At 62.5% G+C, this 54,572-nt stretch carries 44 protein-coding genes (1 of these 44 only partly in view); 21 read left to right on the forward strand and 23 right to left on the reverse strand.

Annotated elements, in window-relative coordinates; translation table 11 throughout:
- Positions 1–127, forward strand: partial view of a winged helix-turn-helix domain-containing protein gene (locus BLO80_RS08990; RefSeq protein WP_092333398.1) — the 3' end only. 170 nt of this gene lie to the left of the window's left edge; only the last 127 of its 297 coding nucleotides appear in the window; its start codon lies beyond the left edge, outside the window; the stop codon is at positions 125–127.
- Positions 128–252: 125 nt separating this feature from the next.
- Here BLO80_RS08990 and BLO80_RS08995 read toward each other — a convergent pair whose 3' ends face one another.
- Positions 253–705, reverse strand: a complete 453-nt coding sequence (locus tag BLO80_RS08995; protein ID WP_092333396.1) for a GNAT family N-acetyltransferase — start codon at positions 703–705, stop codon at positions 253–255.
- 259 nt (positions 706–964) lie between these two features.
- Here BLO80_RS08995 and BLO80_RS09000 point away from each other — a divergent pair, with 259 nt between their 5' ends.
- Positions 965–1,702 carry a substrate-binding periplasmic protein gene (locus tag BLO80_RS09000; RefSeq protein ID WP_092333394.1) on the forward strand — a complete coding sequence of 246 codons (738 nt, stop codon included), beginning with the start codon at positions 965–967 and terminating at the stop codon, positions 1,700–1,702.
- Positions 1,703–1,821: 119 nt separating this feature from the next.
- On the opposite strand, the gene yccS is transcribed toward BLO80_RS09000, so the two are convergent.
- The 12 genes from yccS to BLO80_RS09070 all read right to left on the reverse strand — a co-directional run bounded on the left by yccS (position 1,822) and on the right by BLO80_RS09070 (position 19,452).
- Positions 1,822–4,005 (reverse strand): YccS family putative transporter, encoded by a 2,184-nt coding sequence (yccS, locus tag BLO80_RS09005; protein ID WP_092333392.1) that lies wholly within the window; start codon positions 4,003–4,005, stop codon positions 1,822–1,824.
- Positions 4,006–4,259: 254 nt separating this feature from the next.
- Positions 4,260–5,438, reverse strand: a complete 1,179-nt coding sequence (locus tag BLO80_RS09010) for a BaiN/RdsA family NAD(P)/FAD-dependent oxidoreductase (RefSeq protein WP_092202832.1) — start codon at positions 5,436–5,438, stop codon at positions 4,260–4,262.
- A 160-nt stretch (positions 5,439–5,598) separates the two neighbouring features.
- Positions 5,599–6,936 carry an ATP-dependent RNA helicase DbpA gene (gene dbpA / locus BLO80_RS09015; RefSeq protein WP_256217155.1) on the reverse strand — a complete coding sequence of 446 codons (1,338 nt, stop codon included), beginning with the start codon at positions 6,934–6,936 and terminating at the stop codon, positions 5,599–5,601.
- A gap of 306 nt (positions 6,937–7,242) precedes the next feature.
- Complete coding sequence (gene mdtD / locus BLO80_RS09025; RefSeq protein WP_092333390.1) at positions 7,243–8,670, reverse strand: multidrug transporter subunit MdtD; 1,428 nt, start codon at positions 8,668–8,670, stop codon at positions 7,243–7,245.
- A 109-nt stretch (positions 8,671–8,779) separates the two neighbouring features.
- Positions 8,780–10,117 (reverse strand): TldD/PmbA family protein, encoded by a 1,338-nt coding sequence (locus tag BLO80_RS09030; protein WP_092333388.1) that lies wholly within the window; start codon positions 10,115–10,117, stop codon positions 8,780–8,782.
- Positions 10,117–11,559: a TldD/PmbA family protein gene (locus BLO80_RS09035; protein ID WP_092333386.1), complete on the reverse strand. Its 1,443-nt coding sequence runs from the start codon at positions 11,557–11,559 to the stop codon at positions 10,117–10,119. The genes BLO80_RS09030 and BLO80_RS09035 overlap by 1 nt, the downstream gene beginning before the upstream one ends.
- 370 nt (positions 11,560–11,929) lie before the next feature.
- Positions 11,930–13,633: a choline dehydrogenase gene (gene betA, locus BLO80_RS09040; protein WP_092333383.1), complete on the reverse strand. Its 1,704-nt coding sequence runs from the start codon at positions 13,631–13,633 to the stop codon at positions 11,930–11,932.
- Positions 13,634–13,851: 218 nt separating this feature from the next.
- Entirely contained in the window at positions 13,852–15,324 is a 1,473-nt protein-coding gene (betB, locus tag BLO80_RS09050) for a betaine-aldehyde dehydrogenase (protein WP_092333379.1), read from the reverse strand.
- A gap of 79 nt (positions 15,325–15,403) precedes the next feature.
- Positions 15,404–16,024 (reverse strand): transcriptional regulator BetI, encoded by a 621-nt coding sequence (gene betI, locus BLO80_RS09055; RefSeq protein ID WP_092333377.1) that lies wholly within the window; start codon positions 16,022–16,024, stop codon positions 15,404–15,406.
- A 388-nt stretch (positions 16,025–16,412) separates the two neighbouring features.
- Entirely contained in the window at positions 16,413–17,591 is a 1,179-nt protein-coding gene (gene choV / locus BLO80_RS09060; protein ID WP_060740268.1) for a choline ABC transporter ATP-binding protein, read from the reverse strand.
- Entirely contained in the window at positions 17,588–18,433 is an 846-nt protein-coding gene (gene choW, locus BLO80_RS09065) for a choline ABC transporter permease subunit (RefSeq protein WP_092333375.1), read from the reverse strand. The genes choV and choW overlap by 4 nt, the downstream gene beginning before the upstream one ends.
- Before the next feature lie 71 nt (positions 18,434–18,504).
- Positions 18,505–19,452 (reverse strand): choline ABC transporter substrate-binding protein, encoded by a 948-nt coding sequence (locus tag BLO80_RS09070; protein ID WP_092333373.1) that lies wholly within the window; start codon positions 19,450–19,452, stop codon positions 18,505–18,507.
- 425 nt (positions 19,453–19,877) lie between these two features.
- Here BLO80_RS09070 and BLO80_RS09075 point away from each other — a divergent pair, with 425 nt between their 5' ends.
- Positions 19,878–21,254 carry an L-serine ammonia-lyase gene (locus BLO80_RS09075; protein ID WP_092333371.1) on the forward strand — a complete coding sequence of 459 codons (1,377 nt, stop codon included), beginning with the start codon at positions 19,878–19,880 and terminating at the stop codon, positions 21,252–21,254.
- 581 nt (positions 21,255–21,835) lie between these two features.
- Positions 21,836–22,939, forward strand: a complete 1,104-nt coding sequence (locus tag BLO80_RS09080) for a choline metabolism transcriptional regulator GbdR (protein WP_060740272.1) — start codon at positions 21,836–21,838, stop codon at positions 22,937–22,939.
- Between the two features lie 116 nt (positions 22,940–23,055).
- Here BLO80_RS09080 and BLO80_RS09085 read toward each other — a convergent pair whose 3' ends face one another.
- The 6 genes from BLO80_RS09085 to choX form a co-directional block, all read right to left on the reverse strand.
- Entirely contained in the window at positions 23,056–23,319 is a 264-nt protein-coding gene (locus tag BLO80_RS09085; protein WP_092333369.1) for a hypothetical protein, read from the reverse strand.
- 371 nt (positions 23,320–23,690) lie between these two features.
- Entirely contained in the window at positions 23,691–24,854 is a 1,164-nt protein-coding gene (locus BLO80_RS09090; protein WP_092333365.1) for a gamma-butyrobetaine dioxygenase, read from the reverse strand.
- A gap of 19 nt (positions 24,855–24,873) precedes the next feature.
- Entirely contained in the window at positions 24,874–25,350 is a 477-nt protein-coding gene (locus tag BLO80_RS09095; RefSeq protein WP_092333363.1) for a thioesterase family protein, read from the reverse strand.
- A 180-nt stretch (positions 25,351–25,530) separates the two neighbouring features.
- Entirely contained in the window at positions 25,531–26,496 is a 966-nt protein-coding gene (locus tag BLO80_RS09100) for an L-carnitine dehydrogenase (protein ID WP_092333361.1), read from the reverse strand.
- Positions 26,497–26,674: 178 nt separating this feature from the next.
- On the reverse strand, positions 26,675–27,562 hold the full coding sequence (locus tag BLO80_RS09105) for a 3-dehydrocarnitine:acetyl-CoA trimethylamine transferase CdhC (protein WP_072405840.1): 888 nt from the start codon (positions 27,560–27,562) through the stop codon (positions 26,675–26,677).
- 71 nt (positions 27,563–27,633) lie between these two features.
- On the reverse strand, positions 27,634–28,578 hold the full coding sequence (choX, locus tag BLO80_RS09110; protein WP_092202808.1) for a choline ABC transporter substrate-binding protein: 945 nt from the start codon (positions 28,576–28,578) through the stop codon (positions 27,634–27,636).
- 193 nt (positions 28,579–28,771) lie between these two features.
- Here choX and BLO80_RS09115 point away from each other — a divergent pair, with 193 nt between their 5' ends.
- Positions 28,772–29,731 carry a GlxA family transcriptional regulator gene (locus BLO80_RS09115; RefSeq protein ID WP_092333359.1) on the forward strand — a complete coding sequence of 320 codons (960 nt, stop codon included), beginning with the start codon at positions 28,772–28,774 and terminating at the stop codon, positions 29,729–29,731.
- Positions 29,732–29,930: 199 nt separating this feature from the next.
- Here the strand turns inward: BLO80_RS09115 and BLO80_RS09120 are convergent, their stop codons facing one another.
- Together BLO80_RS09120 and BLO80_RS09125 are read right to left on the reverse strand one after the other, a co-directional pair.
- Positions 29,931–30,347 carry a DUF3010 family protein gene (locus BLO80_RS09120; RefSeq protein WP_092333357.1) on the reverse strand — a complete coding sequence of 139 codons (417 nt, stop codon included), beginning with the start codon at positions 30,345–30,347 and terminating at the stop codon, positions 29,931–29,933.
- A 32-nt stretch (positions 30,348–30,379) separates the two neighbouring features.
- A complete protein-coding gene (locus BLO80_RS09125) occupies positions 30,380–30,781 on the reverse strand; it encodes a lysozyme inhibitor LprI family protein (protein WP_092333355.1) in 402 nt (133 codons plus the stop codon).
- Between the two features lie 235 nt (positions 30,782–31,016).
- On the opposite strand from BLO80_RS09125, the gene BLO80_RS09135 reads away from it, so the two are divergent.
- The 7 genes from BLO80_RS09135 (at position 31,017) to BLO80_RS09165 (ending at position 39,691) form a co-directional block, all read left to right on the forward strand.
- Positions 31,017–31,994 (forward strand): dipeptidase, encoded by a 978-nt coding sequence (locus tag BLO80_RS09135; RefSeq protein ID WP_030139307.1) that lies wholly within the window; start codon positions 31,017–31,019, stop codon positions 31,992–31,994.
- A gap of 79 nt (positions 31,995–32,073) precedes the next feature.
- Positions 32,074–32,604, forward strand: coding sequence for a DUF5943 domain-containing protein (locus BLO80_RS09140; RefSeq protein WP_030139308.1), 531 nt, complete (start codon positions 32,074–32,076; stop codon positions 32,602–32,604).
- Positions 32,605–32,619: 15 nt separating this feature from the next.
- Entirely contained in the window at positions 32,620–34,680 is a 2,061-nt protein-coding gene (gene dgcA / locus BLO80_RS09145; RefSeq protein WP_045157161.1) for a dimethylglycine demethylation protein DgcA, read from the forward strand.
- A gap of 169 nt (positions 34,681–34,849) precedes the next feature.
- Positions 34,850–36,799 carry a dimethylglycine demethylation protein DgcB gene (dgcB, locus tag BLO80_RS09150; protein WP_092333351.1) on the forward strand — a complete coding sequence of 650 codons (1,950 nt, stop codon included), beginning with the start codon at positions 34,850–34,852 and terminating at the stop codon, positions 36,797–36,799.
- Positions 36,799–38,019, forward strand: coding sequence for an electron transfer flavoprotein subunit alpha (locus BLO80_RS09155; RefSeq protein WP_092333349.1), 1,221 nt, complete (start codon positions 36,799–36,801; stop codon positions 38,017–38,019). The genes dgcB and BLO80_RS09155 overlap by 1 nt, the downstream gene beginning before the upstream one ends.
- Before the next feature lie 13 nt (positions 38,020–38,032).
- On the forward strand, positions 38,033–38,803 hold the full coding sequence (locus BLO80_RS09160; protein WP_092333346.1) for an electron transfer flavoprotein subunit beta: 771 nt from the start codon (positions 38,033–38,035) through the stop codon (positions 38,801–38,803).
- 321 nt (positions 38,804–39,124) lie between these two features.
- Positions 39,125–39,691 carry a GNAT family N-acetyltransferase gene (locus BLO80_RS09165; protein WP_092333344.1) on the forward strand — a complete coding sequence of 189 codons (567 nt, stop codon included), beginning with the start codon at positions 39,125–39,127 and terminating at the stop codon, positions 39,689–39,691.
- 995 nt (positions 39,692–40,686) lie between these two features.
- On the opposite strand, the gene gbcA is transcribed toward BLO80_RS09165, so the two are convergent.
- The gene (gbcA, locus tag BLO80_RS09170; protein WP_092333342.1) at positions 40,687–41,979 is read right to left on the reverse strand and encodes a glycine-betaine demethylase subunit GbcA; all 1,293 of its coding nucleotides are present in this window, start codon (positions 41,977–41,979) and stop codon (positions 40,687–40,689) included.
- Between the two features lie 284 nt (positions 41,980–42,263).
- Between gbcA and gbcB the strand changes: the two genes are divergently transcribed.
- Positions 42,264–43,364, forward strand: coding sequence for a glycine-betaine demethylase subunit GbcB (gene gbcB / locus BLO80_RS09180; protein ID WP_092333406.1), 1,101 nt, complete (start codon positions 42,264–42,266; stop codon positions 43,362–43,364).
- Between the two features lie 164 nt (positions 43,365–43,528).
- Here gbcB and BLO80_RS09185 read toward each other — a convergent pair whose 3' ends face one another.
- A complete protein-coding gene (locus BLO80_RS09185) occupies positions 43,529–44,569 on the reverse strand; it encodes a threonine aldolase family protein (RefSeq protein ID WP_092333340.1) in 1,041 nt (346 codons plus the stop codon).
- A gap of 195 nt (positions 44,570–44,764) precedes the next feature.
- Here BLO80_RS09185 and BLO80_RS09190 point away from each other — a divergent pair, with 195 nt between their 5' ends.
- The 8 genes from BLO80_RS09190 to BLO80_RS09225 all read left to right on the forward strand — a co-directional run.
- A complete protein-coding gene (locus BLO80_RS09190) occupies positions 44,765–45,469 on the forward strand; it encodes a TraX family protein (protein WP_092333338.1) in 705 nt (234 codons plus the stop codon).
- Positions 45,470–45,779: 310 nt separating this feature from the next.
- Positions 45,780–47,033, forward strand: coding sequence for a serine hydroxymethyltransferase (glyA, locus tag BLO80_RS09195; protein WP_003206308.1), 1,254 nt, complete (start codon positions 45,780–45,782; stop codon positions 47,031–47,033).
- A 21-nt stretch (positions 47,034–47,054) separates the two neighbouring features.
- Positions 47,055–48,305, forward strand: a complete 1,251-nt coding sequence (locus BLO80_RS09200; protein WP_003206307.1) for a sarcosine oxidase subunit beta — start codon at positions 47,055–47,057, stop codon at positions 48,303–48,305.
- 14 nt (positions 48,306–48,319) lie between these two features.
- Positions 48,320–48,649, forward strand: a complete 330-nt coding sequence (locus BLO80_RS09205; RefSeq protein ID WP_014340581.1) for a sarcosine oxidase subunit delta — start codon at positions 48,320–48,322, stop codon at positions 48,647–48,649.
- Positions 48,646–51,663: a sarcosine oxidase subunit alpha gene (locus tag BLO80_RS09210; protein ID WP_092333336.1), complete on the forward strand. Its 3,018-nt coding sequence runs from the start codon at positions 48,646–48,648 to the stop codon at positions 51,661–51,663. The genes BLO80_RS09205 and BLO80_RS09210 overlap by 4 nt, the downstream gene beginning before the upstream one ends.
- A gap of 167 nt (positions 51,664–51,830) precedes the next feature.
- The gene (locus BLO80_RS09215; RefSeq protein WP_092333334.1) at positions 51,831–52,463 is read left to right on the forward strand and encodes a sarcosine oxidase subunit gamma; all 633 of its coding nucleotides are present in this window, start codon (positions 51,831–51,833) and stop codon (positions 52,461–52,463) included.
- A gap of 159 nt (positions 52,464–52,622) precedes the next feature.
- On the forward strand, positions 52,623–53,480 hold the full coding sequence (gene purU / locus BLO80_RS09220; RefSeq protein WP_092333332.1) for a formyltetrahydrofolate deformylase: 858 nt from the start codon (positions 52,623–52,625) through the stop codon (positions 53,478–53,480).
- 226 nt (positions 53,481–53,706) lie between these two features.
- Positions 53,707–54,572 (forward strand): alcohol dehydrogenase catalytic domain-containing protein (locus BLO80_RS09225; RefSeq protein WP_092340892.1); only part of this gene is annotated, 866 nt, incomplete at its 3' end.

Genomic DNA, 54,572 nt, shown 5'->3' on the forward strand with positions numbered 1-54,572 from the left:
GTTCGAACAAGAGGAAGGCGCTCGCAACCACGCCGGGCGTTATCGGATTCGCGACTGGGGGGCGATTGACCGGGGGTGGATCGAGGCGAATCTGCCGCGGATCAAGGCGGTGTTGGAATACCCCTGATTGTAGGGTGGTGTTTGGGCTGGCCCTATCGCGAGCAAGCTCGCTCCCACGTCGATCTTCGGTGACAGGCAATTGATGTACGACCTGGATCCACTGTGGGAGCGAGCTTGCTCGCGATGCTGTCATCAAGGCCGATGCATACCGATGTGTGGAATCCCATCCTCCAGGTATTCCACCCCCACCGCTTCAAACCCGTACCGCCCGTAGTATCCCTGCAAATGTGCCTGGGCCGACAACGAGATCGATGTGCCGGGCCAATGCTTCTTGGCCTGCTTGAGCGCTTGTTCCATCAGCGTGTGGCCCAACCCCTGGCCGCGTGCCTGGGGGGCGATGATCACGCGCCCGATCACCACGTCACTGTTCTGCGAGTGCGGGTCGAGCAAGCGCAGATAGGCCACCAAGTGGTTGTCGTGCCAGGCCATCAGGTGGCAGGTGTCGCCCTCCAGGTCCAGTCCGTCGACGTCCGGGTAGGCGCAGTTCTGCTCGACGACGAACACGTCGGAGCGCAATTTGAGGATGGCATACAGCTGTTCCTTGCTCAGGTCACTGTGATGTTTGCAGACCCACTCGATATCCATTTTTTGAATTTCCTGAAGAACCTGCTGCCGATATTAAGCGTGGTTGGCTCGGAAGTCTCTTGCTCGCGCGACAGGAAAATCTGTGACAAAGACCAAAATGCCATCATTCCTTTGTCGCGGTGCTATCGTCTTTGTGTAATCTTCGTGACAGCCCTGCGCTGCGGTTCCAATGAGCTAATGTTAGGACCGGGTGTCCGAGGATGCCTGTTGAGTTTCGGCTAAAAAAAACCGGGCTTTGAACCCGTCAAGGACGTTTGGCATGCCGCGATTGCATCGAACTCTTGCATTGATCGGGTTGCTGTTGCTGAGCTACGAGGCTTGCGCGCAAAAGTTGCGCCTGGTCGCCGATGCCTGGCCGCCCTTTACCGATTCCACCTTGATAAATGGCGGCCTGGCGACCGATATCGTCAGCACCGCCCTGGCGCGGGCCGGCTATGCCACGGACTTCGAACAGGTGCCCTGGGCCCGGGCGATGCTGGGCATCGGCGAAGGCCGCTATGACGTGCTGATCAACGCCTGGTACAGCGAGGAGCGCACCCATATAGGCCGGTTTTCGGCCGAATACCTGATCAACCGCGTGCGCTTCATCAAGCGCAAGGACGAGGCGATCCAGTTCGACAGCCTGCAACAGCTACGTGCCTATCCCATCGCTGTCGTGCGTGGTTATGCCTATTCCAAGGACTTCGATGCAGACCCGCAAATGCAGAAAGTCCCGGTGCATAACTTCGCCATGGCGGTGCGCATGGTGGCTGCCGACCGCGTGAAGTTGACCCTGGAAGACGAGTTCGTCGCCCGCTATTACCTGGCACGCGAATCGCCCAAGGTGCGCAGCGCCGTGGAGTTCCTGCCCAAACCCTTGAGCGAAAACAGCCTGCACATCCTGGTCAGCCTGAAGAACCCGGAGCATGAGCAGATCGTGGCCGGGTTCGATCGGGAGATTGCGGCGATGAAGGCGGACGGGAGTTATGAGCGATTGCTCAAGCAACATGGGATGTGAGCTCAAGGGTTGAGTTGCCTGGACTGGCCTCTTCGCGAGCAAGCCCGCTCCCACAGGAGTACGCATTCCAAATGTGGGAGCGGGCTTGCTCGCGAAGAGGCCGGCCCATTCACCAACTCTCAAGTCGCGCTGGTGTCCTTGATCAGATGCGCGGCCAAGGTCCGCAACGGCCCCAACTGTCGACAGATCAACCCCAACTGCGTCTGCACCAGGCGCTGTCCTTCGTCGATTTCATCGGGCATCTGCTCAAGCTCGCTGGCCAAGGCTTCCTCTTCGTCGCTCTGGATCGCGATCGGCTGTTTACTCGCCAGGCCCTGGGCGATTTCGTCGATGCTCGCTGCCAGTTTCACCCCGGCACCGTCGATCAACTGTTCGCGCACTTCCGTCGGCAGTTCGGTGCCCCGGTGGGCGCCCAGGCCGGACAAGTAACTGAGCAGGGTGTGGGACAGCACCAGGAAGCGGAACCCCACATCGGCTTCCTTGCGGAAGTGCCCCGGCTCCATCAGCATGTTGGCCAGCGTGGTGGACAGCGCGGCATCGGCGTTGTGGGCGTTGCGTCGCGCCAGGCGATAGGCCAGGTCGTCACTTTTGCCAACGGCGTACTGCTGCATGATCTGGCGCAGGTAAATGCTGTTGCAGGTCAGCGTGTTGGCCAGCACTTTGTTCAGCCGCCGACCTTGCCAGTCGGGCAGGAACAGGAACACCGCCAGCCCGGCGATCAGGCTGCCGAGCAAGGTATCGAACAGCCGCGGCAGCAGCAGACCATAGCCATCGCCCACTTGGTTGAAGCAGAACAGCACCATGATGGTGATCCCCGCCGTCGCCAGGGTGTAGCGGGTGGTACGGTTGGTAAAGAACACCACCCCGGCGGCAATGGCGAAGCACGACTGCACCAGCGGATTGGGAAACAGGTCGAACAACGCCCAGGCTACCGTCAGGCCGATGGCGGTGCCGATGATCCGCTGGCCGAGCTTGCGCCGGGTGGCGCCGTAGTTGGGTTGGCACACGAACAGCGTGGTGAGGATGATCCAATAGCCCTGGGACGGGTGGATCATGTGCACCACGGCGTAACCCACGCTCAAAGCCAGGGGCAAGCGCAAGGCATGGCGGAACAGCAGCGAGGTGGGCGTGAGCTGGGTGCGCAGGCGCAGCCAGACGTCCTTGAGGGTGCGCGGCGAGCGGTCCAGCAGGCTGCTGTCGGTGGCGTCGGCCAGGGCGTCAGGGTTGCTCGCGTCGCTGAGCAGGCGATCCAGGGTGCCCAGGTTCGCCGCCAGCGCCCGTAACGAACGCAGCAAGCCACGCCAGGCCGGGTTGCTCTGGATGCGCAAGTGCTCGAGGGACGCGTGCAGGTCGTTGAGGGCCTCGGCGAAGGTGTCGTCGTAGATGAACGGCTGACGCAGTTGGATCGACTCGGCCAGCGCCTGGCAGGCCTTGCCTTGCTGGCGCAGCAGGCGCTGGCAGCGGAACAGCACGTCGCTGTGGAAGAAGGCTTCGGCCAGGGCGTTGTAGGGATAGTGGGAGGAACTGGCGCGTTCGTGGATGTCCTGGGCCAGGAAGTACAGCTTCAGGTAGCGACTGACCTTCGAGCCCGGCCGGCCGTTGCCCACGCGGTGCAGGATGATTTCCTTCGCGCTGTTGAGCGCGGCGACCACCCGGCCATTCTGCTGGGCCAGTTCCAGGCGACGGGCCTCGACGTCGAGTTGGCGGATCGGCTCGAGGAGCGACGATTTGAGTTTGAGGTAGCGTCCCAATTCGCGGAACAGCCGCGCCAGGCTTTGCTGCACCGGTTGGTTGGAAAACAGCGCGTGCCACAGCACCGAGAGCAGGCCGTACCACGCGGCGCCGGCCACCAACAGCAAGGGTTCGTGCCAGAAATCGGTGACCGCGCCGCCGCGCTGGTCCACGCCGATCATGGTGTAGACCGAAAGAATCAAGGTGGCCGAGGCAATCGCGCCATAACGTTCGCCCAGGGCCCCGAGCATGGTCAGGCCGAAGCTCGCCAGGGCCAGGGCGATGATGAACAGGACGGGATACGGGAACAGCAACTCCACCGACAACGCCGCGATGGTAAAGCACACCAGCGTTACGGCCAGCGCGTTGAGGCGGCCCTGCCAACTGTCGTCGGTCTCGGCCAGGGCGCTGGCGATGATGCCCAGGAAGAGGGGAATCAGCAGCGCCATCTCGTCGAGATACCAGCAAAGCCCCATGCTGCCGGTCAGGGCGATGAAGACTCGCACGCTATAACTGAACTTATCCAACGCCCAAAGGCGACGCAAAGACTGGCTAAACGAGTTCGATGACATGAAGTGCACGGGCCTGACGGGCAATGACGCTAAATTGAGGCAGTAATGACGCCGACGCAATGGCGGCGATCACATCTGGCAGCAAAAAGTGTTCCGGCGCGTGTGAGTGCGATCCAGAAAATACCACTGGCCCCCTGTGGGAGCGAGCTTGCTCGCGATAGCGGCAGTCCTGTCACATTGATGTTGACTGAACCACCACAATCGCGAGCAAGCTCGCTCCCACAGGGTTACTGCCACATTCAAATCGTGCCGGATCAGACGTACTGCGCCGCCGCATACCCCGAAGCCCACGCCCATTGAAAGTTGAAGCCGCCCAGGTGCCCGGTGACGTCCAGCACTTCGCCGATGAAATACAGGCCGGGGCTTTTCAACGATTCCATGGTCTTGGACGAGACTTCCCGGGTGTCGACGCCGCCCAGGGTGACTTCGGCGGTGCGGTAGCCTTCGGTGCCCGCCGGGACGACGTTCCAGCTCGCCAGTTTCTCGGCGATGTCCGCCAGTTCTCCGTGGGTGTACTGCTTCATGGGTTTGGAGACGAACCAGGTGTCGGCCAGCAGGTTGGCCATCTTCTTGGTGAACAACTCGCCCAACAGGGTCTTGAGTTCGCTGTTGGGGCGTTCGGCCTGCTGCTGTTGCAGCCATTGCGGCACGTCGTGGTCGGGCAGCAGGTTGATCTGCACCGTGTCCCCCGGCTCCCAGAATGAGGAAATCTGCAGGATCGCCGGCCCGCTCAGGCCGCGATGGGTGAACAGGATGTTCTCGCGAAAGCTCTGGTCGTTGCAGCTCACCAGGCAATCCACCGAGGTGCCCGACAGTTCGGTACACAGCGCCTTGAGCTGATCGGTGATGGTGAACGGCACCAGCCCGGCGCGGGTCGGCAGCAGCGCATGGCCAAACTGTTTCGCCACCTGATAACCGAAGCCGGTCGCCCCCAGGGTCGGGATCGACAGCCCGCCCGTGGCGATCACCAGGGATTGGCAGGCGAGGGCGCCGAGGGTGGTTTGCAGCAGGTAGCCGCCGTCGGTTTTTTCGATCTGGGTGATTGACGTGTCGAGGTGCAGGCTGACGCCGGCCTGGTCGCATTCATCCAGCAGCAGGCCGAGGATGTCGCTGGACTTGTTATCGCAGAACAACTGGCCGAGCTTTTTCTCGTGATAGGGCACGCCGTGCTTGGCCACCAGCGCGATGAAGTCCCACTGGGTGTAGCGGGCCAGGGCCGACTTGCAGAAGTGCGGGTTCTGCGACAGGAAGTTGCCCGGCTCGGTGTACATGTTGGTGAAATTGCAGCGTCCACCGCCGGACATGAGGATCTTCTTGCCGGCCTTGTTGGCGTGGTCCAGCAGCATCACCTGCCGCCCGCGCGCGGCCGCGGTCAGCGCACACATCAACCCCGCGGCGCCAGCGCCAATGATCACGACTTCGGTAGAGCGCAAAACGGTGTCCTCACACAAATTTTAATTTCACCGATAAAACCATGTGGGAGCGGGCTTGCTCGCGAATGCGGTGTATCAGCCAACATTGAATGGACTGACACACCGCATTCGCGAGCAAGCCCGCTCCCACATAGGGATCTTCATCGGGTTGCAGATCGCTTTACAGGATCCGCACCCGCAACGAGCGGCCCTTGATCTTGCCATCGTTCAGGCGTTGCAGGGCCTGCTTGGCGATGCCGCGTTCCACGGCCACATAGGCCTGGAAATCGAAGATCGCGATCTTGCCGACCTGGGCGCCGGGAATGCCGGCCTCGCCGGTCAGGGCGCCGAGGATGTCGCCGGGGCGGACCTTGTCCTTGCGCCCGGCGCCGATGCACAGGGTGCTCATGGCCGGCAGTAGCGGGCCGCCGCCTTGGGGCTTGAGGTTGTCCAGTTGGTCCCAGCTCAGGGGCGACTTCTGCAGTTGCTCGATGGCCTGGGCGCGGTGGGCTTCGGACGGCGCCACCAGGCTGATGGCGATGCCTTTCTCACCGGCGCGCCCGGTGCGGCCGACGCGGTGGATGTGAATTTCCGAGTCCCGGGCCAGTTCGACGTTGATCACCATGTCCAGGGCATCGATGTCCAGGCCGCGGGCCGCCACGTCGGTTGCCACCAGCACCGAGGTGCTGCGGTTGGCGAACATCGCCAGCACCTGGTCGCGGTCGCGCTGTTCCAGGTCGCCGTGCAGGCCAACGGCGGAAATGCCCTTGGCGGTCAGGTGGTCGACGGTTTCCTGGACCTGCTGCTTGGTGAAGCAGAACGCCACGCACGAGGCCGGGCGGAAATGCGCCAGCACCTTGACCACCGCGTCCATGCGCTCCTCGGGGGAGATTTCATAGAAGCGCTGCTCGATCTGCGCGTCGGAGTGAAACGCCTCGGCCTTCACTTGCTGCGGGTTGCGCATGAACTTGGACGACAGTTGCTTGATACCCACCGGGTAGGTGGCGGAGAACAGCAGCGTCTGGCGGCGTTCCGGGGTCTGCTGGATGATGTCTTCGATGGCGTCGTAGAAGCCCATGTCGAGCATGCGGTCGGCTTCGTCGAGGATCAGCGTGTTGAGGCCGTCGAGCACCAGCGAACCCTTGCGCAGGTGCTGTTGGATGCGTCCCGGCGTGCCGACGATGATGTGGGCGCCGTGTTCGAGGGAAGCGATCTGTGGGCCGAAGGACACGCCACCGCACAGGGTCAGGACCTTGATGTTGTCTTCGGCGCGGGCCAGGCGACGGATTTCCTTGGCGACCTGGTCAGCCAGCTCGCGGGTCGGGCACATCACCAGTGCCTGGCAGCCGAAGAAACGCGGGTTGATCGGGTTCAGCAGGCCGATGCCGAAGGCGGCGGTCTTGCCGCTGCCGGTCTTGGCCTGGGCGATCAGGTCCATGCCCTTGAGGATCACCGGCAAGCTTTGCGCCTGGATCGGCGTCATCTGGGCATAACCGAGTGATTCGAGGTTAGCCAGCATGGCGGCGGACAGCGGCAAAGTATTAAAAGCGGTGGCAATGGTGGTCACGGGACTGGCCTGCAAAACAAAATGTCGCGCAGTGTAGCAGCCTCGTGCCACTTTCTTCGAAAGTTCTGGACGAGCGTGGTGTGGCCCCTGTGGCGAGGGAGCTTGCTCCCGCTCGGCTGCGCAGCAGTCGTAACCCAGGCGACGCGATATTTCAGGTACGCCGTGTTGACCGATTTTGGGGGCGCTTCGCACCCCAGCGGGAGCAAGCTCCCTCGCCACAAGAGCCAACATGCCCAGACAGCGTTCCAAGCGCCTGGGTTAATGCTCGATATGCTCATCGGGACGTTTCTGCCGCCGTCCATCCTGCTTGGACAACTGGGAAAAGATCGTCGCCGCCAGCATCGCCATGATCCCCACCGTCACGAATGTCAGCTGGAACGCGCCCAGCACCGTCTCCACCCCGTCGTTGCCCACCTGGGCGGTAAAGCCGCCGAGCAGGGCACCGGCGCAGGCCACGCCGAGGCTCAGGGACAGTTGCGCCACCACCGACAACAGGCTGTTGCCGCTGCTGGCGCTGGCATCGTCCAGGTCGATCAGGGTCACGGTGTTCATCGCAGTGAATTGCAGCGAGTTGATCGCCCCCAGCACCGCCAGTTGCGCCAGCAACAGCCAGTACGGCGTCTGTTCGCTGACCAGGCCCATGCTTGCCAGCATCACGCCCAGGGCCACGGTATTGCCGGTCAGGACGATGCGATAGCCCAGGCGTTCGATCAGCGGTCGGGCCACGGATTTTGCGACCATGGCTGCCGCCGCCAGGGGCAGCATGCTCATGCCGGCCTGGGACGGTGAATAGCCGAGGGCGACTTGCAGCAGCAACGGCACCAGGAACGGCAAGGCGCCGCTGCCCAGGCGCGCGAACAGGTTGCCGAGGATGCCCACCGCGAAGGTGCGAGTCTTGAACAACGACGGCGGGAACAGCGCGTTCTCGACATGCCCGGCCCGCAGCCAGTAGGCCGCCAGGCAGGCCATGCCGCCGAACAGCAGCAACATCACCCGCAGGTGCGGCAAGTGCAGTTCGCCCAGGCCCTCCATGGCGATGGTGATCAGCACCATCGCCGCGCCGAACAGCAGGAACCCCAGCCCATCGAACCGGGTGCGCTCGCTGCCACGCAGGTCGGGGATGAACTTCCACACGGCATAACAACCGATCACGCCCACCGGCAGGTTGATGATGAAGATCCAGTGCCACGTCAGGTACTCGACCATCCAGCCACCCATGGTCGGCCCGATCAGTGGGCCGAGCAGGCCGGGGATGGTGATGAAGCCCATGATCCGCACCAGTTCCGAGCGCGGATACGCCCGCAGCACCACCAGCCTGCCCACCGGCAGCATCAGCGCACCGCCCAGGCCCTGGATGACCCGGGCACCGATCAGCATGCTCAATGAACTGGACAAGGCGCACAGCAACGAGCCGAAGCTGAACAGCAGGATCGCCCCGAAGAAGATCTTCTTGGTGCCAAAACGGTCGGCGATCCAGCCCGAGCCCGGGATCAGCAACGCCACGGTGAGCATGTAGGCGATGATCACGCCCTGCATGCGCAGCGGGTTTTCCGCCAGGTCACGGGCCATGGCGGGCAGGGCGGTGTTGAGGATGGTCCCGTCGAGGGACTGCATGAAGAAGGCAATCGCCACGACCCATGGAAGCCAGCGGGCGGTGACGGCGTCGAGCGGGGCGCGGTTGGGCATGGGACCTCTTGTTTGTGGTCGGGTGTCTGTTGGCTTCATCGCGGGCAAGCCTTGCTTCCACATGTGCGGCGTACATCCTGTGGGAGCATGGCTTGCCCGCGATGCTTCTTTACAGCGTCAAGGTCAACCGCTTCACCAGCGCCCCCGGCAACAGCATCGAGGCCGTGGCCCGCTGGCTGTAGGTGCTGGCCGAGAGCAGAAGTTCCCGCTCTCGGGTCAGGCTCTCGAGTTGCGAGCCGAGCAGGCTGTAGACGCTGTCGTCGAAACGCATGGTGCTGACCGGCGCCACGATCTGGCCATTCTCGACCCAGAACGTGGCGAAGCGGGTCATGCCGGTCAGGCGCGCCGCCGGTTGGTCCGAGTAGTTCAGGTACCAGAGGTTGCTGATGTACAGCCCGGTGCCGAGTGCTTCGAGAATGTGTTTTTGCTCCAGTTGTCCGCCCCGCATGTCCAGCGCCGTAGGGTATTCGTAGCTGCTGGCGCCGTTGGCCGCGAGGCCATATTCGGCGGCGCTGCGGGAGTTGACCAGTCGCGCATTGGCCGTGCCCTTGGCGATCAGCCCCAGGTCATCGCGGGGATAACCTTCGTCGGAAAACGCCGGGCTCAAGGAGCCGCTGACCTGCTCCGCCAGCCACACGTTGGGGCTGAAGTGGGCTTCGCCTGCGTAGAACTTCTGCAGCGGGCTTTGCTTGCTGGCGATTGCACGGGCCGAGAACCCGCCCCAACTGAGCATGCCCATGATCTCTTCCAGCGCGGCCGGCGCCAGGTAGGCGCGATATTCGCCGGGCGGTAACGTGCGCAGCGGGCGGCCAAGGAATGCCAGTTGCTCGCGGGCCTGTGCGAAGCGCCGGGCAAATCCGTCGCTGCTCCATTCATGCCCGGCATAGCTGGCTTTCACCGCCTGGCCATTGTCATGGAACAGGCTGAAATCGAAGTTGAAGCTGTTGGCCTGATGCCAGCCGAACGCCCCCGAAGAACTGGCGAAACCACGGCTGATGGGCCCGGCGGCATAGAACCCCACCAGGTCCAGGCCTTCGGCGGCGCGGGTGATTTCGGCAACGGCCTGTTCCGTCTCGGGCAATGGATGGTCCTGCACATTGTTGCTTTGCCAGTGGTCGGGGTTGAGCAGCAGGTAGGGATCGCGGGGCAGCAGCGGCAAGGTTTCGCGCAGTTGTTGCAGGCCTTCGGCCAGGCGTTGCAAGTCCGTCTCGGGGTCGCCGGACAAGGTGATCTGCAGGTCGGCGTGGCGCCCGTCGTCGATCAGTTTGAAACTGACATTGGCTTGCTGCACCTGCCCGGCCTGGCGGACCTTGCCATGGTTGAAACGGACGAAGGCCGAAGACTCGGCGGCGTAGCCGAGGGTGAACTGTTCGGATTCATGCAACGCATCGCGCAGCCAGTCGACCAAGGCCTTGAATGCCCCGGCCTGATTGTTGAAAGTGCTCATCAGGCATCTCCCCCAAACACATCGACGTTACTGAACACGCAGGCTGGCGACGCATGGCCGACGCGGATGACCTGGTTCGGTTCGCCCTTGCCACAGTTCGGCGTGCCCAGGACCTGCAAGGTGCTGGCATCGCCCACCGCGCGCAGGCTCTTCCAGAATTGCGCGGAAATGCCCCGGTAGTTGGGGTTCTTCACCACGCCCTTGAGCTCGCCGTTCTCGATCAACTGGCCCCACTCGCAGCCGAACTGGAATTTGTTGCGGGCGTCGTCGATGGACCAGGAGCGGTTGGTGCGCATCAGCACGCCCCGTTCAATGCCCTGGATCAGTTGCGCCAGGGACTGGTCGCCGGGTTCGATGTTCAGGTTCGCCATGCGGTCGATGGGTGGCCGATTCCAGCCGCAGGCGCGGCTGTTGGCGACACCGTCGAGGCCGGCGCGGAATTGCGACAGCGCGCCGCCCAGAGGACGCAGCAACAGGCCTTCGCGAATCAGGAACTGTTTGCTGGCGGCGCTGCCGTCATCGTCGTGGCTGTAGCTGGCCAGTTCTTCGGGAATGTTCGGGTCGAAGGTCACGTTCAACAGGCGGGAGCCGTATTGCAGGTGGCCGAAATCGCTGGCTTTGACGAAGCTGGTGCCGGCGTAATTGCGTTCGTCCCCCAGGATGCGGTCCAGTTCCAGCGGATGGCCGATGGACTCGTGGATCTGCAGCATCATCTGGTCGGGCATCAGCAGCAGGTCGCGGGGGCCTTGCGGCGTGTTCGGCGCCATCAGCAACTGCAGGGCCTGGTCGGCGATTTTCGGCCCGGCACCGATCAGGCCGCAGCGGCTGATCACATCGAAGCCGCCCTGCTGGCCGAAATTTTCCCGGCCCAGGGTGCGTGTCTGGCTGTCGTGGCCGTCGAAGGCGGTGACATCCAGGGCCGGGTAGATGAAGCGTTGGGCCTGGCGCAGTTCAGCGCCGGCACTGTTGAGGTAGATCTGCTCGACCTGGGTCAGGCCGATGCTGGCCTGCCAGTTCACCAGGCGCTCGTCCTGGGGCACCGCAGCCGATTCGTCGCCGAGCAACTGGTAACAATCGCTCAGGGAGGGGAAAGCCTGGTCGAAATACGGCGAGAAGTAATCGGCGCGGTCACTGGACACGGCTTGCTCGCGCAGGTCGAGCAAGGCATGGGGCTTGAGCTGGCGAGCATGCTGTTCGGCGCGTTCCAGTGCCGCTTGCAGACCGGCCTGGGACAGGTCGTTGGTGGCGGCATACGCCTCGACACCGTTGACCCGCGCGGTGAGCATCGCACCTTCATCACGGTTCAGGCTGGGCGGTTCGGCGACATTCTTGCGCACCGACAAATGCTGGCCGGATTCGCGCACGTAACGCAGGGAAAAGAATTCAGCGCCCGTGCGCAAGGCAGCAAAACGCTGCTTGAGCTGGGGGTGGAAGTCGAACATGGAACCTCCTTGTCTGGAGCGAGGGGGCGGCGCATTGCGGTGATTTGACGCGGCGGCTCTAGATTAGGCCTGGGGTGGGGGTGGGATCAAGGTAGAAGGAATACTGAGGTTGTCAGGGCGGACGCTTTCGCGAGCAAGCCCGCTCCCACACTGGATCTTCGGCGACCACGGAATCCGTGGCCGGCCGTCGTGCCTTTGTGGGAGCGGGCTTGCCCGCGAAGACGGCGGTACATCCGACATTGATGCAAGCCGATCCACCGCCATCGCGAGCAAGCTCGCTCCCACATGGGCCTTTCGGCGAGCACAAGATCTGTGCCAGCCACCGTGCCCTTTGTGGGAGCGAGCTTGCTCGCGATGGCGCTCCTGAGTCTTACTGAGCCATTGGTCCCACTTCCCGCAGTGGCTTGCCGCGCACCGGCGCGTCGCCGGCCACGTAGTACGGGGCGGTGCTGCGTGGCAATGGCTGGCGACCGCGGATCTTGTCGGCGATTTTCTCGGCGATCATGATCGTCGGCGCGTTCAGGTTGCCGGTGGTGATGATCGGCATGATCGAGGCATCCACCACGCGCAGGCCTTGCATGCCATGCACGCGACCTTCGCCATCCACCACCGCCATGTCGTCGGTGCCCATCTTGCACGAGCAGGACGGGTGGAACGCGGTTTCGGCGTGTTCGCGGATGAACTGGTCCAGTTGCGCGTCCGTCTGCACCTCGATGCCCGGGCTGATCTCACGCCCGCGGAACGGGTCGAGGGCCGGTTGCTGCATGATCTCGCGGGTCAGGCGGATGCCGTCGCGAAACTCCTGCCAGTCCTGCTCGGTCGCCATGTAGTTGAACAGGATGCTCGGGTGCTGGCGCGGGTCCTTGGACTTGGCCTGGATCCGGCCGCGGCTCGGCGAGCGCATGGAGCCCATGTGCGCCTGGAAACCGTGTTCCTTCACGCCGTTGCTGCCGTTGTAGTTAATCGCCACCGGCAGGAAGTGGTATTGGATGTTCGGCCAATCGAATTCCGGGCGGGTGCGGATGAAGCCGCCGGCCTCGAACTGGTTGCTGGCGCCGATACCGGTGCCGTTGAACAGCCATTCGGCACCGATGGCGGGCTGGTTGTACCAGAGCAGCGACGGGTACAGCGAAACCGGTTGGGTGCAGGCGTATTGCAGGTACAGCTCCAGATGATCCTGCAGGTTCTCACCGACCCCCGGCAGGTCATGGACCACCGGAATGTCGAGGCTTTCCAGCAATCGCGCCGGGCCGACGCCGGAGCGTTGCAGGATCTGTGGCGAGGCGATGGCGCCGGAGCACAGCAGCACTTCCTTGCGTGCCCGGGCTTCGACACGCTCTTCAGCGGCGCCCACCAGGTAACGCACGCCGACCGCACGCTTGCCTTCGAACAGGATCTTGTCGGTCAGGGCGTGGGTGACGATGGTCAGGGTCGAGCGCTTCTTGGCGATGTCCAGGTAACCGCGTGCGGTGCTGGCCCGACGGCCGTTGGGCGTGACGGTACGGTCCATCGGCCCGAAACCTTCCTGCTGGTAGCCGTTGAGGTCTTCGGTACGCGGGTAACCGGCCTGTACGCCAGCTTCGACCATGGCGTGGAACAACGGGTTGTTGCCGGCCTTGGGCGTGGTCACGCTGACCGGGCCGTCGCCGCCGTGGTAGTCGTTCGGGCCGATGTCCCGGGTCTCCGCTTTTCTGAAGTAGGGCAGGCAGTCCAGGTACGTCCAGTCCTCGAGGCCAGGCAGTTTTGCCCAGTTGTCATAGTCCAGGGCGTTGCCGCGGATGTAGCACATGCCGTTGATCAGCGAAGAACCGCCCAGGCCCTTGCCGCGACCGCATTCCATGCGGCGACCGTTCATGTGCGGCTCCGGGTCGGTCTCGTAGGCCCAGTTGTAGCGCCGGCCTTGCAGCGGGAACGCCAGGGCGGCAGGCATTTGCGTGCGAAAGTCCAGGCGATAGTCCGGGCCGCCGGCTTCGAGCAGCAGGACGGTGACGCCCTCGTCTTCGGTCAGGCGGGTGGCCAGGGTGTTACCGGCCGAGCCGGCACCGATGATGATGTAATCGAATTCTTGGGACATGAAATGCACCCTCTTTTGAATTGGGTTCAGGTCGCGGTTGCCGAGTGCCCTTGTGGCGAGGGAGCTTGCTCCCGCTCGGCTGCGCAGCAGTCGCATGCAAAGCGACCGTGTTCTGTCTGGATGACCTGTGGGGCTGGTTTGGGGCTGCTTCGCAGCCCAGCGGGAGCAAGCTCCCTCGCCACAAAAAGCCTCAGCCCGGCCCCAGGTCTGGGGTCAGATCAGAACACCGACGCGTAATCGCCCAGTTCGACCTGCACCGACTTGATGCGGGTGAAGTTGTTCAGCGAACTGATACCGTTCTCACGGCCCACGCCCGATTGCTTGTAGCCGCCCACCGGCATCTTGGCGTCGGACTCGCCCCAGGCGTTGATCCAACAGATACCGGCTTCAAGCTGGTGGATCACACGGTGGGCGCGGTTCAGGTCGCGGGTCACGACGCCGGCGGCCAGGCCGAAGTCAGTGTCGTTGGCGCGGCGGATCACTTCTTCTTCGGTGTCATAGGTGAGGATGCTCATCACTGGGCCGAAGATTTCCTCGCGCACGATGGTCATCTCGTCGGTGCAATCGGTGAACACGGTCGGGGCGACGAACGCGCCCTTGGCGAATTCGCCGTCGGTCAGGCGACCGCCGCCGCACAGCAGGCGCGCGCCTTCGGCCTTGCCTTTCTCGATGTAGCCCAACACGCTTTCCATGTGGGCGAAGCTCACCAGCGGGCCGAAATTGGTGTTTTCGTCTTCTGGATTGCCGATGCGGATGCGCGCCACACGCTCGGCGATCTTGGCTTCGAAGGCCGCCTTGAGGTGGCTCGGCACGAACACGCGGGTGCCGTTGGTGCAGACCTGGCCGGAGCTGTAGAAGTTGGCCATCATCGCAGTGTCGGCGGCGCGGTCCAGGTCGGCATCGTCGCAGATGATCAACGGCGACTTGCCGCCCAGCTCCATGGTCACGTCCTTGAGCGAAGAGCTCGAGGCGCTGGCCATGACTTTCTTGCCGGTGTCGGTGCCGCCGGTGAAGGAGATTTTCTCGATGCGCGGGTGCTCGGTCAGCCAGGTGCCGACTTCACGGCCGCTGCCGGTCAATACGTTGAACACACCCGCTGGAACGCCGGCTTCGGTATAGATCTCGGCCAGTTTCAAGGTGGTCAGCGAGGTGACTTCACTCGGTTTGAAGATCATCGCGTTACCGGCTGCCAGGGCCGGTGCGGATTTCCACAGGGCGATCTGGATCGGGTAGTTCCACGCGCCGATACCGGCCACTACGCCCAGGGGCTCGCGACGGGTGTAGACGAAAGACGTGTCGCGCAACGGGATCTGCTCGCCTTCGATGGCGGGCACCAGGCCGGCGTAGTATTCCAGCACATCAGCACCGGTGACGATGTCGACGTAGCGGGTTTCGGAGTAGGCCTTGCCGGTGTCCAGGGTTTCCAGGGCGGCCAGCTCATCGTTGCGCTCGCGCAGGATGTCCACGGCGCGGCGCAGGATGCGCGAGCGCTGCATGGCGGTCATGGCGGCCCAGACTTTCTGGCCCTTTTCGGCGCTGACCACGGCGCGCTCCACGTCCTCGAACGTTGCGCGCTGCACCAGGGCGAGTACTTCACCGTTGGCCGGGTTGATGGCTTCGAAAGTGGCGTCGCCGCTGGCATCGCTGTACGCGCCATCGATGTAGAGTTTTTGCAGTTCGAAACGGGCCATAAAGTCCTCGCAAGTGCATGAGTGGTTGGCTGGCCACCGAGCGTGTCGTTCATAGCTGACTACGCGCTGCGGTGGCGGTTCAGGAGTCGAGCGGTTCTGTGTGCTCTGGCACCCCTGCCTTGGCCAGTTGGAAATCCATGTATTCGTATGCGATCTGGTGCGCCTGGGCGGTATCGAACGCGTCTCCCGACAGCGCTCCGCGCAGCCACAAGCCGTCAATCAACGCGGCCAGGCCCCGTGCCGCGCTGCGTGCCTGATCGACGGGCAACAGGCGGCGGAACTGGCAGCACAGGTTGGAATACAGACGGTGATCGTTGATCCGCTGCAACCTGTGCAAAGACGGGTGGTGCATGCTGGTGGCCCAAAAGGCCAGCCAGGTTTTCATTGCCGGGCCATTGACCTGGCTGGCGTCGAAGTTGCCTTCGATGATCACCTTGAGGTGAGCCCGCGGGCTGGTGTCCTCCAGTGCCTGGCGGCGTGCGGTGACGTTTTCGCTCAGGACGCTCATCAGGTATTGGGCCGTGGCCGCGATCAGGCCGTTCTTGTCCTGAAAGTAGTGACTGATGATGCCGTTGGAGACACCAGCCAAACGAGCGATCAGCGCAATGCTGGCGTCCCCCATGCCGACCTGATCGACCGCTTGCAACGTGGCTTCGATCAATTGTTGGCGGCGGATGGGTTGCATACCGACCTTGGGCATCTAGCACATCTCCTTAGGCCTGCAGGCGGACGAGTGCAGTCCGTCATGGCGAGGGCCAGTCTATTTTGTTTTGATTGAACGTTCAATCAACAAAAACAAAGTTCTATGACACGTCGTCGCTGCTTGTCGGATTTCCACGTGTAAAGGGCGCTTGAAGGCACATGGAAACCCGCCGCAGGGGCGAGGTCTTTTTCGGGATGTCTTTATAACACTCGTCGGTTGGTGTGAAGGCCTGACGCCGATTGATAGTTGGAATACTGTTGTGGCGAGGGGATAAATCCCCTCGCCACAGTTGTTTGCATTCCAGGCCAAGCTTGTCAGCAGTCAGCAGTCAGCACTGCACAAACAAAAACGCCGCGATCATCTCGCGGCGTTTGTGTGCGTGGGCTCAGCCCAGGTTCTTGCCGAGCAGTGCGTGGTACAGCTCGCTGTCGCCCAGGATCCCGACGACTTTCTGGTTATCGTGGAGCACCAGTTTGTTGCCGGTCTGGTAGCGGATCTGCAACGCGTCGCGCATGCCGATGTTGGAGTCCACCAGGGTCGGACGCCGGCCCAGCTCTTCCACCGACTGGCCCGGTGCCCAGTTTTGCAGGTCCAGGACCGCGCCGTTCTGCCGGGCGCCTTTGATGGTGTTGCCTTCGGCCAGGTCGAGCCAGGAGTCGCCGCCCGGATCCAGGCAGACCGAACCGTTGATGCGCTTGCAGTTGTCCAGGGTGCGCATCAGGCTGCGACCGCACAGGACGTTGAGTGGGTTGGTGTGGGCGACGAAGGTGCGCACATAGTCGTCCGCCGGGTTCAGCACGATTTCTTCCGGCTTGCTGTACTGGATGATCTTGCCGTCCTTCATGATCGCGATCCGCGTGCCCAGCTTCAGGGCTTCGTCCAGGTCATGGCTGACGAACACGATGGTCTTTTGCAGTTTGCGCTGCAGTTCCAGCAGTTCGTCCTGCAGGCCTTGGCGGATCAGCGGGTCGAGTGCCGAAAACGGTTCGTCCATCAGCAGGATGTCGGCGTCCATCGCCAGGGCGCGGGCCAGGCCGACCCGTTGCTGCATACCGCCGGACAGCTCGTCGGGTTTCTTGTTGCGCCACTGGGTCAGGCCCACCAGCTCAAGCTTCTCATCCACCAGCTTGCGCCGTTCCTTCTCGGGACGGCCCTGCATTTCCAGGCCGAAGCTGATGTTCTCGCGCACGGTCAGCCAGGGCATCAGGGCGAACTTCTGGAACACCATGGCGATGCGCTTGGTGCGCATCATCTTCAGTTCGGCGGGGGAGCAGGAAGCGATGTCGATCTGCCGCCCTTCATGCTCGACGAACAACTTGCCACGACTGACCGTGTTCAAGCCGTTGATGCAGCGCAGCAGGCTGGATTTGCCTGAGCCGGAAAGGCCCATCAGGACGCAGATCTCGCCCTTCTCGATAGACAGGCTGGCTTTTTCCACGCCGACGATCAGGCCGGTCTGCTGCAGGATCTCTGGGCGCGAAAAACCCTTGTCCAGCAGGTCCAGCGCGGCCTTGGGGCGGTTGGAGAAAATAACATCGACGTCTTCGAAACGAATGATGCTCATGCGTCACCCCCTACTTTAGCGTCGGGTTGTTTGCAGATGCGGTCGAGCATGATCGCCAGCAATACGATCGCCAGGCCGGCTTCGAAGCCCAGGGCGATATCGGCGGTGTTCAGTGCGTTGACCACGGGTTTGCCCAGGCCATCGGCACCCACCAGCGCGGCGATCACCACCATCGACAACGACAGCATGATGCACTGGGTGATACCGGCCGCGATGCTGGGCATCGCATGGGGCAGTTCGATACGCGACAGGAGTTGGCGGCGGGAGCAGCCGAAGGCTTTGCCGGCGTCCATCAGCTCGTCCGGAACGTCGCGGATGCCCAGGTAGGTCAGGCGGATGGGCGCGGCAATCGCGAACACCACCGTGGAGATCAGGCCCGGGACCACACCCAGACCGAAAAGGGTCAGGGTAGGAATGAGGTAGACGAAGGTCGGTACGGTCTGCATCAGATCGAGCACCGGACGCATCAGGGTATAGAACATCGGCTTGTGCGCGGCGACAATGCCCAGCGGCACGCCGATCAGCACACAGACCAGGGTCGCGAACAACACCTGGGCGAGGGTTTCCATGGTTTCTTGCCAGTACCCCAGGTTGAGGATCAGCAGGAAGGACGCGATGACGAATACGGTCAGGCCCCATTTGCGCTGGATGAAGTGCGCCAATAGCGCAATGAGGCCGATCAAGGCCAGGGGGTTGAACCAGGTCAGCGCAAACGTCACGCCGTGAATCATCGTTTCCAGGAACAGCGCGATTGCGTCGAATGTGTTGGCGCCGTGTTGCGTCAACCATTCGACAAAGCCCGCGATGTACTGGCCCAAAGGTATTTTCTGATCAATAAGCATGGTAGTGAACGTCCGCATGCAAGGGAATAAACAGCCCGGGCGAGCGAACTCGCCCGGCATAACATCAGCAGTTATTGCGCAAGTTTGGCTTTCACGGCTTCCAGGCCAGGTTTACCGTCAATGGTGGTCACGCCAGCGAGCCAGGTATCGAGTACCTGTGGGTTTTTCTTCAGCCAGGCCTTGGCGGCGGCCTCGGGTTTCATCTTGTCGTCGAGCACGTTGCCCATCAGCTGGCTTTCCATGTCGACGGTGAACTCCAGGTTTTTCAACAGCTGGCCAACGTTGCTGCATTCCTGGCTGTAGCCCTTGCGGGTGTTGGTCGCCACGGTAGCGGCACCGAAATTGGGGCCGAAGAAGTCGTCGCCGCCGGTCAGGTACTGGATCTTGAAACGCGTGTTCATCGGGTGTGGCGCCCAGCCGAGGAACACCACGTCGGTGCCACGCTTGGAGGCGCGGTCGACCTGCGAGAGCATGCCCGCTTCACTCGACTCGACGACTTTGAAGCCGGCGTCCTTCAGGCCGAAGGCGTTCTTTTCGATCATGCTCTGGATCAGGCGGTTGCCGTCGTTGCCCGGTTCGATGCCGTAGATCTTGCCGTCCAGCTCTTTCTTGAATTTGGGGATGTCGGCGAAGTCATGCAGACCTTTGTCATACAGGGCCTGGGGCACGGCGAGGGTGTACTTGGCGCCCTTGAGGTTGGTGCGCACGGTTTCCACGGTGCCGGCTTCGCGGTAGGCCTTGATGTCGTTTTCCATGGTCGGCATCCAGTTGCCGAGGAATACATCCATGTTCTTGCCATCGGCCAGGGACTTGTAGGTCACCGGCACGGAAATCATGGTGGTCTTGGTCTTGTAGCCCAGGGCGTCCAGCACCACGCTGGTGGTCGCCGTGGTCACGGTAATGTCGGTCCAGCCGACATCGGAGAAGTTGACGGTGCTGCACTTTTCGGGTTCTGCAGCGTTGGCCAGCATCGGAAGACTCAGCATGGCGGCCAACAACAACGGCTTGGAACCTTTCATGGGTGGACTCCTGGTGTTTTATCGGCGGTGTCCGGTCAGGACAACCACGCTTAATTGGATGTTGCGGTTGGTGGCGCGTGGGCACTCTCTGACACGCGGCCTTGCAAACGAGCCGTAACCGATCATGTACCAGTGCAAATCTGACGCCTACAGGGTGAGTCGTATCCAGTACAGGGATGGTCGCATCCAGTGTCGGTGACGTCGTTTACAGATTTTTTCCGCCCCTGATGGGCCTCTGACACGCAGAAAAACGCCGCAGAACCGGGGTCAGGGACGGGCGGCGCTGGTGGGCATGATTGCGTCGGTGTCAGACGTCGGGCGCCAAGGCAAAAACCGGATGATGCGGCCATCCCGGCGTTGAGCGTAGCAGCTCCGTCACCGGACGCTCCTGCGCCCGGATGTGCCTGTTCTGGAGGTTATCGGCAATGGCAATCAGCGTTTTCGACTTGTTCAAAATCGGTATCGGCCCGTCCAGTTCCCACACCGTGGGCCCCATGCGTGCCGCGGCGCTGTTCGTTGAAGCGCTGAAGGCAAAGGCCCTGCTCAATGATGTGCGTCGGGTCGAGGTGCAATTGTTCGGTTCGCTGTCGGCCACCGGCATCGGCCACGGCAGCGACAACGCCGTGATCATGGGCCTGATGGGGGAGTGGCCGGACGCAATCGACCCGTCGCAGATCGGCCCGCGCATCGAGCTGCTGCGTGAAACCCAGACCCTGCTGCTCGACGGTCGCCTGCCGGTGCCGTTCGTATGGTCCCGGGACATGCGCCTGATCGACGAGAACCTGCCGTTCCATCCCAATGCGATGACGCTGGTGGCCGAGGGCAACGGCGGCGAGCTGCACCGTGACACTTATTACTCGGTGGGCGGCGGCTTTGTCGTCGATCAGGCCCAGGCCTCCAGCGGCGTGGTGGATCTGGACAGCACTGAGCTGCCTTACGATTTCTCCAGTGCCGAAGAATTGCTTGAGCTGTGCCGTACCCACAACTTGCGGGTAGCCGAGTTGATGCTGGCCAACGAAAAGGTCTGGCGGTCCGAAGAAGAGATCCGCAGTGGCCTGATGAAACTGTGGCGGGCCATGCAGGATTGCGTCGAGCAGGGCCTCAAGCACGAAGGCATCCTGCCGGGCGGTTTGAATGTGCGTCGGCGGGCGGCCAAGTTGCACCGCAGCCTGCAAGAGCTGAACAAGCCCAATGTCATCGGCTCGACCCTCAGCGCCATGGAGTGGGTCAACCTGTTCGCCCTGGCGGTCAACGAGGAGAACGCGGCTGGCGGACGCATGGTCACGGCGCCGACCAACGGTGCGGCGGGGATCATTCCGGCGGTGCTGCACTATTTCATGAAATTCAGCGAAGCGGTCACCGACGCCAATGTCGTGGATTATTTCCTCGCTGCGGCGGCCGTCGGGATCCTCTGCAAAAAGAACGCATCGATCTCCGGCGCCGAGGTCGGTTGCCAAGGCGAGGTGGGATCGGCCTGCGCCATGGCGGCGGCGGGCCTGGCGGAAATCCTCGGGGCCACGCCGGAGCAACTGTGCAACGCGGCGGAAATCGGCCTGGAACACAACTTGGGTCTGACCTGCGACCCGGTGGGCGGCCTGGTGCAGGTGCCGTGCATCGAGCGCAACGCGATCGCCGCGGTCAAGGCCATCAACGCCGCACAAATGGCCCTACGCGGGGATGGCCAGCATTTCATCTCCCTGGACCGGGTGATCCGCACCATGCGTGATACCGGTGCCGACATGCATGACAAATATAAAGAAACCTCGCGCGGCGGCCTGGCGGTCAGTGCGGTGGAGTGCTGAAGCACGCATTGCCGGGGCTCTCTGTGGCGAGGGAGCTTGCTCCCGCTGGGTTGCGAAGCAACCCCAAGGCCTGATCGTGGTGTTTCACCGTTATCGCGTAATAGGATTTGCGACCGCTGCGCGGTCGAGCGGGAGCAAGCTCCCTCGCCACGGGTTGTTCTTAGAATCGCTCACAAAATGCACACCCATCCTGAAACACGCCACCTTTTAGCGCGTCGCAAACAGACAAGGCACCCATTGCCGGGCCAACCGCTGAATCGCGCTCGACCGTCCGTCACCCGCACCTGTGGTGCTACCCCTTGCGCAAGCCGCGCAGCCCAGTTCCCACAAGTGCTACCGAACTGCTCACAGCCTTCTATGATCGGTACCTGCAGCCATTGACGGCACCTAAAACCTGGACCTGATGCACGCCTTATATAGACAGGCCGCGATGTCGTTTTCAGGATTTATTGAACACACATTCAATTTTAGGCATGGCAATTGCTCTATCCCGATAAAGCCCTGTCTCGCGCAAGAGAACGTGGCAATAACAAGAGCCTCCGCCTGAGGCCATCACCCGCTTTGTGTGAGGAGATACCGCGATGACGACGTCCAACTCCGGGGCCCAACCCCAGAACCGTGCGCCTCAATCCATCGGCTTTTTGCTGCTGGACAATTTCACGCTGATTTCCCTGGCGTCCGCGGTGGAACCGCTACGCATGGCCAACCAGCTATCCGGTCGCGAGCTGTATCGCTGGACCACCCTCACGGTCGATGGCGGCCAGGTCTGGGCCAGCGACGGTTTGCAGATCACCCCCGACGCCTCCATGCACAAGGCACCGCCCCTGGACACCGTCATCGTCTGTGGTGGCATTGGCATCCAGCGCACCGTGACCCGTGAACACGTGTCGTGGTTGCAGAGCCAGGCTCGCCAGTCCCGTCGCCTCGGCGCGGTCTGCACCGGCAGTTGGGCCCTGGCCTGCGCCGGCCTGTTGGACGGTTTCGATTGCAGCGTGCACTGGGAATGCCTGGCGGCGATGCAGGAAGCGTTCCCGCGGGTATCGATGAGCACCCGCCTGTTCACCCTCGACCGCAACCGCTTCACCAGCTCCGGTGGCACCGCGCCGCTGGACATGATGTTGCACCTGATCAGTCGCGATCACGGTCGCGAGCTGTCGGCGGCGATCTCTGAAATGTTTGTCTACGAGCGTATCCGCAACGAGCAGGATCACCAGCGTGTGCCGCTCAAGCACATGCTTGGCACCAACCAGCCGAAGTTGCAGGAAATCGTGGCGTTGATGGAAGCCAACCTCGAAGAGCCGATCGACCTGGACGAGCTGGCGGTGTACGTCGCCGTGTCCCGGCGTCAGCTGGAGCGGTTGTTCCAGAAGTACCTGCACTGCTCACCGTCGCGCTACTACCTCAAGCTGCGGCTCATTCGTGCGCGGCAGTTGCTCAAGCAGACGCCGATGTCGATCATCGAGGTGGCCTCGGTGTGCGGCTTCGTTTCCACCCCGCACTTCTCCAAGTGCTACCGCGAATACTTCGGCATTCCGCCGCGGGACGAGCGCGTCGGTTCAAACACCACGCAACAGGTGGCGATGATGCCGCTGCCGCAGGCGTTGGTGCTGTCGCCATTGTCCGGGCCGCTGTCGGCGCTGAGCCAGGCGCGTAATGAATCGACCTTTGCCAGTGTGAGGCTCTAGACCGAGGGGCCTTCATCGCGAGCAAGCTCGCTCCCACAGGGAGATCGCCTGGGTGCAATAGAGCGTGTGCACACCAGGGATCACTGTGGGAGCGAGCTTGCTCGCGATTGGTTTTATCAGGTGTTGTGGTTTTGCTGGTAATCCATCAGCGCCGGCAACAATTGCTTATCGATCGCCTGGCGCACGGCCGGCAGGATGGTCGCACTGCTGGTGTACATCCTCTTGACCATCAGGCGCAGTTCATTGGCACGGGCCTGGTCCAAACCCCGCACGGCGCACTCGCATGCCTGCTCGGCAGTGGAGCCGCTGGGTATTTGCAGTCCCAGGGCCTTGAGATGGCCCAGCAGGTCTTCCTGGTCGATCAAATCGGCGTGCATCATGACGCTTTTCCTTGTTCAGGGATTGGGGTCGTGTCTCGATTCTGGTAGCCACCCGAAGCGGCGGCAAGGGCAAATGGTCGCAATGTCACGAATGACTATGGAGGCGTCGTTTTCGGTTAACTTGCCCAGGTCTGGACTGGGCACACTGGCCCCAAGCTGAATCACGATGGTTTGGTCACCCTCGCGCGACAGCTCCTCCAGTAACGCAACCTGCCCCGATCCTGTCACGGCTTGATCGGGGATTTTTTTGTCTGTGACAATCAGGGAGTGATGGGTTGTGTGACAGGGAGCTATCGCGAGCAAGCTCGCTCCCACATGGGAATGCGGGCTCCTGTGGGAGCGGGCTTGCTCGCGAATAGCCGTTATGCGATCTAGCGTTGTAGAACCAGAATCCGCGACAACAACTCATCCCGATCCACATAGCACCCCTGGAAATGCCGTGCCCCGGAGGCCGGGTCAAAGGCATGGCGGGCATGGAGGGTGCGGCGGTTGTCGAAGCACCAGAGCTGGCCCGGTTCGAGACGCTGCACCACGCGAAAGCGTGGCTCGCGGGTCAGGGCGATGAAGCGGCGGTAGGCACGGTAGAGTTTGGGCATCTGCTCGACCGAGGTGTCGAACGGCCCACGCAGGAAGTTCGCCATGCGGATTTCCGAGACTTCTCCAAGGGCGTCCAGGGCGATGATCGGCGCCAGGCAGCGGTAGTCGCTGCGGCGGTCCTTGTTGCGAAATTCCACCGGAATCCGGCACAGGGCGTCGAAGGCCTCGGGGTCTTCCTGGCGCAGGGTTTCGGCAATGGCGAAACCGTCGACAAAAATGCTCTCGCCACCGTCGGCGTCATTCACCAGGCAGTGCAGGAACTGCAGCCCCGGCTGCAGCTCCCGGGTCGGCAGGTCGGTGTGCAGCGGCAGGTTGAAAGCGGTGTAGGCGTTGCTGTCGGCATCGGCCTTGGACTGCACGTTGAACAGCACGCCGAAGTTGCTCTCGCGGATGAAGGAAATGCGCTGGGCAATCTGTTTCAACGAACCGGGTTCGGTGGGCACGCCGCGCACTTGGGTCAGGCCGATGTCGCGTAGCGCCAGCAACCATTGCAGCAACGCGTCGGTATCGTCCATCAGCGCCGGGTAATCGAACACCGGCAGTGGCAGGTCGTGCCGCCACAGTTGGCGCCGGGGCCTGTTCGCCAGGCGCTCGGCCCGGGATTGATCATCGTAGGCATGGGCGCGCAACCAGCCCGGGTCAAAACGGCTCTGGTGGCCGTCCTGCCAGTCCACGCATAGGCAGCCTTCGTCGTCGAGGTGGACCGCCCTGGTCGTCATGTCTTCAGGAACGTCGATGATTTCCAGCACCTGCTCGCGGGTGACGCTGTAGACGCATTGAGGGCAAGGGCAGTTGTCCCGTAACCAGGGGTGATGAAAGGGGCTGGTCCGGCCATCGGCCCATGTCACTTGCACCCGGTCGGCCAAGGGGGTTGCGGCGGTCAACGCGAAGATCAGGGGATAACGGCGGAAGTCGGCAAAAGCGGCGGCGGTGTTCATGCGATCTCCTGTGCGAAGCTTACCGGGCGGGGGGCAGGGCGATGACCCGACCGATGTAGGTCGGGGGCGGCAGGTCGGATTGCTCCTCAAGCAGGGCGTCGAGCCGGGTCAGGGTCGGCTCCGTGAAGGGCGCCGAGCGCGGGCCCGCCAGATCGACGTGCAGCAGCATCTGTTCATTGCCGGCCAGTTCTTTATCACCACCCACCAGGTGCAGGCTGTGGTAGAGGTGCAGGCGTTTGGCGTCGTGGCCGATGATCTGCGTGTGCACTTGCACCTCGGCCCCGAGCTTCACTTCGTGCAGGTAGTTGAGGTGTAGCTCGAGGGTGAACAGTGAGTGCCCGCTGGCTTCGCGGTTCTGGCTGTCCAGGCCGAGCCGGTCCATCAGCGCGTCGGTGGCGTAGCTGAAGATCAGCAAGTAGAAGGCATCGCGCAGATGGCCGTTGTAATCGACCCATTCGGGGAGGATGCGGGTCTGGTAGGTGGTGAGGGTGGGCATGCTGGAACTCCACAAATAGTCGCTGGTGTACACCCTTGTGGCGAGGGAGCTTGCTCCCGCTCGGCCGCGAAGCGGTCGTAAAACCAGCGAATACGATTTGACTGATACACCGCATTTGCCGGTTTTGGGACTGCTTCGCAGTCCAGCGGGAGCAAGCTCCCTCGCCACAAGGGGGAATGTTTATTCGCTAAAGGCCATGCCATGCTTGGCCTTGGTGGTCTTCACCGCCTCCAGCACCGCCAGCAAACAATCATCACGATAGCGCTCCAGGGCCGAGATGCTATGGCTGCCCAATTGCTCGCTCGTGCCGTCCACCACATCGTCGATCAGCTTCTCGGTCAGCTCCGGCGCTGGCAGGTAGGTCCAGGGCAGTTGCAGTGCCGGGCCGAACTGGGCCATGAAGTGCCGCATGCCGGCATCGCCACCGGCCAGGGTGTAGGTCAGGAACGTGCCCATGAATGACCAGCGCAGGCCGGCGCCAAAACGAATGGCATCGTCGATTTCCCCCGTGGTGGCGACGCCGTCGTTGACCAGGTGCAGGGCTTCGCGCCACAGCGCTTCGAGCAGGCGGTCGGCGATGAAGCCAGGTACTTCCTTGCGTACGTGCAGCGGCCGCATGCCGAGGGATTCGTAGACTTGCATGGCTGCTTGCACGGCTTCGGGGGCGGTGTGCTTGCCACCGACCACTTCCACCAGCGGCAACAGGTAAACCGGGTTGAACGGGTGTCCGACCACGCAGCGTTCCGGGTGGGTCGCACCTTCGTAGAATTCGCTTGGCAACAGCCCCGAAGTGCTGGAGCCGATCAATGCATTCGGCTTGGCGGCTGCGCTGATCTGGCCGTGCAGTTCGAGCTTCAGCTCCAGGCGCTCGGGGGCGCTTTCCTGGATGAAGTCGGCGTCGCGCACGCATTCTTCGATGGTCGCGACAAAGCGCAGCCGATCCTGCGAGGCACCAGGGGCCAGGCCCTGTTTCTCCAGCGCGCCCCAAGCGTTGGCGACGCGTTTGCGCAATGCCGCCTCGGCACCCGGTGCCGGGTCCCAGGCGACAACGTCGAGGCCATGGGCCAAGGCCCGGCTGACCCAGCCGCTGCCAATTACACCACTGCCCAGGGCGGCGAAGGTCTTGATGTCGGTGATAAAGCTCATGGTGATTTTCCTGAGTAATTCGCTGATTCCCTGTGGGAGCGAGCTTGCGATGACGGTATTCCAGGTGCGGTAAATGCACTGGATGCGCCGACGCTATCGCGAGCAAGCTCGCTCCCACATTTGATCTGGGGTGGTCTTAAGATCTGCTGTCACTGCAGATCCAATGTGCACGTTCGGTTTAGCCGCGTGGGGTCAGGCCCATTTTCTTGCGGCCCTCGGCCGGCGTAAGTACCCGCGCCCCGAGGCGGCTGAGGATTTCGCCAGCGCGTTCCACCAGTTGGCCGTTGGTGGCGAGCACGCCTTTATCCAGCCAGAGGTTGTCTTCCAGCCCGACCCGCACGTTGCCCCCCAGCAGCACCGCCTGGGCAGCCATCGGCATTTGCATGCGGCCGATGCCGAAGCCGGCCCATACCGCGTCGGCTGGCAGGTTGTCGACCATGGCCTTCATGGTGGTGGTGTCGGCCGGCGCGCCCCATGGGATGCCCAGGCAGAGCTGGAACAGCGGGTTGTCCAGCAGGCCTTCCTTGATCAGTTGCTTGGCGAACCACAGGTGCCCGGTGTCGAAGATTTCCAGCTCGGCCTTGACCCCCAGCTCGGTGATGCGCTTGGCCCCGGCCCGCAGTTGCGCCGGGGTGGAGACGTAAATGGTGTCGCCGTCGCCGAAGTTCAGGGTGCCGCAATCCAGCGTGCAGATTTCCGGCAACAGCTCTTCGACGTGGGCCAGGCGGGTCAGCGGACCCACCAGGTCGGTGTTGGGGCCGAACTCCATCGGCCGTTCGCCCGCACCGATTTCCAGGTCACCGCCCATGCCGGCGGTGAGGTTGACGATGATGTCCACGTCCGCCTCACGGATGCGCTCCATCACTTCGCGGTACAGCGCCACGTCGCGGCTGAACTTGCCGGTCTGCGGGTCGCGGACGTGGCAGTGGACCACGGTGGCACCGGCCTTGGCGGCTTCGACGGCAGCGGCGGCGATCTGTTTCGGGGTGACCGGCACGTGGGGGCTCTTGGCGGTCGTGTCGCCAGCACCGGTGAGTGCGCAGGTGATGATGACGTCGTGGTTCATGGTGCGGATTCCTTCAGGCGTGGTGAGTCACCGCGCAGCCGTTGGGTGCTGCGCAGAGGGAGAACGTTTGGTCAGTTACTGGTGAGTTTCAGGTTGTCGGCGGCCGGCTTGCCGTCGAAGGTGGTCACGCCGTCGAGCCAGCGCTGCTTGTCTTGCGGATGATCCTTGAGCCATTGCCGGGCCGATTCGAGCGGATCCTTGTGATCGAGCAGCGGCTGCATCATCCGGCTCTCGTCTTCGGCGGTGAAGGTCAGGTTGCTCAGCAAGCGACCGACGTTCGGGCATTGCTCGGCGTAATTCGGCGCGGTGACGGTCCAGACGGTGGCCATGCCTTCGTTCGGGCCGAGGGCGTCTTCGCTGCCGGTGAGGTAGGTCATTTGCACATTGACGTTCATCGGATGCGGCGCCCAGCCAAAGAACACCACGGCTTCCTTGCGCCGTACGGCGCGGTCCACGGCGGCGAGCATGCCGGCTTCGCTGGATTCCACCAGTTGGAATTTGCCCAGGCCGAACTGGTTCTTGGCGATCATCGCCTTGATCTGGGTGTTGGCGCCGGAGCCGGGTTCGATGCCGTAGATCTTGCCACCCAACTCTTTTTCGAATTTGGCGATGTCGGCGAAGCTCTTCAGGCCCTTGTCGGCCAGGTAGGTCGGCACGGCCAGGGTGGCGCGAGCGTCCTTGAGGCTGGGTTGTTCCAGAACCTTGACCTGCTTGGCTTCGACGAATGGGGTGATGGTCTGGGTCATCAGCGGGTTCCAGTAGCCCAGGAACAGGTCCAGGCGTTGGTCACGAATGCCGGCGAAGATGATTTGCTGGGAGGCGCTGGTCTGCTTGGTCTTGTAGCCGAGGCCGTCGAGCATCACTTGGGTCAGGGCGCTGGTGGCGATGACGTCGGTCCAGTTGACCACGCCCAGGCGCACGTTCTGGCACGCGGCGGGTTCGGCTGCCATGGCGGCGCCGTTCATCAAGGTGGTAGCGCTGAGTGCAAGAACGCAGGAGCTGATCAGTCGTTTCATGTCGGGTTCCTCGGCAGCTTATTGTTATGGGGCTCCGGTGTCTGTGCGCCGGTGATGCCAAGTTACGCAGCCCGAAGCATGGCAAAACGCACAGCGGCGACGTGCTCTTGCACTGCAGCGACCTGCGCTCTTGAACGACGCTTGCAACTGGCGTATCAAGGTCCGCACGCTACCCGTCGACCGAGTGCGCTTCATGTCCCAGGATTTCTACTTCTTGTTGATGCCGGGCTTTTCAGCCATCGGTTTCATTTCGGCCATCGAGCCGTTGCGGGTCGCCAATCGTTTTCGTGGCGAGCTGTATCGTTGGCATGTGTTGAGCGTCGATGGCGGGGCGGTGCTGGCGAGCAATGGCATGTCGGTCAACGCCGATGCCGCGCTGGAGCCATTGAAGAAGGGCGCGACCCTTTGGGTGGTGGCGGGGTTCGAACCACTGAAGTTCGCCACCCCGGCCCTGGAGCGCTGGTTGCATCGGTTGGATAACGAAGGCGTGATCCTGGGCGGCATCGACACCGGCAGTGTGGTCCTGGCCGAGGCGGGGCTGCTGGACGGACACCGCGTGACCTTGCACTGGGAAGCGATCGAGGCATTCAAGGAGTCTTATCCGCAGCTTGGCGTGACTCAGGAACTGTTTGAAATCGACCGTCGCCGCATCACTTGCGCCGGTGGCACCGCGTCCATCGACCTGATGCTCGACCTGATCGGCCAGGCCCATGGTTCGGAGCTGGCGATCCAGGTCAGCGAACAGTTCGTGCTCGGCCGCATCCGCCCGCGCAAAGACCACCAGCGCATGGAAATCGCCAACCGCTATGGCATTCGCAACAAGAAGCTGGTGCACGTCATCGGCGAGATGGAAACCCACAGCGAACCGCCCCTGAGCACCTTGGCCCTGGCCGAGTCGATCAACGTCACCCGCCGCCAGCTCGAACGCCTGTTCCGCCTGCACCTGAACGACACCCCGAGCAACTTCTACCTGCGCTTGCGCCTGGAAAAGGCCCGGCAACTGCTGCGCCAGACCGACATGAGCGTGCTGGAAGTCAGTATTGCCTGCGGTTTCGAATCACCGTCGTACTTCACCCGCAGTTATCGGGCACGGTTCGCGCGCTGTCCACGGGAGGATCGGCGGCGACAGGGGGATGGGCGGGAGGTGGTTTGAAAGGCTTTATACTCAATTATGCCCGGGACTATAAACTGTACCTGTCGCCATAATTGAGTATGAAAGCTGGACACCGCCAGTCATCGGTCATCCATCTGTGGCGAGGGAGCTTGCTCCCGCCGGCTGCGCAGCCGCCCTCAACAGCGAGGGACGCTGCGCGCCCCAGCGGGAGCAAGCTCCCTCGCCACGGGGAACGGCTTTATTTTTTCATCAGTGCCGAGCACGCCGCCTTGTACGCCTCGTGCTGATACTTGTTCAGCGTCGCCGGCAAGGCGAAGCCGTGTTTCTTGTGCTGTGCGTTGAGGGTCTGCGGTGACAGCAGTGTCACCTCGCAGCCTTCCAGCAACTGGAAAACCCCTTCAATCTTGAACGTGGTCGGTCCGCCGGCGAACTCGCCTTTCTTGCTGCGCTTCTTGATGGCGATGCGTTCGATGCCATTCTCGACCACGAACGCGCGTACCTGAGCGGCAAACGCCTTGACGTTGGCGGCGTCGTCATCGTCGTCCAGGGCGATTTTCTTGGTATTCAGGGCGATGTGGGTCAGCGTCTGCTGATCCAGCGAGGCAACGGCGATGATCGCTTCGCTGCCTTTGATTTCGATACCGCAGGTTTTCATGGGGATCTCTTTGCTCGAGGGGGGCGTGCAGCTTACTCCTGCCCAATCGACTCCAAAAACTCCGACCGATCATCGCTCACCTGGGCCATGCAGTCGTTTTCGGCGATTTTGTAGGCTTCGCTGCCGGGTTTGGCCGGGAAGGCGGCGATGGCGCAATCGGCGTCGCGTTGTTTGAGCCACAGTTGTTGGGCGGCCTTGACCTTGGCGGTGATGTCGTTGAGCTGGGCCTTGTCGCTGGCGTAGCGGGTTTGCAGGCGTTCAAAGAGGCTCTGCAGGTTTTCGTTGAGCAATTGTTCGGCGGCGGTTTTGCCATAGGCCGAGCAGGCCAGGGTCTGGACGTCGTTTTCAACTTCGTCGCAGGGGTTGGGCTCGGTGTCTTCGGTTGCGTGTGCCAGGGTGCTGATCAGTGCCAAAGCCAGGAAGATTGATTTCATCGCGTTGCCGCTCAAGTCCAGTGAAAACCAGTGATGCGACGGATTCTGGCGCAACCGTCGGGTAAAGAACAGACGGGCAGGGCGGGCCTGTCGTAGCCCATTGTCGTGGATTGACGCTTTCGGCAATTCCCCTGTCGTTTTTGCACCGGGTCGCGACGGCCCTCAGGCATATGCTGGCCCCAAAGCGCCGGCACACGATTCGGCGCATGAATCGCTGACAAAAGGGGACTGCCTGATGAGCCCAGCCGAATTGCACGCCGACAGCATCGTTATCGACGGGCTGATCATTGCCAAGTGGAACCGCGACCTGTTCGAAGACATGCGCAAGGGCGGCCTGACCGCAGCCAACTGCACCGTGTCGGTGTGGGAAGGTTTCCAGGCCACCATCAACAACATCGTCGCCAGCCAGAAGCTGATCCGCGAGAACAGCGACCTGGTGATTCCGGTGAAAACCACCGCCGACATCCGTCGCGCCAAGGAGCAGGGCAAGACCGGCATCATCTTCGGCTTCCAGAACGCCCATGCCTTCGAAGACCAGCTCGGCTACGTCGAGATCTTCAAGCAACTGGGCGTCGGTGTGGTGCAGATGTGCTACAACACCCAGAACCTGGTTGGCACCGGTTGCTACGAGCGCGACGGCGGCCTGTCGGGCTTCGGTCGCGAGATCGTCGCCGAGATGAACCGCGTCGGCATCATGTGCGACCTGTCCCACGTCGGTTCCAAGACCTCCGAAGAAGTCATCCTCGAATCGAAGAAGCCGGTGTGCTACTCCCACTGCCTGCCGTCCGGCCTGAAAGAACACCCGCGCAACAAATCCGATGAAGAGCTGAAGTTCATCGCCGACCACGGCGGTTTCGTCGGCGTGACCATGTTCGCGCCGTTCCTGGCCAAGGGAATCGATTCGACCATCGACGACTACGCCGAAGCCATTGAATACACCATGAACATCGTTGGCGAGGACGCCATCGGCATCGGTACCGACTTCACCCAGGGCCACGGCCAGGATTTCTTCGAAATGCTGACCCACGACAAGGGCTATGCCCGTCGTCTGACCAGCTTCGGCAAGATCATCAACCCCCTGGGCATCCGCACCGTGGGCGAGTTCCCGAACCTCACCGAGACGCTGCTCAAGCGCGGCCATCCTGAGCGGGTGGTGCGCAAGATCATGGGCGAAAACTGGGTCAACGTGCTGAAAGACGTCTGGGGCGAATAACTGCCGCCGCATCGCTAATCCTCTACCTGCGGCCCTCCGCGCCGCAGGCAATACCACGAATTTCCGGAGTCAAGTTTTCATGGCCAAGATCGCCCCGCAACTGCCTATCGAAGTCGACAGCGAAACCGGTGTCTGGACGTCCGACGCCCTGCCGATGCTGTACGTACCGCGTCACTTCTTCGTCAACAACCACATGGGCATCGAAGAAGTGCTGGGCGCCGACGCCTACGCCGAGATTCTCTACAAGGCCGGCTACAAATCCGCCTGGCACTGGTGTGAAAAAGAAGCCGAATGCCACGGCCTGGAAGGCGTCGCGGTGTTCGAACACTACATGAAGCGCCTGTCCCAGCGTGGCTGGGGCCTGTTCAAGATCCAGGACATCGACCTGGATAAAGGCACCGCCAGCGTCAAGCTCGAACACTCGGCGTTCGTCTATGTGTACGGCAAGGTCGGGCGCAAGGTCGACTACATGTTCACCGGCTGGTTCGCCGGCGCCATGGACCAGATCCTCGCCGCTCGTGGCAGTTCGATCCGCACCGTGGCCGAGCAGGTCTATGGCGGTTCCGAAGAAGGCCACGACGACGGCCTGTTCATCGTCAAGCCGTTGTAAGTCGAGGATCGCGCCATGGCTTTTGAAGCAATGTTCCAGCCGATCCAGATCGGCAAACTGACCATCCGCAACCGCGTGCTCAGCACCGCGCACGCCGAGGTCTACGCCACCGACGGCGGCATGACCACCGACCGGTACGTGAAGTATTACGAAGAAAAGGCCAAGGGCGGCATCGGCCTGGCGATCTGTGGTGGCTCGTCGGTGGTTGCCATCGACAGCCCGCAGGAATGGTGGAGCTCGGTGAACCTGTCCACCGACCGCATCATCCCGCACTTCCAGAACCTGGCCGACGCCATGCACAAGCATGGCGCCAAGATCATGATCCAGATTACCCACATGGGCCGTCGCTCGCGTTGGGACGGTTTCAACTGGCCGACCCTGATGTCGCCGTCCGGCGTGCGTGAGCCGGTGCACCGTGCCACGTGCAAGACCATCGAGCCGGAAGAAATCTGGCGGGTGATCGGCAACTACGCCCAGGCGGCACGGCGTGCCAAGGCCGGTGGCCTGGACGGCGTCGAGCTGTCCGCCGTGCACCAGCACATGATCGACCAGTTCTGGAGCCCGCGGGTCAACAAGCGTACCGACGAATGGGGCGGCAGCTTCGAAGGCCGCATGAAGTTCGGCCTGGAAGTGCTGAAGGCCGTGCGCGCCGAAGTGGGCGACGATTTCTGCGTGGGCATGCGCCTGTGCGGCGACGAGTTCCACCCGGACGGCTTGTCCCACGAGGACATGAAGCAGATCGCCAAGTACTACGACGACACCGGCATGCTGGATTTCATCGGCGTGGTGGGCTCGGGTTGCGACACTCACAACACCCTGGCCAACGTCATTCCGAACATGAGTTATCCACCGGAGCCGTTCCTGCACCTGGCCGCCGGTATCAAGGAAGTGGTCAAGGTTCCGGTGCTGCACGCGCAGAACATCAAGGACCCGAACCAGGCCACGCGGATCCTGGAAGGTGGTTACGTCGACATGGTCGGCATGACCCGTGCCCACATCGCCGACCCGCACCTGATCGCCAAGATCAAGATGGGCCAGATCGACCAGATCAAGCAGTGCGTCGGTGCCAACTACTGCATCGACCGCCAGTACCAGGGGCTGGACGTGCTGTGCATCCAGAACGCCGCGACCTCCCGTGAATACATGGGCGTGCCGCACATCATCGAGAAGTCCACCGGGCCCAAGCGCAAAGTGGTCGTCGTCGGTGCCGGCCCGGCCGGGATGGAAGCGGCGCGTGTCGCTGCCGAGCGTGGGCACGACGTGACCCTGTTCGAGAAGAAAGAATTCATCGGCGGGCAGATCACCACCGCCTCGAAAGCCCCGCAACGGGACCAGATCGCCGGCATCACCCGCTGGTTCCAGCTGGAGCTGGCACGCTTGAAAGTCGATCTGCGCCTGGGCGTGGCGGCAGATGCGGCGACCATCATGGACCTGCGTCCGGATGTGGTGGTGCTGGCCGTCGGCGGGCATCCGAACCTGGAACAGAACGAACACTGGGGCGCCGCCGAAGGGCTGGTGGTCAGCAGCTGGGACGTGCTCGACGGCAAGGTCGCGCCGGGCAAGAACGTGCTGGTCTACGACACCATTTGCGAGTTCACCGGCATGTCGGTGGCCGACTTCCTCGCCGACAAAGGCAGCCAGGTCGAGATCGTCACCGACGACATCAAGCCGGGCGTGGCCATTGGCGGGACTTCGTTCCCCACGTACTACCGCAGCATGTACCCCAAGGAAGTGATCATGACCGGGGACATGATGCTGGAGAAGGTCTACCGCGAAGGCGACAAGCTGGTGGCGGTGCTGGAGAACGAATACACCGGCGCCAAGGAAGAACGCGTGGTGGACCAGGTGGTGGTGGAAAACGGCGTGCGGCCGGACGAAGAAATCTACTACGCGCTCAAGGAAGGTTCGCGCAACAAGGGCCAGATCGACGTCGAAGCCTTGTTCGCGATCAAGCCCCAGCCGTGCCTGGAGCAGAGCGGCGATGGCTACCTGCTGTTCCGCATCGGTGACTGCGTGGCCCAGCGTAATACCCACGCCGCCATCTACGACGCCCTGCGGTTGTGCAAGGATTTCTAACGGCTTGTGGATAACCCTGTGGGAGCGAGCTTGCTCGCGATAGCGGTGGATCAGTCGACATTATGTTGGATCTGAGTCCGTCTTCGCGAGCAAGCTCGCTCCCACAGGGATCGAGCAAGACATCCAGGTTTCTGTGCCTGCAAGACCTGAGGTCTTTGGGAGCTTCACCATGCTGAACACCCTTCTTCCAATCCTGCTGTTCGCAGCCCTGGGCCTCGCGGTCCTCGGCGCCTTGCGGCGGGTGAACATGTGGCGCCGGGGACGACCGGCCAAGGTCGACCTGATCGGCGGTCTCTTTGCCATGCCCAAGCGCTACATGGTGGATTTGCACCACGTAGTGGCGCGGGACAAATACATCGCCAACACCCACGTGGCCACGGCCGGTGGTGCGGTGGCGTCGGTGGTGCTGGCGATCCTGGTCCACGGGTTCGGCCTGCATAACCGTTTCCTCGGCTATGCGTTGCTGTTGATGTCGGCCGTGATGTTCGTCGGTGCGATCTTCGTCTACCTGCGTCGGCGCAATCCGCCCGCCCGTTTGTCCAAGGGCCCCTGGATGCGCCTGCCGAAAAGCCTGCTGGCGTTTTCGGCGTCGTTCTTCCTGGTGACCCTGCCGGTGGCGGGCATCCTGCCGGAGAACTTCGGCGGTTGGCTGGTGGCGGCGGTCCTGGGTGTCGGTGTGCTGTGGGGCGTGTCGGAGTTGTTCTTCGGCATGACCTGGGGCGGGCCGATGAAGCACGCCTTCGCCGGTGCCCTGCACCTGGCCTGGCATCGCCGTGCCGAGCGCTTTGGCGGCGGCCGTTCCACCGGTCTCAAGCCGCTGGACCTGAACGACCCCGCCGCGCCACTGGGTGTGGAAAAACCCAAGGACTTCACCTGGAACCAACTGCTGGGCTTCGACGCCTGCGTGCAGTGCGGCAAGTGTGAGGCTGCCTGCCCGGCGTTCGCGGCCGGTCAGCCGCTAAACCCGAAAAAACTCATCCAGGACATGGTCGTCGGCCTGGCCGGCGGCACCGATGCGAAATTCGCTGGCAGCCCATACCCGGGCAAACCTGTGGGCGAGCATGCTGGCAATCCCCATCAGCCGATCGTCAACGGCCTGGTAGACGCCGAGACCCTGTGGTCCTGCACCACCTGCAGGGCCTGCGTCGAGGAGTGCCCGATGATGATCGAGCATGTCGATGCCATCGTCGACATGCGTCGCCACCTGACCCTGGAAAAAGGCGCCACGCCGAACAAAGGTGCCGAGGTCCTGGAAAACCTCATCGCCACCGACAACCCTGGCGGCTTTGCCCCGGGCGGGCGGATGAACTGGGCGGCGGACCTGAACCTGAACCTGCTCAGCGAGAAGAAATCCACCGACGTGCTGTTCTGGGTCGGCGACGGTGCCTTCGACATGCGCAACCAGCGCACCCTGCGCGCCTTCGTCAAAGTACTGAAGGCGGCGAAAATCGACTTTGCCGTGCTCGGCCTCGAAGAGCGCGACAGTGGCGACGTGGCCCGGCGCCTGGGTGATGAAGCGACGTTCCAGCTGTTGGCCAAACGCAACATCCAGACCCTGGCCAAATACAGCTTCAACCGCATCGTCACCTGCGACCCCCACAGCTTCCACGTGCTGAAAAACGAATACGGCGCCTTCGATGGCAACTACCGTGTGCAGCACCACAGCACCTACCTGGCGGAAATCATCGACGCCGGCGCCCTGAACCTCGGCCAGCACAAGGGCGACAGCGTGACCTATCACGATCCGTGCTACCTGGGCCGCTACAACGGCGAATACGAGGCGCCGCGCCAGGTGCTGCGTGCGCTGGGTATCGAGGTCAAGGAGATGCAGCGTTCCGGTTTCCGCTCGCGTTGCTGCGGCGGCGGTGGCGGTGCGCCGATCACCGACATCCCAGGCAAGCAGCGGATTCCTGACATGCGCATGGACGACATTCGCGAAACCGGCGCTGAGTTGGTGGCGGTGGGTTGTCCACAGTGCACCGCGATGCTCGAAGGCGTGGTCGAACCGCGGCCAATGATCAAGGACATTGCCGAACTGGTGGCTGACGCACTGCTGGAAGACGCAGCCCCGAGCAAGCCCGCGACCCCAGCCAAACGTGAACCTGCGGAGGTGCATTAATGAGCGACATCATCCGCCGCGACCCTCGCGCCGAGTGGATCGCCCGCAACCGCCTGCACCCGCTGCACGCGGCCATGCAACCGGTCCAGCACAGCTGGATGGGCCCCAACGGGGTCATCCGCAAGAACGTCCATGGCATCGGTTTCATTGGCCCCAACGGCATCAAGCGTATCGACCGCAGCGGCGCCCAGCAGGGTGGCGCGACCAAGCGTACCGCCGCGGTCGAAGTGCAGTTGCCGCTGCATCAAGTAGCGCAACCGGCGTTCTACATCAGTGTGGTACCGGACATGGTCGGTGGTCGCCTCAGCAGCCACGACCGCGATCTGCTGGGCCTGGCCCATCAGCTTGCGGGGACGGACGGCGCGGTGCTGGCCGTGGTCTTCGGCGAGCATAAGGAAAACGCCTTCGCCACGGCCGGTGTCGACCGCTTGCTGGTACTGGAAGGTGAGGCCTTCAGCGGTTATGCACCGGAACAACGGGTGCAGGGTCTGCGGGCTGTGGATAACCAATTCAACCCACGCCATTGGCTGCTGCCCGACAGCCGCACCGGTGGCGGTGAACTGGGCCGGCGTTTTGCCGCAGCCCTGGGCGAGCGTCCGGCCACGCGGGTCTGGCAGGTCAAGGGCGAGGAGTGCATTGGCCGCGCCGGTGCGGGCCTGCAAGACTTGGCCCGGCCGTTGGCGCGCTTGATCCTGGCCGCGGCCGAATGCGCCGAACCGGTCAGCGAAACCCGCCACGAAGCCTTGCCGGTGGAGTTATCCACAAGCGTGGCCCGCAGCTTGTCGCGTATCGAAGATCTGGGTGCGGTGGCGGTGGACCCGGGCGCGATCCCGATGGCCGAGGCCGAATTCATTTTCTCTGGCGGCAATGGGGTCAAGGACTGGGCGCTGTTCCACCAGACCGCCGCGGCCCTGGGCGCCACCGAAGGCGCTTCGCGGGTGGCGGTGGACGACGGTTTCATGGCCCGCGATCGCCAGGTCGGCGCGTCGGGGACCTGGGTCACGGCACGGGTCTACGTGGCCGTGGGGATTTCCGGGGCGATCCAGCATCTGCAGGGCATTGGCGCCTGCGACAAGGTGGTGGCGATCAACCTCGACCCGGGCTGCGACATGATCAAACGGGCAGACCTGTCGGTGATCGGTGACAGCGCGGCGATTCTCCAGGCCTTGATCGCGGCGGTAGAGGCTTACCGCAACGAAGCCAAGCGCGATGCGGCTTAAGAAGGATAAGTTGATGAGTACCCAAGTGATCAGCCTCGTGTCCATCGGCGCCCACCCCACTTCCGGTCGGCCCCGGCGTGCCGAACAGGACGCCCGGGCCGTGGAACTGGGCCTGCAACTGGCCGGCAACGACCTGCAAGTGCTGCATGCCGGTGATGTGGCCGAACCGGCCCTGCGCGCCTACCTGGGCATGGGGCTGGATGAACTTCACGTCCTGGAAAATCCCGACGAGGCCGACGCCCTGCCGGCCCTGACCGATTACCTGCGTGACGCTGGCGCCCAAGTGGTGCTCACCGGCAGCCAGGCGGAAACCGGTGAAGGCTCGGGCATGCTTCCCTTTCTGCTGGCGGAAAACCTCGGTTGGCCGTTGGTGGTGGGACTGGCCCAGGTCGAATCCATCGACGGCGGCGTGGCGCTGGTGTTGCAAGCCTTGCCCCGCGGCCAACGACGCCGTCTCAAAGTGCGCCTGCCGTTCCTGGCCACTGTGGATAACGCCGCGCCAAAACCTCGGCAAAGCGCCTACGGCCCGGCGCGACGTGGGGCATTGCATGCCGAGGAAGTCGAAGTGATCGACGACACCTTGCTGGCGGTGGCGACCCTGCAACCGGCCAAGCCACGCCCCAAGCGCTTGAAAGTGATCAAGGCCAAGAGCGGCGCCGACCGCATGAAAGCCGCCACGGCCAAGGCCAGCGGCGGAGGCGGGCAAGTGCTCAAGGGCGTGAGCCCGGAGGCCGGGGCCGAGGCCATTCTCAAGTTGTTGATTGAGGAGGGGGTTGTTCGCTAAATCCAGTAACACCTGAATCCCTTTGTGGGAGCGAGCTTGCTCGCGATGGCGATATGTCAGGTTGCATCTTCTTTGCTGACACGCCGCCATCGCGAGCAAGCTCGCTCCCACAGGGGGATGTGTTTGCCCATCCTTGCTGTGTGTGCCTCTGTGGATAACCTGCTTGGCCCCCGCCGTAAACCAGGCCATCCAGGCCTGCGCTCAAAAAACACCCACCTGATCTACTGCAACATCCGGTCATAAAACCGCCGGCCTGGCGGGTTGCCGCGTCTCAAGCCTGTGGGTGAAAAAGGTCGTTTCATCGCCAATGGAGTCCTATCAATGGAAGTAGCAATTCGTCCGGCCTTGCCCACGGATACACGGGAGATCGCTCGTTTGTTCCGGATCTCCTCGGAGGGGGCGTCGGATTACATCTGGAGCCAGCTAGCGGAGCCAGGCCAGGATCTGCTTGACGTGGGCGCTGCGCGTTATGCCCGGGAAGGTGTCGATTTTTCCTACCAGAACTGCCTTGTCGCCCAGGCCAACGGACAGGTCATCGGCATGATGCACGCTTATGTCACGCGTCATGATCCACAGGCGGCCCCAGTCACAGACCCGATCCTGGCGCCCTACGCCGATATGGAAGTGCCCGACACCCTCTATATCTCAAGCTTGGCCCTGCATGAAGGCTGGCGTAACAAGGGGCTGGGCGTTCGCTTCCTCGAACTGGCGCAACAGCGTGCCGATCAACTGGCACTCAAGGGCCTGAGCCTGATCGACTACGCCGCGAATACCGGCGCCCGGCGTTTTTATGAGCGCCATGGCTTTGGCATCGTCAAAACCTGTCAGGTCGTCCCGCATCCGTTGATTCAAGTAACGGGCGCGGCCTACCTCATGCATCGGCCTTAGCCGGCACAGCGGCAACCCTGGCGCGGGGCACAGGTTGGCCCAAATCCTGTGGGAGCGAGCTTGCTCGCGAAAGCGGTATTTCAGGCTACATGTTCGTCGCTGACACACCGCATTCGCGAGCAAGCTCGCTCCCACAGGGGCATGTGTTTACCCACAATCCTTGTGCATCCGCCTGTGGATAACCTGTTCGCCCCTCGCTGCAACCCATGCAAATCGGGCCCTGCCAGTCTACGATCAAAAAGTAGCCAGTCTAACTCACGGTTTTTATTAGCTTTTTGTTGTGAATAACGACTCCTCTCAGGCGAAACTTGCCCCCAATCTCTGTTGGCGCTTCTGTGGATAAGATGTTCGCTCAACGCTGCAAGCCATACGGGCCGGGGTGTTCAGTGCTTTGATCAAAAAACGATCGATTGACGATTTTTATCAGAAAAACCTCCGGAAAACTGCGGTTTACAAGCCGCTCAGAGGGTTTTCCACAGAATCGTCAAAATTACCCCCAAACGCTGTTGGCGCTTCTGTGGATAAGGTGTTTGCTTTCCTCTACGTGCCAGGCGGGGCAAGGCTTTCAGGTCGCTGCTCAATAATTGATCTATTAAGGATAAAAACCGTCATTGTTCATAAGTCACGGTTTTTATTTGCTTTATCATCCCGGATATCCCTTCCCGCGGCGGACTTGTCCCCAATTGCTGTGGGTGCTCATGTGGATAAGTTGTTTGCGAAAGGCTGTGGACCACGGCGGGTATAGTCGAAAACGCGATAGGTCAAATTTCATACAGCTCTAAGGAGCTGACCTGGGCATTGCGAAGGAGCATTTACACGTCATTCGCACCCACGGTTAGATTTCGAGACGTGTTACGGGTAGGAGGGGCAGTGTGCGGTGGTCTTCCAAGTAGACGGTGAGTGTCAGGCCGCTATCGCGAGCAAGCTCGCTCCCACAGGGGTTCTGTGTCGTTCACAAAACCTGTGGGAGCGAGCTTGCTCGCGATGCTTCTGACTTAACCCTGGACCGGAACGCCCTTGAGGTACGGCGCTGGCTCGGCCCCGAGGTTGTTGAGCATGCGCTCGCTGTACCAGTCCACGAAGTTCACCACGCCGAACTCATAGGTCTTGGAGTACGGGCCAGGCTGGTAGGCGGTGGAGTTGATGCCGCGCTGGTTCTCTTCGGCCAGGCGACGGTCCTGGTCGTTGGTGGCGTCCCAGACCTGGCGCATGCGCGCGACGTCGTAGTCCACGCCTTCGACCGCATCCTTGTGCACCAGCCACTTGGTGGTGACCATGGTTTCCTGGGCGCTGATCGGCCACACGGTGAACACGATGATGTGGTCGCCCATGCAGTGGTTCCACGAGTGCGGCAGGTGCAGGATGCGCATCGAGCCCAGGTCCGGGTTCTTGATGCGGCCCATCAGCTTGGCGCAGCCTTGCTTGCCGTCCATGGTCATCGACACGGTGCCCTTGAGCAGTGGCATGCGCACGATGCGGTTGCGCAGGCCGAAACTGGCGTGGGCGTAAGGGATCTTCTCGGCCTCCCAGGCGGCGGCGGAGGCGGCCACGTGGTCCTTGAACGCCTGGTCGGCCCGCGGGTCGGTGACGTCGTCCCATTCCAGCAGGGTCTTGAGCAATTCCGGGTGCGAACCGCCGCAGTGGTAGCACTCGCGGTTGTTTTCCAGCACCAGCTTCCAGTTGGCCTTTTCCATCAAGGTGGTTTGCACCGCCACCTTGGTGTTTTCCATGTCGTACGGTTCCATGTAATGGTTTAGCGTCGACAGGAAATCATCGATGGCCGGCGGATTCTCGGCCAGGCTGATGAAGATGTAGCCGCCCGCGGTCTTCACGTTCACAGGCTTGAGGCCGTACTGCTTCATGTCGAAGTCGGCGCCCATCTCGGTGCCGGCGAACAGCAGGCGACCGTCCAGCTCGTAGGTCCACTGGTGGTAGTGGCAGACCAGTTTGGCGACTTTGCCCTTTTCGCTGGTGCACAGCCGCGAACCGCGGTGGCGGCAGACGTTATGGAAGGCATGCACCACGCCCTCGGCACCGCGAATCACGATGATGGGGTTCTTGCCGATTTGCAGGGTCAGGTAGTTGCCCTTGGCCGGGATCTCGCAGGTCATGCCGGCGATCAACCATTCCTTGTGGAAGATTTCCTGCATGTCGATATCGAACAGGCGCTCATCGCTGTAGAACGGTTGCGGCAGCGAGAAGGTGCGCTCGCGCTCTTGCAGCATTTGCGCGGTGGCCTTGCGTGCGGGTTCCAGCGGATCGCCCAGGCTCAGGGTAGTGGTGTCCATCGTTTTATCCTCGTGGCCCTCTAAGCGGAGCCGGTGAAAATGACTAATCGGTTGTGCTACGCAAGGCAGAAAACTTTGTTTATCTGTTGGGGCGAGTGTGGGGCCGCGCAGGGGCCGAACCTTATCCATGGGCGACATGGCCCAATCTGTTCCCGACGCGCAAGCCCCGGTAGTTAAGGGCTGGTCGCGATAAGTATGTGAATGTCGCAGATAGGTAAATGGTCACCCAGGCGCCTGCGCACAATCGCCATCATGAAGGCCGACAGTCGGCCGTGGAGATCAGCATGTCCAATAACTTCCTGAACCCGGTCACCACCCAGACCTGGGCCAATGGCCGACATATCGTACGTTGCGTCAAAGTCATCCAGGAAACCTGGGATGTGCGCACCTTCTGCTTCATGGCCGATCAGCCGATCATGTTCTTTTTCAAGCCGGGGCAATTCGTCACCCTGGAGCTGGAAATCGAAGGCCAGCCGATCATGCGTTCCTACACTATCTCCAGTTCGCCGTCGGTGCCCTACAGCTTCTCGGTCACCATCAAGCGCGTGCCGGGGGGCAAGGTGTCCAACTGGCTGCACGATACGTTGCATGAAGGCCAGGAGCTGGCGGTGCACGGGCCGGTGGGGTTGTTCAACGCCATCGATTTCCCGAGCCCGAAAGTCCTGTACCTGAGCGGTGGCGTGGGAATCACGCCGTGCATGTCCATGGCCCGCTGGTTCTATGACACCAACGCCAATGTCGACATGACCTTCATCCACAGCGCCCGGTCGCCCAAGGACATCATCTACCACCGCGAGCTGGAACACATGGCGTCGCGGATCGATAACTTCAGCCTGCACCTGATCTGTGAAAAACATGGCCTGGGCGAGCCTTGGGCCGGGTATCGCGGTTACCTGAACCACAAGATGCTGGAATTGATGGTGCCCGACTTCCTCGAGCGCGAAGTGTTCTGTTGCGGCCCGACCCCGTACATGACCGCGGTCAAGCGCCTGCTGGAAGCGGCTGGCTACGACATGAAGCGTTACCACGAGGAGTCCTTCGGCGCCACGCCACCGGAAGCCCGCGCCGACGCCGTGGAACAGGCCGAACAGGCGGCCGACGCGCCGGAAGTCGATGCGGCGGACCTGCACCTGGTGGAATTCACTTCCTCTGGCAAGAGCATCCGCGTGGGCCCGGGCGAAACCGTCCACGCCGCCGCCGCCAAGCTCGGCATGATGATCCCCAAGGCCTGCGGCATGGGCATCTGCGGCACCTGCAAAGTGTTGAAGCTGGGCGGGGAGGTGGAGATGGATCACAACGGCGGGATCACCGAGGACGACGAGGCCGAAGGCTACATCCTGTCGTGCTGCAGCGTGCCGAAGGGGGATGTGCGGATCGATTTCTGATCTGCCCATCCAAGTAGCGGTGAGCACCTCCTGTGGGAGCAAAGCTTGCTCGCGATGCAGGCGACTCGATCCAAAGGAGATCGCGTCGCTTGCATCGCGGGCAAGCCTTGCTCCCACAGGAGCCTCCTTCACCACGGCGGGCATGACAGGTCGGGGCGGCTTTCCTAGCCGGCCATCACTTTCCGAATATCCCCCGCCAGTTCCCGCACTCGCGCTTCTTCGGTGTCCCACGAGCACATGAACCGTGCGCCGCCCTTGCCGATGAAGGTGTAGAAGCGCCAGCCCCTGGCGGTCAGCGCGGCGATGGCCGGTTCCGATAGCTGCAGGAAAACGCCGTTGGCCTGGACCGGGAACATCAGTTCCACGCCGGGAATGTCGTTGACCAGTTCTGCCAGCAATTGGGCGCAGTGGTTGGCGTGGCGGGCGTGTTTGAGCCAGGCGTCGTTTTGCAGCAGGCCGACCCAGGGCGCGGACAGGAAGCGCATTTTCGAGGCCAGTTGCCCGGCCTGTTTGCAGCGATAGTCGAAATCCACGGCCAGGTCATGGTTGAAGAACAGAATCGCTTCCCCCACCGCCATGCCGTTTTTGGTGCCGCCGAAGCACAACACGTCCACGCCGACCTTCCAGGTCAGGTCCGCCGGCGAGCAGCCGAGGAAGGCGCAGGCGTTGGAAAAGCGCGCGCCGTCCATGTGCAGGTTCAGCCCCAGTTCCTTGCAGGTGACGCTGATGGCGCGGATTTCATCCGGCGTGTAGACGCTGCCGACTTCCGTGGCTTGGGTCAGGGTGACGACCCGAGGCTTGGGGTAGTGGATGTCCTGGCGCTTGAGGGCGATCTCGCGGATCGCCTCCGGGGTCAGCTTGCCGTTTTCGGTGCGTGCCAGCAGCAGCTTGGAGCCGTTGGAGAAGAACTCCGGTGCGCCGCATTCGTCAGTTTCGACGTGGGCGGTTTCCGAGCAGATCACGCTGTGATAACTCTGGCACAACGAGGACAGGGCCAGGGAGTTGGCCGCCGTGCCGTTGAACGCGAAGAACACTTCGCAGTCGGTTTCGAACAAGGCCCGGAAATCGTCCGCCGCGCGGTGGGTCCACTCATCGTCGCCGTAGGCACGTTGGTGACCCTGGTTGGCTTCTTCCATGGCGGCCCAGGCTTCGGGGCAAATGCCGGAATAGTTGTCGCTGGCAAACTGTTGACTCTTGTCGGTCATGGCCTTGCTCCTGAATAGAGAGTCCTGGATAAAGAGATCCCTGGCGGAATGCCCGGGTGGGGGCGTTCCCTGGTCCGGCGTGTTTGGGTCCACAGCGCCGTGGTCGATACTGGTGCGCACTTTACCCAAGATTAGTGGGGGAACACACCGGATGTTTCTGTCGGAAAGTATCAATCTCATCGCGCGGCTTTATACATGAACCGGCGTGACGGGGCCCTGGACCTGCTCAAGTGGTTGGCTCTTTTGTCGATGGTCCTCGATCATCTGCGATATGTCGGTTTTTCCGTCGATTGGCTCTATGTGCCGGGACGCCTGGCATTCCCGTGGTTCTGCCTGGCGATGGCGGCGAATCTGGCGCGCAGGGGGGCCAGCGCCGCTCCATGGCGGTACCTGGGCTGGCTGCTGCTATTCAGTGCCGTCAGCGAAATTCCCTACCGTCTGTTCATTCCTGATCCCACCACCCTGAATGTGATGCCAACCCTGGTGCTGGGGTTGTTGGTGGCGCGCTGCTGGCAAACGCCCACCTTGGAGGCGCGATGCCTGGCGGTGATGGCGGTGCTGTTGGCGGCGCTGTTTTCGTCGCAGTTGATGTTCGGTTTCTTTGGTGTACTGCTGCCGCTGGCGATGTTGCTGGTATTCAAGCGTCCCTTGTACATGGCGTTGTTGCCGGGGCTGGTCTGCGTGGCGGCCAACCAGTGGCGGGTGTTGTATGGCGCGGCGTGGTTGGGCGATGGGGTGGCGCTGTGGGGGCTGGTGGCTTGCCTGATCGCGCCATGGCTTGGGCAGGTGCTTTTGCGACACGCTGGTCGTTTTCATCCACCGGCGATGCGGCGTTGGGCGTATGGCCTGTATCCGGCGCATTTCCTGGTTTTGCTTGTGGTTCGCCAGGTCGCTGCTTAATCCGTTGTGGCGAGGGAGCTTGCTCCCGCTGGGCTACGAAGTAGCTCCAAGGCCTGAGAATGCGATTTGTCAGGTGCACCGCGTTTGCCGGTTTTACGACTGCTGCGCAGCCGAGCGGGAGCAAGCTCCCTCGCCACGGAGGTTGGCGCCGGGCCTCCTTTGCAGCGCATGTCGTAAACGCACCTTTGCGTGGCGTCCATAGGCATTTGACATGCCTGCGCCAGCCATACCATCGCATCCAAAGGGCACGACCGAATGGTCCGTGCCTCACCGAGACGAAAGGCGCACCGCCGCCGCTGGGAGAGACGCGATGTTCAGCAAACAAGACCAAATTCAAGGCTACGATGATGCGCTGCTGGCGGCGATGAACGCCGAAGAGCAACGCCAGGAAGATCACATCGAGCTGATCGCGTCGGAGAACTACACCAGCAAGCGCGTGATGGAGGCCCAGGGCAGTGGCCTGACCAACAAGTACGCCGAAGGCTATCCGGGCAAGCGCTACTACGGTGGCTGCGAGCACGTCGACAAAGTCGAAGCCCTGGCCATCGAGCGCGCCAAGCAGTTGTTCGGTGCCGATTACGCCAACGTCCAGCCGCACTCCGGGTCTTCGGCCAACAGCGCCGTGTACCTGGCCCTGCTGCAGGCCGGCGACACCATCCTGGGTATGAGCCTGGCCCATGGCGGTCACCTGACCCACGGTGCCAAGGTGTCGTCCTCGGGCAAACTCTACAACGCGGTGCAATACGGCATCGACACCACCACCGGCCTGATCGACTACGACGAAGTCGAGCGCCTGGCGGTCGAGCACAAGCCGAAAATGATCGTGGCCGGTTTCTCCGCTTACTCCAAGACCCTGGATTTCCCGCGTTTCCGTCAGATCGCCGACAAGGTCGGTGCCCTGCTGTTCGTCGACATGGCCCACGTGGCTGGCCTGGTTGCCGCCGGTCTGTACCCGAACCCGCTGCCGTACGCCGACGTGGTCACCACCACCACCCACAAGACCCTGCGCGGTCCGCGTGGTGGCCTGATCCTGGCCAAGGCCAACGAAGAAATCGAGAAGAAGCTCAACGCCGCGGTATTCCCCGGCGCCCAGGGCGGCCCGCTGATGCACGTGATCGCCGGCAAGGCGGTGTGCTTCAAGGAAGCGGCGGAGCCTGGCTTCAAGGCTTATCAGCAGCAAGTGATCGATAACGCCCAGGCCATGGCTGGCGTGTTCATCAAGCGCGGCTACGATGTAGTGTCCGGTGGTACCGATAACCACCTGTTCCTGGTCAGCCTGATCCGTCAGGGCCTGACCGGCAAGGATGCCGATGCTGCCCTGGGCCGCGCCCACATCACCGTCAACAAGAACGCCGTGCCGAACGACCCGCAATCGCCATTCGTGACGTCGGGCCTGCGCATCGGCACCCCGGCAGTGACCACCCGTGGCTTCAAGGTTACCCAGTGCGTCACGCTGGCCGGCTGGATCTGCGACATTCTCGACAACCTCGGCGATGCCGATGTCGAGGCCAATGTCGCACAGCAAGTGGCGGCCTTGTGCGCGGACTTCCCGGTTTATCGCTGAGTCGGTTTTGGAGTAATGACTATGCAACGCTATTCGGGCTTCGGCCTCTTCAAACACTCACTCAGCCATCACGAAAACTGGCAGCGGATGTGGCGCACGCCGACCCCGAAAAAGGTCTATGACGTGGTCATCGTCGGCGGTGGCGGGCATGGTCTGGCGACCGCCTACTACCTGGCCAAGGAACACGGCATCACCAACGTGGCGGTGGTCGAGAAGGGCTGGTTGGGCGGCGGTAACACCGCGCGCAACACCACCATCGTGCGCTCCAACTACTTGTGGGACGAATCGGCCCACCTGTACGAACACGCGATGAAACTCTGGGAAGGCCTGTCCCAGGACCTGAACTACAACGTGATGTTCTCCCAGCGTGGCGTCTACAACCTGTGCCACACCCTGCAGGACATCCGTGATTCCGAGCGTCGCGTCAGCGCCAACCGTCTCAACGGCGTGGATGGCGAGCTGCTCAACGCCAAGCAAGTGGCCGACGAGATCCCGTACCTGGATTGCTCGAAAAACACCCGCTACCCGGTGATGGGCGCCACCGTCCAGCGTCGCGGCGGCGTGGCCCGTCACGATGCCGTGGCCTGGGGCTTTGCCCGGGCGGCGGACGCGTTGGGCGTGGACCTGATCCAGCAGACCGAAGTGATCGGTTTCCGCAAGGAAAACGGCGTGTGCATCGGCGTGGAAACCAACAAGGGCTTCATCGGCGCCAAGCGCGTCGGCGTGGTGACCGCCGGTAACTCCGGGCACATGGCCAAGCTCGCCGGCTTCCGCCTGCCGATCGAATCCCACCCGCTGCAAGCGTTGGTGTCCGAGCCGATCAAGCCGATCATCGACAGCGTGATCATGTCCAACGCCGTGCACGGCTACATCAGCCAGTCCGACAAGGGCGACCTGGTGATCGGCGCCGGTATCGACGGCTACAACGGCTATGGCCAGCGCGGCTCGTACCCGGTGATCGAACACACCATCCAGGCCATCGTCGAGATGTTCCCGGTGCTTTCGCGGGTGCGCATGAACCGCCAGTGGGGCGGCATCGTCGACACCACGCCGGACGCCTGCCCGATCATCTCCAAGACCCCGGTGCCGAACATGTTCTTCAACTGCGGTTGGGGCACCGGCGGCTTCAAGGCCACTCCGGGTTCGGGCAACGTCTTCGCTGCAAGCCTGGCCAAGGGTGAAATGCACCCGCTGGCCGCGCCGTTTTCCATCGACCGTTTCCACAACGGCGCACTGATCGACGAACACGGCGCTGCTGCCGTCGCCCACTAACAGGAGAAATCCCTATGTTGCACATCTTCTGTCCTCACTGCGGCGAACTGCGCTCCGAAGAGGAATTCCACGCATCCGGCCAGGCGCATATCCCGCGTCCGCTGGATCCGAACGCCTGCACCGACGAGGAGTGGGGCGACTACATGTTCTTCCGTGACAACCCACGCGGGTTGCACCATGAACTGTGGGACCACGTCGCCGGTTGCCGCCAGTACTTCAACGTGACCCGTGACACCGTGACCTACGAGATTCTCGAAACCTACAAGATCGGCCAAAAGCCGCAGTTCACCGACAAGGCTGACAGTCCGAAAGCGGCTGCACAGGCTCTGGGAGAGAAGGTATGAGCCAGATCAATCGCCTGTCCAACGGCGGACGGATCGACCGCAACAAAGTGCTGAGCTTCACCTTCAACGGCCAGACCTACAAAGGTTTCGAGGGCGACTCCCTGGCCGCTGCGCTGCTGGCCAACGGTGTCGACATCATCGGTCGCAGCTTCAAGTATTCCCGGCCGCGCGGCATCTTCGCCGCCGGTGCCGAAGAGCCGAACGCCGTGCTGCAGATCGGGGCCACCGAAGCCACGCAGATCCCGAACGTGCGCGCCACGCAACAGGCGCTGTACCAAGGTTTGGTCGCCACCAGCACCAACGGCTGGCCGAACGTGAACAACGACATGATGGGCATTCTCGGCAAGGTCGGCGGCAAGCTGATGCCGCCGGGCTTCTACTACAAAACCTTCATGTACCCGCAATCGTTCTGGATGACCTACGAGAAGTACATCCGCAAGGCCGCCGGCCTGGGTCGCTCGCCGACCGAGAACGATCCGGACACCTACGACTACATGAACCGTCACTGCGACGTGTTGGTCGTCGGTGCCGGCCCTGCTGGTTTGGCCGCCGCACTGGCCGCGGCCCGCAGCGGTGCGCGCGTCATCCTGGCCGATGAGCAGGAAGAGTTCGGCGGCAGCCTGCTCGATTCCCGCGAGAGCCTGGACGGCAAGCCGGCGACCGAATGGGTCGCGGCTGTGGTGGCTGAACTGCGCTCGATGCCCGAAGTGGTGTTGCTGCCTCGTGCCACGGTGAACGGTTACCACGACCATAACTTCCTGACCATCCACGAACGCCTCACCGACCACCTCGGTGACCGCGCACCGGTCGGCCAGGTCCGCCAGCGCATCAACCGCGTTCGCGCCAAGCGCGTGGTGCTGGCGACCGGCGCCTGCGAGCGCCCGCTGGTCTACGGCAACAACGACGTGCCGGGCAACATGCTGGCCGGTGCGGTGTCCACCTACGTGCGTCGCTACGGCGTGGCACCGGGCAAGAAACTGGTGCTGAGCACCAACAACGACCACGCCTATCGCGTCGCCCTGGACTGGTTCGACGCCGGTCTGCAAGTGGTGGCCGTGGCCGATGCGCGCAGCAACCCACGTGGCGCGCTGGTGGAAGAAGCCCGCGCCAAGGGCATCCGTATCCTCACCGGCAGTGCCGTGGTCGAGGCCCGTGGCAGCAAGCGCGTCACCGGGGCACGTGTTGCCGCGATCGACGTCCGCGCCCATAAAGTCACCAGCCCTGGCGAATGGCTGGACTGCGACCTGGTGGCCAGCTCCGGCGGCTACAGCCCGGTGGTCCACCTGGCTTCGCACCTGGGCGGCAAGCCGATCTGGCGTGAAGACATCCTCGGTTTCGTACCGGGCGAAGCACCGCAAAAACGTGTATGCGTCGGCGGTGTGAACGGTGTCTACAGCCTCGGCGACAGCTTGGCCGACGGTTTTGAAGGCGGCGTGCGCGCGGCCAGCGAAGCTGGCTTCAAAGCGGTGGAGGGCGTGTTGCCCAAAGCCCTGAGCCGTCATGAAGAGCCGACTCTGGCGCTGTTCCAGGTGCCGCACGAAAAATCCACCGCACGGGCGCCGAAGCAATTCGTCGACCTGCAGAACGACGTCACCGCCGCCGCCATCGAACTCGCCACCCGCGAAGGCTTCGAGTCGGTGGAACACGTCAAGCGCTACACCGCACTGGGCTTCGGTACCGACCAGGGCAAACTGGGCAACGTCAACGGCCTGGCCATCGCGGCCCGTTCGCTGAACGTGAGCATCCCGCAGATGGGCACCACCATGTTCCGTCCGAACTACACGCCGGTGACCTTCGGCGCGGTGGCTGGCCGGCACTGTGGGCACATCTTCGAGCCGGTGCGTTTCACCGCACTGCATGCCTGGCATGTGAAAAACGGTGCCGAGTTCGAAGACGTCGGCCAGTGGAAACGCCCTTGGTACTTCCCGAAGAACGGCGAAGACATGCACGCCGCGGTCAAGCGCGAATGCAAGGCGGTGCGTGACAGCGTCGGCCTGCTGGACGCCTCGACCCTGGGCAAGATCGACATCCAGGGCCCGGATGCCCGCGAGTTCCTCAACCGCGTCTACACCAACGCCTGGACCAAGCTCGACGTGGGCAAGGCGCGCTACGGCCTGATGTGCAAGGAAGACGGCATGGTCTTCGACGACGGCGTAACGGCCTGTCTGGCGGACAACCACTTCCTGATGACCACCACCACGGGCGGCGCGGCACGCGTGCTGCAATGGCTGGAGATCTATCACCAGACCGAATGGCCGGACCTGAAGGTGTACTTCACCTCGGTCACCGACCACTGGGCGACCATGACCCTGTCGGGCCCCAACAGCCGCAAGCTGCTGAGCGAAGTCACCGACATCGACCTGGACAAGGACGCGTTCCCGTTCATGACCTGGAAGGAAGGCCTGGTGGGCGGCGTGCCGGCACGGGTGTTCCGGATCTCGTTCACCGGTGAACTGTCGTACGAAATCAACGTACAGGCCGACTACGCCATGGGCGTGCTCGAGCAGATCGTCGAGGCCGGGAAGAAATACAACCTGACCCCGTATGGCACCGAGACCATGCACGTATTGCGGGCCGAGAAGGGCTTCATCATCGTCGGTCAGGACACCGACGGCTCGATGACGCCGGACGACCTGAACATGGGCTGGTGCGTAGGCCGGACCAAACCGTTCTCGTGGATCGGCTGGCGTGGCATGAATCGCGAAGATTGCGTGCGTGAAGACCGCAAGCAACTGGTGGGGCTCAAGCCGATCGACCCGAATGTCTGGCTGCCGGAAGGTGCGCAACTGGTGTTCAACACCAAGCAGGCGATCCCGATGACCATGGTCGGTCACGTGACCTCCAGCTACGCCCACAACTCCCTGGGTTATTCGTTTGCGATGGGTGTGGTCAAGGGCGGCCTGAAGCGGATGGGCGAGCGAGTGTTCGCGCCATTGGCCGATGGCAGCGTGATCGAGGCAGAGATCGTTTCTTCGGTGTTCTTCGATCCGAAGGGGGATCGGCAGAATATCTAGTGGCTAGAGGTCCTGTGGGAGACTGGCGATGCCGCGTCGGCATCATCGCGAGCAAGCTCGCTCCCACAGTTGATCGCGTAACCCTTGTGGGAGCGAGCTTGCTCGCGATGACGGCCTGACAGCCACCACAAGGGTTTGACTCAACAGCATTCAGACAGGTGCTCCACATGACCGCAGTCAACGTGTACCAACAACGCCCAACCACCGGGGCCAAGGCCGAGTCGTCGCTGCACCATGCCGACCTCGCCAGCCTGGTGGGCAAGGGTCGCAAGAACGCCGGTGTGACCGTGCGCGAGAAAAAACTCCTGGGCCACCTGACCCTCCGTGGCGACGGTCACGACCCGGCGTTCGCCGCAGGCGTGCACAGGGCCCTGGGCCTGGAATTGCCAGGCGCCCTGACCGTCATCGTCAAGGGTGAAACCAGCCTGCAATGGCTCGGCCCGGATGAATGGCTGCTGGTGGTGCCCACTGGCGAAGAATTCGCCGCCGAGCAGAAACTGCGTGAAGCCCTGGGCGACCTGCACATCCAGATCGTCAATGTCAGCGGCGGCCAGCAGATCCTCGAGCTGTCCGGCCCGAACGTGCGCGACGTGCTGATGAAATCCACCAGCTACGATGTACACCCAAGCAACTTCCCGGTGGGCAAGGCCGTGGGTACGGTGTTCGCCAAGTCGCAACTGGTGATCCGCCATACCGGCGAAGACACCTGGGAACTGGTGATCCGCCGCAGCTTCTCCGATTACTGGTGGCTGTGGTTGCAGGATGCCGCGGCTGAGTATGGGTTAAGCGTGCAGGCCTGATTGATGGCCTCGGAATGCTTTTGTGGCGAGGGAGCTTGCTCCCGCTGGGTTGCGAAGCAGCCCCCAATATCAGGCGACTGCTGCGCAGTCGAGCGGGAGCAAGCTCCCTCGCCACAGGGTTCTTTGTCGCCCAGTAAATTTTGAACAGGAGTCACCGCAATGAGCCGCGCCCCGGATACATGGATCTTGACTGCCGACTGCCCCAGCGTGCTCGGCACCGTGGACGCGGTGACCCGCTTTCTGTTCGAGCAGGGTTGCTATGTCACCGAACACCATTCCTTTGACGACCGGCTCTCGGCGCGTTTCTTCATTCGCGTGGAGTTTCGCCAGCCCGACGGTTTTGACGAGCAGGACTTTCGCGCCGGCCTGGCCGAGCGTGCGCAAGCCTTCGGCATGGTCTTCGAACTGACGCCGCCCAACTACCGGCCCAAAGTGGTGATCATGGTCTCCAAGGCCGATCACTGCCTCAACGATTTGCTCTACCGCCAGCGCATCGGCCAGTTGTCCATGGACGTGGTGGCCGTGGTGTCCAACCACCCCGACCTCAAGCCGCTGGCCGACTGGCACCAGATTCCCTACTACCATTTCCCCCTGGACCCGAACGACAAGCCGGCCCAGGAGCGACAGGTGTGGCAGGTGATCGAAGACACCGGTGCCGAGTTGGTGATCCTTGCCCGCTACATGCAAGTGCTGTCGCCGGAGTTGTGTCGCAAGCTCGACGGCAAGGCGATCAACATCCATCACTCGCTGCTGCCGGGCTTCAAAGGGGCCAAGCCGTATCACCAGGCCTATAACAAAGGCGTGAAGCTGGTGGGCGCCACGGCGCACTACATCAACAACGACCTGGACGAAGGTCCGATCATCGCCCAGGGCGTGGAAGTGGTGGACCACAGCCACTATCCCGAAGACTTGATTGCCAAGGGCCGGGACATCGAAGGGCTCACCTTGGCCCGGGCGGTGGGGTATCACATTGAAAGACGGGTGTTCTTGAACGCCAATCGCACGGTCGTTCTTTAGATTTTTAGGGCCGCTTCGCAGCCCATTCGCGGGCAAGCCCGCTCCCACAGGATTTGTGTCGCTATGCAGATCCCAGATCCACCAAAAATACAATGTGGGAGCGGGCTTGCCCGCGAAGAGGCCCTTTCAGACAGCAAAGAAACAAGACACAAGCACTAACCCGAGCAATCAACGCGCTGCCTGCCTGGGCAACGCAGTTCCACAAAAACAACAGCGAGGTGAAAGCATGTCTGGTAATCGTGGTGTCGTGTATCTCGGCAACGGCAAGGTCGAAGTACAGAAAATCGACTATCCAAAAATGCAGGACCCGCGCGGCAGGAAGATTGAGCACGGTGTCATCCTGCGCGTGGTCTCCACCAACATCTGCGGCTCCGACCAGCACATGGTCCGCGGCCGTACCACTGCCCAGACCGGCCTGGTCCTGGGTCACGAGATCACCGGTGAAGTGATCGAAAAGGGCAGCGACGTCGAGAACCTGAAAATCGGTGACCTGGTGTCGGTGCCGTTCAACGTGGCTTGCGGGCGCTGCCGTTCCTGCAAGGAGCAACACACGGGCGTCTGCCTGAGCGTCAACCCGGCCCGTGCCGGCGGTGCCTACGGTTATGTGGACATGGGCGACTGGACTGGCGGCCAAGCCGAATACGTACTAGTGCCGTACGCCGATTTCAACCTGCTGAAACTGCCGGACCGCGACAAGGCCATGGAGAAGATCCGTGACCTGACCTGCCTGTCCGACATCCTGCCGACCGGCTACCACGGCGCCGTCACTGCTGGGGTTGGCCCTGGCAGCACCGTCTACATCGCGGGTGCCGGTCCGGTTGGCCTGGCGGCTGCCGCTTCCGCTCGCCTGTTGGGCGCGGCGGTGGTGATCATCGGCGACGTCAACCCGATCCGCCTGGCTCACGCCAAGGCCCAGGGTTTCGAAATCGCCGACCTGTCCACCGATACACCGTTGCACGAACAGATCGCTGCGCTGCTGGGCGAGCCTGAAGTCGACTGTGCTGTCGATGCAGTAGGCTTCGAAGCCCGCGGCCATGGCCATGACGGCGTCAAGCACGAAGCCCCGGCCACCGTGCTCAACTCGTTGATGGG

The organism is Pseudomonas sp. NFACC56-3 (assembly GCF_900100025.1).
In the GTDB taxonomy this organism is placed as follows: domain Bacteria; phylum Pseudomonadota; class Gammaproteobacteria; order Pseudomonadales; family Pseudomonadaceae; genus Aquipseudomonas; species Aquipseudomonas fluorescens_AA.

Coding starts and splice junctions, on each gene's coding strand:
- BLO80_RS09030 (WP_092333388.1), bottom strand. CDS start 10,117: ATGAGCACTTTCAACAATCAGGCCGGGGCATTCAAGGCCTTGGTCGAC.
- BLO80_RS09200 (WP_003206307.1), top strand. CDS start 47,055: ATGCAACGCTATTCGGGCTTCGGCCTCTTCAAACACTCACTCAGCCAT.
- glyA (WP_003206308.1), top strand. CDS start 45,780: ATGTTCAGCAAACAAGACCAAATTCAAGGCTACGATGATGCGCTGCTG.
- BLO80_RS09160 (WP_092333346.1), top strand. CDS start 38,033: ATGAGTACCCAAGTGATCAGCCTCGTGTCCATCGGCGCCCACCCCACT.
- choV (WP_060740268.1), bottom strand. CDS start 17,591: ATGAGCATCATTCGTTTCGAAGACGTCGATGTTATTTTCTCCAACCGC.
- choX (WP_092202808.1), bottom strand. CDS start 28,578: ATGAAACGACTGATCAGCTCCTGCGTTCTTGCACTCAGCGCTACCACC.
- dgcA (WP_045157161.1), top strand. CDS start 32,620: ATGGCTTTTGAAGCAATGTTCCAGCCGATCCAGATCGGCAAACTGACC.
- gbcB (WP_092333406.1), top strand. CDS start 42,264: ATGTCCAATAACTTCCTGAACCCGGTCACCACCCAGACCTGGGCCAAT.
- purU (WP_092333332.1), top strand. CDS start 52,623: ATGAGCCGCGCCCCGGATACATGGATCTTGACTGCCGACTGCCCCAGC.
- BLO80_RS09185 (WP_092333340.1), bottom strand. CDS start 44,569: ATGACCGACAAGAGTCAACAGTTTGCCAGCGACAACTATTCCGGCATT.
- BLO80_RS09070 (WP_092333373.1), bottom strand. CDS start 19,452: ATGAAAGGTTCCAAGCCGTTGTTGTTGGCCGCCATGCTGAGTCTTCCG.
- BLO80_RS09125 (WP_092333355.1), bottom strand. CDS start 30,781: ATGAAATCAATCTTCCTGGCTTTGGCACTGATCAGCACCCTGGCACAC.
- BLO80_RS08995 (WP_092333396.1), bottom strand. CDS start 705: ATGGATATCGAGTGGGTCTGCAAACATCACAGTGACCTGAGCAAGGAA.
- betA (WP_092333383.1), bottom strand. CDS start 13,633: ATGTCCCAAGAATTCGATTACATCATCATCGGTGCCGGCTCGGCCGGT.
- BLO80_RS09000 (WP_092333394.1), top strand. CDS start 965: ATGCCGCGATTGCATCGAACTCTTGCATTGATCGGGTTGCTGTTGCTG.
- BLO80_RS09095 (WP_092333363.1), bottom strand. CDS start 25,350: ATGCCCACCCTCACCACCTACCAGACCCGCATCCTCCCCGAATGGGTC.
- mdtD (WP_092333390.1), bottom strand. CDS start 8,670: ATGCCCAACCGCGCCCCGCTCGACGCCGTCACCGCCCGCTGGCTTCCA.
- dgcB (WP_092333351.1), top strand. CDS start 34,850: ATGCTGAACACCCTTCTTCCAATCCTGCTGTTCGCAGCCCTGGGCCTC.
- gbcA (WP_092333342.1), bottom strand. CDS start 41,979: ATGGACACCACTACCCTGAGCCTGGGCGATCCGCTGGAACCCGCACGC.
- BLO80_RS09155 (WP_092333349.1), top strand. CDS start 36,799: ATGAGCGACATCATCCGCCGCGACCCTCGCGCCGAGTGGATCGCCCGC.
- BLO80_RS09190 (WP_092333338.1), top strand. CDS start 44,765: ATGAACCGGCGTGACGGGGCCCTGGACCTGCTCAAGTGGTTGGCTCTT.
- dbpA (WP_256217155.1), bottom strand. CDS start 6,936: ATGCTGGCTAACCTCGAATCACTCGGTTATGCCCAGATGACGCCGATC.
- BLO80_RS09120 (WP_092333357.1), bottom strand. CDS start 30,347: ATGAAAACCTGCGGTATCGAAATCAAAGGCAGCGAAGCGATCATCGCC.
- betB (WP_092333379.1), bottom strand. CDS start 15,324: ATGGCCCGTTTCGAACTGCAAAAACTCTACATCGATGGCGCGTACAGC.
- BLO80_RS09100 (WP_092333361.1), bottom strand. CDS start 26,496: ATGAGCTTTATCACCGACATCAAGACCTTCGCCGCCCTGGGCAGTGGT.
- betI (WP_092333377.1), bottom strand. CDS start 16,024: ATGCCCAAGGTCGGTATGCAACCCATCCGCCGCCAACAATTGATCGAA.
- BLO80_RS09115 (WP_092333359.1), top strand. CDS start 28,772: ATGTCCCAGGATTTCTACTTCTTGTTGATGCCGGGCTTTTCAGCCATC.
- choW (WP_092333375.1), bottom strand. CDS start 18,433: ATGCTTATTGATCAGAAAATACCTTTGGGCCAGTACATCGCGGGCTTT.
- BLO80_RS09165 (WP_092333344.1), top strand. CDS start 39,125: ATGGAAGTAGCAATTCGTCCGGCCTTGCCCACGGATACACGGGAGATC.
- BLO80_RS09210 (WP_092333336.1), top strand. CDS start 48,646: ATGAGCCAGATCAATCGCCTGTCCAACGGCGGACGGATCGACCGCAAC.
- yccS (WP_092333392.1), bottom strand. CDS start 4,005: ATGTCATCGAACTCGTTTAGCCAGTCTTTGCGTCGCCTTTGGGCGTTG.
- BLO80_RS09215 (WP_092333334.1), top strand. CDS start 51,831: ATGACCGCAGTCAACGTGTACCAACAACGCCCAACCACCGGGGCCAAG.
- BLO80_RS09140 (WP_030139308.1), top strand. CDS start 32,074: ATGGCCAAGATCGCCCCGCAACTGCCTATCGAAGTCGACAGCGAAACC.
- BLO80_RS09105 (WP_072405840.1), bottom strand. CDS start 27,562: ATGAACCACGACGTCATCATCACCTGCGCACTCACCGGTGCTGGCGAC.
- BLO80_RS09080 (WP_060740272.1), top strand. CDS start 21,836: ATGACGACGTCCAACTCCGGGGCCCAACCCCAGAACCGTGCGCCTCAA.
- BLO80_RS09135 (WP_030139307.1), top strand. CDS start 31,017: ATGAGCCCAGCCGAATTGCACGCCGACAGCATCGTTATCGACGGGCTG.
- BLO80_RS09035 (WP_092333386.1), bottom strand. CDS start 11,559: ATGTTCGACTTCCACCCCCAGCTCAAGCAGCGTTTTGCTGCCTTGCGC.
- BLO80_RS09075 (WP_092333371.1), top strand. CDS start 19,878: ATGGCAATCAGCGTTTTCGACTTGTTCAAAATCGGTATCGGCCCGTCC.
- BLO80_RS09090 (WP_092333365.1), bottom strand. CDS start 24,854: ATGAACACCGCCGCCGCTTTTGCCGACTTCCGCCGTTATCCCCTGATC.
- BLO80_RS09085 (WP_092333369.1), bottom strand. CDS start 23,319: ATGATGCACGCCGATTTGATCGACCAGGAAGACCTGCTGGGCCATCTC.
- BLO80_RS09205 (WP_014340581.1), top strand. CDS start 48,320: ATGTTGCACATCTTCTGTCCTCACTGCGGCGAACTGCGCTCCGAAGAG.